The sequence below is a fragment of the Gayadomonas joobiniege G7 genome, from assembly GCF_000300815.1.
GTDB lineage: Bacteria > Pseudomonadota > Gammaproteobacteria > Enterobacterales > Alteromonadaceae > Catenovulum > Catenovulum joobiniege.
Genome location: NZ_AMRX01000008.1, coordinates 576,715 through 634,385 on the forward strand (window position 1 = coordinate 576,715; position 57,671 = coordinate 634,385).

At 41.6% G+C, this 57,671-nt stretch carries 43 protein-coding genes (2 of these 43 only partly in view); 20 read left to right on the top strand and 23 right to left on the bottom strand.

Features of this window, described 5'->3' with window-relative positions; translation table 11 throughout:
• Positions 1–696 carry the 5' portion of a zinc metallochaperone GTPase ZigA gene (gene zigA, locus C727_RS0117000; protein ID WP_017446867.1) on the bottom strand. The gene continues 534 nt to the left of window position 1, outside the view, so only the first 696 of its 1,230 coding nucleotides appear in the window; the start codon lies at positions 694–696; the stop codon falls past the left edge of the window.
• A gap of 552 nt (positions 697–1,248) precedes the next feature.
• On the opposite strand from zigA, the gene C727_RS0117010 reads away from it, so the two are divergent.
• Positions 1,249–4,188, top strand: coding sequence for a right-handed parallel beta-helix repeat-containing protein (locus tag C727_RS0117010; protein WP_017446869.1), 2,940 nt, complete (start codon positions 1,249–1,251; stop codon positions 4,186–4,188).
• Positions 4,189–4,250: 62 nt separating this feature from the next.
• Here the strand turns inward: C727_RS0117010 and C727_RS0117015 are convergent, their stop codons facing one another.
• Positions 4,251–4,970 (bottom strand): pirin family protein, encoded by a 720-nt coding sequence (locus C727_RS0117015; RefSeq protein WP_017446870.1) that lies wholly within the window; start codon positions 4,968–4,970, stop codon positions 4,251–4,253.
• Positions 4,971–5,001: 31 nt separating this feature from the next.
• Positions 5,002–5,451: a DoxX family protein gene (locus C727_RS0117020; protein ID WP_017446871.1), complete on the bottom strand. Its 450-nt coding sequence runs from the start codon at positions 5,449–5,451 to the stop codon at positions 5,002–5,004.
• A 127-nt stretch (positions 5,452–5,578) separates the two neighbouring features.
• On the opposite strand from C727_RS0117020, the gene C727_RS0117025 reads away from it, so the two are divergent.
• Together C727_RS0117025 and C727_RS0117030 are read left to right on the top strand one after the other, a co-directional pair.
• On the top strand, positions 5,579–6,484 hold the full coding sequence (locus C727_RS0117025) for a LysR substrate-binding domain-containing protein (protein ID WP_017446872.1): 906 nt from the start codon (positions 5,579–5,581) through the stop codon (positions 6,482–6,484).
• 154 nt (positions 6,485–6,638) lie between these two features.
• A complete protein-coding gene (locus C727_RS0117030) occupies positions 6,639–8,531 on the top strand; it encodes a CRTAC1 family protein (RefSeq protein WP_017446873.1) in 1,893 nt (630 codons plus the stop codon).
• A 16-nt stretch (positions 8,532–8,547) separates the two neighbouring features.
• On the opposite strand, the gene C727_RS0117035 is transcribed toward C727_RS0117030, so the two are convergent.
• Complete coding sequence (locus C727_RS0117035) at positions 8,548–9,087, bottom strand: hypothetical protein (RefSeq protein ID WP_017446874.1); 540 nt, start codon at positions 9,085–9,087, stop codon at positions 8,548–8,550.
• Positions 9,071–9,766: a FecR family protein gene (locus C727_RS0117040; protein ID WP_162131414.1), complete on the bottom strand. Its 696-nt coding sequence runs from the start codon at positions 9,764–9,766 to the stop codon at positions 9,071–9,073. The genes C727_RS0117035 and C727_RS0117040 overlap by 17 nt, the downstream gene beginning before the upstream one ends.
• A gap of 40 nt (positions 9,767–9,806) precedes the next feature.
• Here C727_RS0117040 and C727_RS0117045 point away from each other — a divergent pair, with 40 nt between their 5' ends.
• The 3 genes from C727_RS0117045 to C727_RS0117055 all read left to right on the top strand — a co-directional run bounded on the left by C727_RS0117045 (position 9,807) and on the right by C727_RS0117055 (position 11,565).
• Complete coding sequence (locus C727_RS0117045) at positions 9,807–10,124, top strand: hypothetical protein (RefSeq protein WP_017446876.1); 318 nt, start codon at positions 9,807–9,809, stop codon at positions 10,122–10,124.
• A complete protein-coding gene (locus C727_RS0117050; RefSeq protein WP_017446877.1) occupies positions 10,106–11,026 on the top strand; it encodes a TonB-dependent receptor domain-containing protein in 921 nt (306 codons plus the stop codon). The genes C727_RS0117045 and C727_RS0117050 overlap by 19 nt, the downstream gene beginning before the upstream one ends.
• A 161-nt stretch (positions 11,027–11,187) precedes the next feature.
• Positions 11,188–11,565 (top strand): nuclear transport factor 2 family protein, encoded by a 378-nt coding sequence (locus C727_RS0117055; RefSeq protein ID WP_017446878.1) that lies wholly within the window; start codon positions 11,188–11,190, stop codon positions 11,563–11,565.
• An 806-nt stretch (positions 11,566–12,371) separates the two neighbouring features.
• On the opposite strand, the gene C727_RS0117060 is transcribed toward C727_RS0117055, so the two are convergent.
• Positions 12,372–12,905: a shikimate kinase gene (locus C727_RS0117060; protein ID WP_017446879.1), complete on the bottom strand. Its 534-nt coding sequence runs from the start codon at positions 12,903–12,905 to the stop codon at positions 12,372–12,374.
• 714 nt (positions 12,906–13,619) lie between these two features.
• Here C727_RS0117060 and C727_RS0117065 point away from each other — a divergent pair.
• Entirely contained in the window at positions 13,620–14,498 is an 879-nt protein-coding gene (locus C727_RS0117065; protein ID WP_017446880.1) for an NAD(P)-dependent oxidoreductase, read from the top strand.
• A gap of 20 nt (positions 14,499–14,518) precedes the next feature.
• Positions 14,519–14,863, top strand: coding sequence for a cupin domain-containing protein (locus C727_RS0117070; protein WP_017446881.1), 345 nt, complete (start codon positions 14,519–14,521; stop codon positions 14,861–14,863).
• Between the two features lie 83 nt (positions 14,864–14,946).
• Here C727_RS0117070 and C727_RS0117075 read toward each other — a convergent pair whose 3' ends face one another.
• Positions 14,947–16,380, bottom strand: coding sequence for a helix-turn-helix domain-containing protein (locus tag C727_RS0117075; protein ID WP_017446882.1), 1,434 nt, complete (start codon positions 16,378–16,380; stop codon positions 14,947–14,949).
• 137 nt (positions 16,381–16,517) lie between these two features.
• On the opposite strand from C727_RS0117075, the gene C727_RS0117080 reads away from it, so the two are divergent.
• From C727_RS0117080 to C727_RS0117095, 4 genes are all read left to right on the top strand, one after another.
• Positions 16,518–17,417, top strand: coding sequence for a c-type cytochrome (locus tag C727_RS0117080; protein WP_017446883.1), 900 nt, complete (start codon positions 16,518–16,520; stop codon positions 17,415–17,417).
• Positions 17,417–18,964 carry a DUF7133 domain-containing protein gene (locus C727_RS0117085; RefSeq protein WP_017446884.1) on the top strand — a complete coding sequence of 516 codons (1,548 nt, stop codon included), beginning with the start codon at positions 17,417–17,419 and terminating at the stop codon, positions 18,962–18,964. The genes C727_RS0117080 and C727_RS0117085 overlap by 1 nt, the downstream gene beginning before the upstream one ends.
• Before the next feature lie 30 nt (positions 18,965–18,994).
• The gene (locus C727_RS0117090) at positions 18,995–19,756 is read left to right on the top strand and encodes a 3-keto-disaccharide hydrolase (protein ID WP_017446885.1); all 762 of its coding nucleotides are present in this window, start codon (positions 18,995–18,997) and stop codon (positions 19,754–19,756) included.
• Between the two features lie 180 nt (positions 19,757–19,936).
• The gene (locus tag C727_RS0117095) at positions 19,937–20,725 is read left to right on the top strand and encodes a 3-keto-disaccharide hydrolase (RefSeq protein ID WP_237742355.1); all 789 of its coding nucleotides are present in this window, start codon (positions 19,937–19,939) and stop codon (positions 20,723–20,725) included.
• Positions 20,726–20,801: 76 nt separating this feature from the next.
• On the opposite strand, the gene C727_RS0117100 is transcribed toward C727_RS0117095, so the two are convergent.
• Positions 20,802–22,025, bottom strand: a complete 1,224-nt coding sequence (locus C727_RS0117100; protein ID WP_017446887.1) for a DEAD/DEAH box helicase — start codon at positions 22,023–22,025, stop codon at positions 20,802–20,804.
• Positions 22,026–22,164: 139 nt separating this feature from the next.
• Here C727_RS0117100 and C727_RS0117105 point away from each other — a divergent pair, with 139 nt between their 5' ends.
• Positions 22,165–24,579: a TonB-dependent receptor gene (locus C727_RS0117105; RefSeq protein WP_017446888.1), complete on the top strand. Its 2,415-nt coding sequence runs from the start codon at positions 22,165–22,167 to the stop codon at positions 24,577–24,579.
• A 43-nt stretch (positions 24,580–24,622) separates the two neighbouring features.
• Complete coding sequence (locus C727_RS0117110; protein WP_017446889.1) at positions 24,623–26,017, top strand: hypothetical protein; 1,395 nt, start codon at positions 24,623–24,625, stop codon at positions 26,015–26,017.
• A 39-nt stretch (positions 26,018–26,056) separates the two neighbouring features.
• Here the strand turns inward: C727_RS0117110 and C727_RS0117115 are convergent, their stop codons facing one another.
• The 8 genes from C727_RS0117115 to C727_RS0117150 all read right to left on the bottom strand — a co-directional run bounded on the left by C727_RS0117115 (position 26,057) and on the right by C727_RS0117150 (position 38,237).
• The gene (locus tag C727_RS0117115; RefSeq protein ID WP_017446890.1) at positions 26,057–26,944 is read right to left on the bottom strand and encodes a LysR family transcriptional regulator; all 888 of its coding nucleotides are present in this window, start codon (positions 26,942–26,944) and stop codon (positions 26,057–26,059) included.
• 127 nt (positions 26,945–27,071) lie between these two features.
• Positions 27,072–29,249, bottom strand: a complete 2,178-nt coding sequence (locus C727_RS0117120) for a xanthine dehydrogenase family protein molybdopterin-binding subunit (protein WP_017446891.1) — start codon at positions 29,247–29,249, stop codon at positions 27,072–27,074.
• Positions 29,242–29,727 carry a (2Fe-2S)-binding protein gene (locus C727_RS0117125; protein WP_017446892.1) on the bottom strand — a complete coding sequence of 162 codons (486 nt, stop codon included), beginning with the start codon at positions 29,725–29,727 and terminating at the stop codon, positions 29,242–29,244. The genes C727_RS0117120 and C727_RS0117125 overlap by 8 nt, the downstream gene beginning before the upstream one ends.
• A complete protein-coding gene (locus tag C727_RS0117130; RefSeq protein WP_017446893.1) occupies positions 29,728–30,330 on the bottom strand; it encodes a nucleotidyltransferase family protein in 603 nt (200 codons plus the stop codon).
• Complete coding sequence (locus tag C727_RS0117135; protein WP_017446894.1) at positions 30,327–31,256, bottom strand: XdhC family protein; 930 nt, start codon at positions 31,254–31,256, stop codon at positions 30,327–30,329. The genes C727_RS0117130 and C727_RS0117135 overlap by 4 nt, the downstream gene beginning before the upstream one ends.
• Before the next feature lie 47 nt (positions 31,257–31,303).
• Positions 31,304–33,067, bottom strand: coding sequence for an Ig-like domain-containing protein (locus tag C727_RS19220; RefSeq protein ID WP_017446895.1), 1,764 nt, complete (start codon positions 33,065–33,067; stop codon positions 31,304–31,306).
• 39 nt (positions 33,068–33,106) lie between these two features.
• A complete protein-coding gene (locus C727_RS0117145; RefSeq protein ID WP_017446896.1) occupies positions 33,107–36,745 on the bottom strand; it encodes a TonB-dependent receptor in 3,639 nt (1,212 codons plus the stop codon).
• A gap of 52 nt (positions 36,746–36,797) precedes the next feature.
• Positions 36,798–38,237, bottom strand: coding sequence for a sulfatase-like hydrolase/transferase (locus C727_RS0117150; RefSeq protein ID WP_017446897.1), 1,440 nt, complete (start codon positions 38,235–38,237; stop codon positions 36,798–36,800).
• A gap of 354 nt (positions 38,238–38,591) precedes the next feature.
• On the opposite strand from C727_RS0117150, the gene C727_RS0117155 reads away from it, so the two are divergent.
• A complete protein-coding gene (locus tag C727_RS0117155) occupies positions 38,592–40,877 on the top strand; it encodes an FAD-dependent oxidoreductase (RefSeq protein WP_017446898.1) in 2,286 nt (761 codons plus the stop codon).
• On the opposite strand, the gene C727_RS0117160 is transcribed toward C727_RS0117155, so the two are convergent.
• Positions 40,874–41,596 (bottom strand): IclR family transcriptional regulator, encoded by a 723-nt coding sequence (locus tag C727_RS0117160; protein WP_017446899.1) that lies wholly within the window; start codon positions 41,594–41,596, stop codon positions 40,874–40,876. The genes C727_RS0117155 and C727_RS0117160 overlap by 4 nt on opposite strands.
• 185 nt (positions 41,597–41,781) lie before the next feature.
• Between C727_RS0117160 and C727_RS0117165 the strand changes: the two genes are divergently transcribed.
• On the top strand, positions 41,782–43,362 hold the full coding sequence (locus C727_RS0117165) for an alpha-L-fucosidase (RefSeq protein ID WP_017446900.1): 1,581 nt from the start codon (positions 41,782–41,784) through the stop codon (positions 43,360–43,362).
• A gap of 60 nt (positions 43,363–43,422) precedes the next feature.
• Here C727_RS0117165 and C727_RS0117170 read toward each other — a convergent pair whose 3' ends face one another.
• Together C727_RS0117170 and C727_RS0117175 are read right to left on the bottom strand one after the other, a co-directional pair.
• Positions 43,423–44,526, bottom strand: a complete 1,104-nt coding sequence (locus C727_RS0117170; protein ID WP_017446901.1) for a glycoside hydrolase family protein — start codon at positions 44,524–44,526, stop codon at positions 43,423–43,425.
• A gap of 140 nt (positions 44,527–44,666) precedes the next feature.
• On the bottom strand, positions 44,667–45,728 hold the full coding sequence (locus C727_RS0117175) for a hypothetical protein (RefSeq protein ID WP_017446902.1): 1,062 nt from the start codon (positions 45,726–45,728) through the stop codon (positions 44,667–44,669).
• A 334-nt stretch (positions 45,729–46,062) separates the two neighbouring features.
• Here C727_RS0117175 and C727_RS0117180 point away from each other — a divergent pair, with 334 nt between their 5' ends.
• Positions 46,063–47,187 (top strand): lactonase family protein, encoded by a 1,125-nt coding sequence (locus C727_RS0117180; protein ID WP_017446903.1) that lies wholly within the window; start codon positions 46,063–46,065, stop codon positions 47,185–47,187.
• 3 nt (positions 47,188–47,190) lie between these two features.
• Here the strand turns inward: C727_RS0117180 and C727_RS0117185 are convergent, their stop codons facing one another.
• The gene (locus C727_RS0117185; RefSeq protein ID WP_017446904.1) at positions 47,191–48,018 is read right to left on the bottom strand and encodes an SDR family NAD(P)-dependent oxidoreductase; all 828 of its coding nucleotides are present in this window, start codon (positions 48,016–48,018) and stop codon (positions 47,191–47,193) included.
• Positions 48,019–48,216: 198 nt separating this feature from the next.
• Between C727_RS0117185 and C727_RS0117190 the strand changes: the two genes are divergently transcribed.
• The 3 genes from C727_RS0117190 (at position 48,217) to C727_RS0117200 (ending at position 51,821) form a co-directional block, all read left to right on the top strand.
• Positions 48,217–48,996: a 3-keto-disaccharide hydrolase gene (locus tag C727_RS0117190; protein WP_017446905.1), complete on the top strand. Its 780-nt coding sequence runs from the start codon at positions 48,217–48,219 to the stop codon at positions 48,994–48,996.
• Between the two features lie 151 nt (positions 48,997–49,147).
• Entirely contained in the window at positions 49,148–49,807 is a 660-nt protein-coding gene (locus C727_RS0117195; RefSeq protein ID WP_017446906.1) for a 2-dehydro-3-deoxy-6-phosphogalactonate aldolase, read from the top strand.
• Between the two features lie 28 nt (positions 49,808–49,835).
• On the top strand, positions 49,836–51,821 hold the full coding sequence (locus C727_RS0117200) for a glycoside hydrolase family 127 protein (RefSeq protein ID WP_017446907.1): 1,986 nt from the start codon (positions 49,836–49,838) through the stop codon (positions 51,819–51,821).
• A 96-nt stretch (positions 51,822–51,917) separates the two neighbouring features.
• On the opposite strand, the gene C727_RS0117205 is transcribed toward C727_RS0117200, so the two are convergent.
• The 3 genes from C727_RS0117205 to C727_RS0117215 all read right to left on the bottom strand — a co-directional run.
• A complete protein-coding gene (locus C727_RS0117205; RefSeq protein WP_017446908.1) occupies positions 51,918–53,615 on the bottom strand; it encodes a protein adenylyltransferase SelO family protein in 1,698 nt (565 codons plus the stop codon).
• Between the two features lie 119 nt (positions 53,616–53,734).
• The gene (locus tag C727_RS0117210) at positions 53,735–55,402 is read right to left on the bottom strand and encodes a sulfatase-like hydrolase/transferase (protein WP_017446909.1); all 1,668 of its coding nucleotides are present in this window, start codon (positions 55,400–55,402) and stop codon (positions 53,735–53,737) included.
• A gap of 129 nt (positions 55,403–55,531) precedes the next feature.
• Positions 55,532–57,671, bottom strand: the 3' portion of a protein-coding gene (locus tag C727_RS0117215) for an efflux RND transporter permease subunit (protein ID WP_017446910.1). Its footprint extends 1,010 nt past the window's final position; only the last 2,140 of its 3,150 coding nucleotides appear in the window; its start codon lies off the right edge, out of view — the gene reads right to left on this strand; it ends in the stop codon at positions 55,532–55,534.

Sequence of the window (57,671 nt, forward strand, 5' to 3'; positions counted from 1 at the left end):
GCGGGCAAAATTAAATAAGCCAGTTGCCAATACTTCATTAATTGGCACTTGCCCTTGCTCAATAGGAATAATACGTGCGTTGGTGTTGAGTGTTTTAAGGATAGCAATTAAGCGCTCTACCTCTGTGTTAGTCACTAAGTCAGTTTTGCTTATCAGTAAAACATCGGCAAACTCGACTTGATCGACTAATAAATCTGTAATACTTCGCTGATCTTCTTCACCAAGCGATTCACCCGAGTCTTGAATGTCCCTAGCTTCGTCATAATCTTTTAAAAAGTTAACGGCATCAACAACCGTCACCATAGTATCTAAAGTGGCAACATCATTTAACGATGTGCCATCTTCATTGGCAAAGGTAAAGGTTTCAGCTACTGGCAGTGGCTCTGATATGCCGGTTGATTCTATCACTAGATGATCGTACTGGCCGGCAGCGGCAAGTTTGTTGATCTCTGTTAATAAATCTTCGCGTAACGTACAGCAGATGCAACCATTGCTCATTTCAACGAGTTTTTCTTCACTGTAATTAAGCGAAATATCATTTTTAACCATGGCGGCGTCTATATTTATCTCGCTCATATCATTGACAATGACAGCCACCTTTTTACCTTGCCTGTTATTTAAAATGTGGCTGAGTACTGTGGTTTTTCCGGCGCCAAGAAAACCAGATAAGACAGTGACGGGTAACTTTTTAGGCATAAAAACCGAGCTCCAAAAAGAGATAAAAACAAGATATGTAATGTTATACTATAACACTATCAGGAGATGCAAAAGGTTTTTTATCTAAGTTAGTAAAAAGGATAACTTAAAATACCTGAAAATTTTGTATACGAATAGGTTATGGTGGCGGCAAGAAAGGTGTGGACTTAGTAAAAAATTGGCGGTTGCAGTAAATTCAATGAGCAACATCTACATACACCGCCTAAAGCCACGGAGAAAGTTAATAAGTGGGTATTTATTAACTCGGCAATGATAATAACACTCAAATTTAATAAGTCAAATAAAAATCATTATCATTTTTGTTTTTGGGTCCCATTAATTTTAAGTTTAATAGTCTATTTACGTGTAAATGGTAAATCATAGAACGTCATGTTTTATATTTAATGTGCGATATTTTCATTTGTTGATAACAAGTATTTGTTTTTTGAAAAATGTAAACAATGTTGTTTATTTGTTGTTTTTTAGGTGTTACTTTAAATGTTGGTGTTTTGTATTTAAAAAGTAAATTTAACTTAAAAAGAGGACCAAGCAATGTTGAAAAGCATAGTTTCAACGTCAGTAGGAATTTTGTCTTTATCTTTTTGCTTAGGTGTAAACGCAAAAGTAGTATATGTGTCACCTGATGGCAACGACAATAATAATGGTAGCGAATCAGCCCCTTGGGCGACATTTGCAAAAGCAAATTCAAATTTAAGCGCCGGTGATACGCTTGTGATAGCAGGCGGTGAGTATCGGCAAGTATTAAAAATTACTCAATCGGGCAATGAAGCTCAGCCTATTTTAGTGCGCGCTAAAGAGGGAGAGCAGGTGGTTATTAAAGGCACTAATCCGCTTTCTGGTTGGACTTGGCATGCTGATGGTATTTATAAAACGCAAGTGAATATGTCTATTGCTGAACACTCTCGGCAGCTTTATTTTAATGGCGAATTGATGCAGATCGCACGTTGGCCTAATGATACCGACAATGATATTTTTACCATAGACGCACACGAAGTGACTGAAGCCGGGACGGAGTCTAGTTTAAATGTCTCCGGTATTCCAGATACAGATTTAACCGGCGGATACCTATGGTATTTGGGGCAGCATTCAGGCACCAGTTGGACTAAAACGATTGTATCTAATACCACCACCGAAATTACTTTTCCTACTATTAATATCAACCAATGGCCCTACAGTAACCATAATCCGGTGCATAAAATAGATGGCGGGTATGGGCGGTTTTTTGTTTACGGGACTTTAGATTTACTCGATTATGAGCGCGAGTGGCATTACGATGCGGACACTCAAACCTTGTACTTTATGCCGCCAGACGGGCAGCAGCCAGCGAACGGTGCGTTAGAATATGCAGCGCGAGAACGGGCTATTGAAATTGACGGCAATTATGTTGATCTCGAAGGCATTAATACGTTTGGCGCAAATGTTAAACTCGATGGTAACCATAACAGATACGCGCATGCGCAAGTATTACATGGTAAACAGCGATTAGGTGATCCGGCGGCCAATGCAGGCGCAGCAATCGGCGACGGCGCAATCAATGTGTTGGGTCGATACAATACAATTGAAGATAATATCATTCATCATGGCTCAATAAATGGCATTACTATTGCCGGTTGGCAAGACCGTGGTGACTTTACCTTAGTTCAAAATAATGAAATCCGTTATTTTGATACCCTTGGTATTCACGCCAGTCCAATTCGTAGCAATGCAGATTCAGTAAAAATATTAAAAAATACAATTTCGCATACCGGCCGTGATGCTGTTTATATGGTGGGGGTGAATGGCGAAGTGGCCTATAACGATGTTTCGTACGCGGCCATGATCAATAACGATGGTGGTCTATTTTATACCGTTGGCAATGATCAAAATCGCAATATCGAAGTTCACCACAACTGGTGGCATGATGCCATGCGCCGAGACTATCACGATCATAGAACGGCAGGCATCTATCTAGATAACGACAGTAAAGGCTTTTTGGTTCATCACAATGTGGTGTGGAACGTGCCTTGGAGCGGTGTGCAACTCAATTGGGATAATTGGGAAAACCATATTTACCACAATACCTTTATCGATGTTGAGCAAGCTATGGGTGAGTGGATTAACAACCGCAACCCGCGCGATAATAGAGTTTGGAACAACTATAGTACGCATCCAGATTGGATTAGAAGTGATGCATACGATCTACAAAACAACATCATTATGCCGGTAAGCAACCAATTGATGGATGTTGGAGCACAAAACTTTATGCCAAGTGCAACCTCAAGTTTAACAGATGCAGGCCGTTTAATTGATGATTTAGTCACACCTTATATGGGGCCCGCGCCTGATGTAGGAGCATACGAAGCAGGTGGTGTCTTGTGGACAGCTGGCGTAAATGCTATTGAAGATGAATGCAGCCAATGCCAATCAAACCCAAATGCAGAGGGGGTTTATCCGGATATCGCACCCTTTTTAAAATGGGATGATCGAAATAAATACCTAAACACTGATTACCTGATTGGCAGTGATATGCAAGTGTCTGCTAGTTATGATGCAGGCTCGGGTCACACGGTTAGCGATACATTCGGCGGTGTTAAGTTCTTCTTGCGACTGATAGATAAAAGCACAGGTGCCTGGATCTCGCAACATGACATTATTGTTGAAGACAATACTGCAATCGGCCAACGGGCTGGCACAGCAACGGCTACTTTCTCGTTAGCGGGGTTAACCCCAACCTCTGAACTGCCTGAAGATCAGTTTTATTTTGTTTTTATTCAATTTGAATCGACGAATGGCAGTAAAAAGTCAGTGGGCGTTCAGCCGCTTAATCTTATTGAGCCAACCCCTGCGTCTATTCAGTGGGATAATATTAACAAATATCGCAACACACCTTACCTTAATACTGACTATTTAGATGTAACCCTGAATGTACAAGCCGGCACAGATCAAACTGTCACCTCAGGTTTACAAGGCGTTACTTTGTTATTGCGTGAGCTCAGATCGGATTGGAGTGTTGTAAAAGATGTAAAAGTAACAGATGCGTCTTTGCTCGGTGAGCAAACAGGGGAAGTGACTATGGCCGTACCTTTGTTTGATTTAACCCCATCGGCCCAATTGCCTGAAGGTCATTTTTACTTTTTGTTTGCGCGCTTTAAATCAAGCGACGGTAAAGTATATGCGGCAACAGCATCACCTGTGATCATCGACGGTGATTTTGATGGTGACCAAATTGGAGATATAGCCGATACCGATGACGACAATGATGGTGTTGCCGACAGTATGGATGCGTTCCCTTTTGATCCTTTTTATGGTGTGTTAGGCGATTTTGACGGCGACCAAGATGTTGACCGTTTTGATCTAGCGTATTTTGTCCGCCGGATAAGAGATCCACTCCAAGTGCGCAGCCAATTCGATTTTGATGGAGATGGCCAAGTGCATCGCAATGATGTTCGTGCCTTACGCAATTTATGCACCCGCGCACGCTGTGCAGATTAAATTTACAAAGGCCTCTAGCTTAAGAGGCCTTATTTTTATGAGCGTTTAACTTCTGACCAACGCTAATTTTTGGGCGCATCTATGACTATCACTTCCGCATCAGATTCATCTAGTGCGGTTATAGATAGCTGATTAACTTCTGTCACTCGGGCACCGTCACCTTCTTTTAATATCAATTGATGTTGACCATCAGACAAAGCGACACTAGCTTTAGACGCCAGCACATAAGCTTGATGTTTAATCTTTACTTGTGTGCTGTGTCCAGCTTGCAGAGTGCCGCCGTAGATGCGGGCATCTTGATATATAAATAGCGCTTTGTCTTTATCAACGGGATCACCTGAGACCAGTAACGGCAAGCCGGCCTCGGTTGCCTTTGCAGTAAATAATTTACTGTCCCAACGAGGTTTTACGTTGATTTCGTTTGGCTCTATCCAAATTTGAAACAAAGTCAACGGCTCTGCACTGCGGTTGAACTCAGAGTGCACTATGCCAGTTCCAGCGCTCATCACTTGTACTTCACCCGCTGAAGTGAGGCCTTTATTGCCTTGGTTGTCTTCATGCGTCACAGCGCCTGAGCGAATAAAGCTGATGATCTCCATATTTTTGTGTGGGTGTGGCGAAAAGCCAGTGCCTGGCGCTACCCAGTCGTCATTAATCACTCTTAAGCTACCAAAGCCCATTCGTTCTGGATTATAGTATCGCGCAAAGCTAAAATGATGGTTGGCACGTAACCAGCCATGGTTGGCTTTACCTAAACTTTCAAAAGGAACATGCTGAATCATATTCTACCTCCATTAGTGTCTAATCTGTTGGCTAGTTAAAGTATTTACGTGCAATGAAACGATCGAGCGAATAGCGGCCACCACCTTGAATGAGCAGTGCAACAGTTATTGAAAAGAGCGCTAACGCAAATTCGTAGCCATTATTGGACATAAATAGACCGTTTTCAAAGTGCACAGAAAAAATGGCAACAATCATAGTCACAGCTAAAGCCAATGCAGCTGGACGCGTTAATAAACCTAAAATTAATAACAAACCACCAAAAAACTCGGCACTCCCAGCCAGCATCGCCATTAAATAGCCTGGTGACAGTCCCAAAGACTCCATGAATTGGCCAGTCCCCTCTAAACCATAACCACCAAACCAGGCAAATAGTTTTTGCGCACCGTGGGCTGCAAAAATAGTCCCGCCTACCAGACGTAGAGGAAGTGTTGATATGTCATCTTTGCTCGATATAGTGTTCAGATATTTTGAATTTTTCATTTTTGATTCCTTAGCTATAGTTAGCTTTTTAATTAAGATGTGTACATTCTATCCTCTAAAAATGAATGGAATAACTGGTTAAATCTGATTAATATATTCAAAATATTTGAATAATGGTTTGCGCTTTATGTATCAGTCACCGATTACTTTAGAAGCCCTGTTAGTGTTAGATGCGATCGATCGCAGAGGAAGTTTTGCCGCCGCCGCAGAGCAGTTAGGTAAAGTGCCTTCTGCATTGTCTTACATAGTGCAAAAGTTGGAAGAGCAACTGGCGGTAACCTTGTTTGTTCGCCAAGGCAGACGCTCGATACTAACGCCGGCGGGACGTCATTTATTGACTGAAGGGCGTAAAGTATTAGGCGCGGTTAGCAAAATAGCTGAGCAAACTCAAACTCTGGCGCATGGTTTTGAGCCTAAAATCCGCATTGCCTACGATTCTATTTTAGATACCGGCCCGTTATATCAGGTGTTAAAACAATTTTTATCTGAACATGCAGATGTTGAAATTGATTTGCGCGAAGAAGTAATGAGTGGCGGCTGGGAGGCTTTAATTGATGATCAAGTTGAGTTATTGCTTGGGGCACCCGGCCCTGTGCCGAGTCAACAAGGTTTGCGTGCGATTCAGTTAACCAGTATAAAAATCGTACTCGTTGCAGCAAAAAATCATGAGCTGACACAGTTTAATAGACCCGTGACACAAGCGGATTTAAAGCGTTTCCGTAGTATTATTGTACATGACTCAGCTAAATTGGCGGTGCCCAGATCTAGCAATATCATCGCGCAATCAAAACACTTTTATGTCACCAGGGTAAGTGAAAAAATTAAAGCGATTAAAGCCGGTTTAGGCATCGGATTTTTAGCTTATGACCGTGTTGAAAACGCCCTAAAAAAAGGCGACTTAGTGCAAATTGATGTTGCCGATGCAATCGATAGTAGCGACCTCTACATTGCATGGAAAACAACCAATAGAGGCAAAGGATTGCAGCGCTTACGCTCGCTTTTTAATGAGCATTATTTGCAAATGCATAGGTAACAACTCAGATCACCTGTAAAAAATTAACTCAATTCCTTAACAAAATTAAAATATCTCTATACAAACATATGATGTATGATAATATCCCACCATTAAGTGAAGGCCAAGTCATCTCACCAGACATTCAAAATTGGCGAAGAAAATGGAGAATCAAATGAAAAAATCTCAACTCAGTTTACTGATAGCAGCTTTAATTGGTGCGACATTGTTTGGGTGCCAGTTAACCGATACGGGGTCAGTTGCCAGCAAAAAAAGCGTCAATAGTGATAGTATGTTCGCAAACACCCAAAGCGTGATCCCGTTTGACGATAAACTGCGCCGGAAATGGGGCGCAGCCGTGGTTTCTGACTTAGATCAAAACGGTTGGGAAGATGTGATCACAACTCAGCATGGAGCAAATGCGCTGATTTATTGGAATGACAAAGGCACTTTTTCAGAGCCTGTCGTTTTAATTAAAGGTGATACGCACGGTTTAGGGGTATCTGACTATAACAGCGATGGTAAAATCGACATTATTGTCGCGCAAGGTGGCGGTGACGGCGGGAATCCGAGAAGACCCGTGTATTTTTCTGTGAACAAAGACCGTACTATCGAGCGTTTAGGGACGTTTGATCATTTTCGCCCGGGCCGAGGTCGGGGGATTAAGTTTATAGATTCAGATCAAGATGCTGATTTAGATGTTTTTGTAACAGGTTATGCACCCAAAAATGTCAAGTCACTTACCACTAACCAGTTATATCAAAATGTTAATGGTGCGCTTGAACATCCGATCACCTTGGCCATTCCACACGATGCTCTGTCGATGAAAGCATTAACGACTGATGTGAATAACGATGGCAAAACCGATGTGATTGTTTATGGCGGAGGGGATTTAACCCTATCTTTAGGCAAGGGTGATGGTACATACACAGACGCGACTGCATCAGTTTTTGGCGCGTTAGCCAATGTTAAACAGGTTAGCAGTATCACAGAAATTGATTACGACAATGATGGTGACTTTGACTTGCTTTTCACCCGTGCGCCACTGCAATTTGAAGAAGAGGCTTATTACGATCCAGAGCAAAAAAACCTCGCGTTTTTCGCTTTCCGCGACAAGTTTATGTTCGATAATTTGAAAACTGAAGGGGACAATTTAATTCTCGAAAATATTCAAGAAACTTGGGCAACGTACGACATCCAATTGGGCAAATCACGGAAAGTTGTAGAAGCAGAGCGCAGTGAGCACTACACAGAAGGTCGTCTGGTTGTAAAACCTGAACAGGCAATGGGTTGGCCTGATGGTGAAAAACTAAAAGGTTTACATATTGGTTATTTAGGGAACAGCACATGGCGAGTGGGGGGGTATGTTAAATCTCGTTTAGCGGCTGTGATCAAAAATGTCGTTTCTCAACCTAAAGAGATTAAGCGTAAACCTATGGCGCCTTATTTGCTGGAGAATCAAAACGGTCAATTTGTTGATGTGACTCAGAAAATGGGCATCATGATGAAAGCACAAACTATGCATGCTGCGGCTGGAGATTTTAACAATGATGGTTTCATGGATTTAGCAGTCACGCCATATGGTAACATGGCCCACCCAGTGAAACACTTAGTGTACATGAACCAAGCAGGTAATGGTTTTAAAAAAGTAGAAAACGCAGGTTTGGACTCTATTGAAGTTGGTGCCACAGGTGTGGGTATTACCACGATTGATTATGATCAAGATGGTCGTTTAGATTTAATTTACGGCAATGAAAGAGGGCGCTGGTATTTGGCCGAAAACCAACTTTCTGGTGAATCGTTAGGCCAATATATAGTTGTAAATGTTGGCCCCTCTGCTAAAAACAATGCCCAGCCCATAGGTGCACGTGTCGATGTTGAAGCTTGTGGTAAAAAATTAAGCCAATTGGTGGGTGCGAGCGGAGAAGGGTATCACCACATGCTAAAAGCCCGTTTACATTTTGGTTTAGGGGCTTGTCACCTAGTTGACCGCATTAAGGTGACTTGGCCAAATGGCGATATGCAAAACTTAACTAATTTGGCGTCAGGTCAAACGGTTAATTTTTGATATTTACGTACATGGCTTACCTGTAAATGCGCATGATATGCGGCCTTTTTCGGTGGCCTAAACATAATAACAGTTTAAAGCGGTGTTGGTTGAGTAAGATGCTGTCTTGCCAAACTGTGCTTTTCCAACTGAGATGTTTGTTCGCATTGAGATAAACTTTTCGGCAGAGCTCATTTTTTGCCTGAGTTTTGTTAAACGGAGAGACATGTTGCTCAAATAGATAGTTTAACCTGTTTTTGATGTCGTCTAAGCTTTGTGCGTGACAATATAACTGCAGCACCTCGGCTTCTTGTTTAGCCATGACAAGATGCTGCCAAAACATTAATGTTTTTTGATTGGCTAATTCTAGATAAGGTCGAGGGGCTTTTAGCTCTATGCGGCCAAGCTCAGACTCTACAATAAAGTTTCGAAAATGCTTCTGGTGCGTTGGAAGCATGTTCGACTCACGCATGTATTCATGTAGTATGCAGCTTTCGATAAAACTGCCCAATAACTTGAGCGTTGGCTCACGACTTTTTTCAACGGGAAAAAACCAAAGATTATTGGAGGTTTGCATCTTTAACCAACATCCAATATGAATCTGTTTTTTGTAGTTTTAAATTGTACAAGCGAACAAGAATATCTAAATTATGGTGAGTTTGGGCGAGATCAAATTGTCCGCTAATCAAGCGCCCAGATACTTCGGGTGAAATCTTAATGGGCAGGGTCGACCAGTTGGACATATATTTGATTAAGACGCCTAATGGCATTTTTTCAGCGACCAAGTGGTTATCAAACCAGTTGGGTGGCGTGCCTTGGTGGATTTTTGATAGCAATGCTTCGCCTGTTTTAGATAGTAGTAATTTTTCTCCAGCGTTGATTATCCAGCTTTGGGGCAATGGATTTTCCAATAGGGTTTTTACTTGACCCTCTAACACGACTAACTCATGCCTGTTTGTCTTTTTGGTGATATTAAAGACTGTGCCTAAGGCTTCAAACTTTAAATTGCCAGAGGTGACTTTAAATGGCCTGTTAACATCTTTCGCTACGGCAAATAAGGCTTCACCTTCATGCAGCGTGATATCTCTTGATTTGGCTGAATAATGCACTGAGAGCTTAGCTAAACTATTTAAGTCAATCTCACTGCCGTCTGTTAATGTTTGTTTGACGATACGCTCACCTGTAGCGCTAATGTGAAGGGATTCATGATGAAAACTTGCCTTGGGTTCAAAAAATACGAGCGCAAATAGTGTCACAGCAAACACGCCGGCGCTGGCCAACCAAAAAGGCGTTTTATTGACCTTATTGAAATTTCCCTTGTTTACTCGTCGTTTAGGCGTTAGAGGTAAAATTTTTGAAGCCGGCGGCGCTACCCAGGATGGGGAATCGTTCCCAGCTGCTTTGACTATAATGACGCCTCATTATCATGAAACTGATTTGCAAGTGCAACTTGCTTACAGTGCTGCGCAAGCCGTTAGCATTCACGGTGGTGAAAGCCGTCAAATGAGCATCTACTCTAGGCATAATGCTCGTGGATTGGAGATAAGCGACGGCTTTCTGGCAATGTCAGCGGGATATTTTATCAGCAAGATACCGTGCCAAGCGTCACTGTAAAAAATAGCGGTAGCCAAGACTATCCTGTTGTTTTAGGTAGCTTTGGAAAATTATATGTGCTTGACTCTAGCTTATCTAACAGCACGGCCATTCAAACAGAAAATAGCTTGGTATCATTGCAACGTGCTGTGTTAAGCGGACAGCAAACCTGCTTACAAACAGATTCGGCAACGGTATCGATTAACGATAGCCTGTTAAATTGCGGCGTGCCAATTCAGAGCTCGCAAGGCGCAGCCGAGGCTATTTTGTCGGCTGCGACCGCAACCACAACAGAAAACCCAGCATTTGATATCCAACTGGCGTTTACCAACGCTAACGCTATTTTACCAGAAGGCACGATAGCCGAAGGGGTTAGTGGTTTAAATAACAATGATAGTGAGTTGTATGCTTATCAATTTGACGCTTGTTATGGGGTCGGGATTTTGTTAGATGAATATACTTATACCAATACAGAGCAAGCTTGGGTGTATGGGTTCGAGGTTGAAGCAAATGCCTCCAAGCAATTTTTGCACGGAGATTGGTTAGATTTAAATATTGATTTCGCTTACAGCCGATCGGATGCCGGTGGTCGAAGGCTACAGGGTCAGCCTGAATATTTGGCAGGCGTACAATTGTTTTACCAGCCGGCTAACAGTCGATTCACATTGAATCTTAATTATCGCTTAAACGGTTCTGAAACAGAGATTGTAAGTCCTAATTTGCTTGTGCCAGATGTTGAACTCGCCCCGAGAGCAGAGCTTAATCTTGGTGTTCGTTACGCTGCGAATTCTAAGTTAATATTAAATGCAAACATCAATAACTTAACCAACGACGCCTTTAAATATCGTCAAGGAAATGAGCTTTTTAGACAGTACAAACTGGGAAGAACGTTTGAATTTGGCGTGCATTATAAATTTAACTAAAAAACTGGGTAACAAAGATGTTATTGGGGCATCTTTCGATGATTAGTTATTTAGCATCAAGAGATCTGCGTATAATGTTGTAAATGGCCGTGTTATCAATGGCTAGCTTGCCGTAAGGTCAGGGGAAGCTGAACACCTTTAGTAAAATTAAGGGGAATATTATGACAAAGATAGTTTCAACGCCCAATTGTGGCAACTCACCTAAAATGGAGCTTATAACACAATTCAATATTGCTTTTGCTAAGGCTGATATCGAATTTTTAACAGAGCATGTAACAGATGATATTGAATGGAATATCATGGGTGACAAACACCTACTAGGAAAAAATCAATTTATTGATCACCTTGAAAATATAAAATGTGAAAAAGTAGCTGAATTAACTATTTACCAAGTGTTGTCGCATGGCAAAGTTGGGGCTGCGAATGGTCTCTTAAAGATGCCTGATGGTCAGCATTACTCATTCGCTGATTTTTATCGTTTTCATGACGAAAAAGGCGTGAAAATAAAGGAAATTACCTCGTACTGTATCAAAGTTTAAATTTTGTTCTGTCAATGGAGAAAGCAAAACCGTTCGACACGGCTCGATATATTAATGGCGAAACAGGTGCAGACAAAGGTATAGTTTTAACTGGCGAGGGTTAAAAATTATGCTTGGATATATTTTTAATCAAATTCACTACAGTGTCAGCAAACGCTTGTTTACAGCAGATTAGGGAGCTTGTAATTTACATGGGCAATATTATTAATAATGAGTCGGATGCGGTAGTCACGCACATATGGATGTATATAGGGGCTCAGTAATTGGGTGTTTCACTATCGCAGCTTTGGGGCTTAATAAGCAAAAACGAATCATCATTGTAAACACACTAAACTGTACAGAATCAATTGAACAAGCTGCGATCTGATTGAACCCATCACACAAGCCAAAGCGCACTAATTAACGCTTTTACCCGAAGTGCCTTGGGTAGCTCAAAAACACAGGGTATTCAACAGGCTTTAAACCTGGATTATCTGAATACCCTCGGCTACCCGATTATACCGTGACTAGACTAATCTAGAAGCTAGTTTTTTATGAATAGCATTTTTATCACGAGGCGCTTTTAATCGAATGACCTTGGCGCAGCTCAATAACACCGGGTATTCAACAGGCGTTATACATAAATTATCTGTAATCAGAAGGATTATCTGCACTTAGAGACGGCTGGATCAAAGTGCATTATCCGAATGGATAACTTGTTAGATGAAACGCCCTGCGCGCCCTAAAGAAGCGACAAAATGCCCTTGGGGTAGACCCGCATGCAGGCTGTTGCGGGGGCTGAGGGTTAGATACCCTCGCCTACCCAATTATGTGCGTAGCTCACTTATAAACGCCTTTGCCTTTTTTGGACTTGTTATCCTTACGAATTTGATATGACTATACTTAGGATCATTCAGCAGTTCTGTGTAGCGCGCTCGGTTTTTGCTGTATGTTTTCAACGTCCAAAGAATGATTGAGTCTTTGCTAAGAAAGGACTTTCTGAACGATTCAACATTGCCTGTTTTACCCCATAACTCCTGTTTGGTCGCTATGCGGATTAAAGCCCTTTTCACGGCTTGAAATAGTGTTCTTACAAATGAGTAATCAACCCAGACAATAGTATCGACTCTACTCCACTTGATTTCAGCGGTTCGGTTGTAGTTGCCATCAAGAACCCACTTTTCGTCACTTAACCTGTCAGCCAAGTTTGCAAAGAATTCTTCATCAGAAGATTCCTGCCAGTTAGGCTTCCAAAACAGGGCATCCATTTCCAAATATGGGTACTTGAGCTCACTCGCGAGCATGCGACTAAAAGTGCTTTTTCCACTACCACTAGTGCCTATTACATTTATTCTTTTCATCGCCTGACCTAATTTTTTAACAAAGCACATAACGCTTTAGTGTTCATACACACTGAGTGTGGATGAAGCTCTTATTGAACGGGCAAACGGCATAACCGGTATAATTGGATACTGCTGGTTTGATTTATGCTACATATGCGGCAGGTATTTGTTTTTTCAAGCTGAGCTGGCACGGCAGGTGATTTCCTTCTTGTTTGCATTTTATCAATCCATTTTTAGCGCGTTTGTTCGCTTAATACGTTTTAATTTAAGCCAAATGAGTCGTTTTTTGCAACTTTATTTTTAATATGCACAGCAGGGCCTAACCCAATGGGCTTTGACTGTTTTACATTGTGCTTTAATGAGTTATTAACACATTAAGATCCACTCACTAAGCTCATTTTTGTTTTTTATATGTTGTTTGGTTTACTAATTTTATCAAGGTTCATCTTAATGTATGACCTTTAATTAGGTGTTATTAGTCGAGTTAAATCAATCATACTTGCTTAAAATAATCTGGTAATACACTTGGTTTTAATTTGGTCTGCATAATTTAATTTAATTGGTTGACAGTGTGGGTGCCTGTTGGCTAGTATATGTGTGTTGACAGAATAAAGTGAAATATGTGTTAAAGAATTAAAATTATTGGGTCACTCAAGCTCATCAAATTAATTTCTCAGTCAACATATAAACATTATTTACATATTATAAAATTACATGACTTAGGAGTCTGATATGGCAAATCCAACTATTGGTTTTATAGGCCTTGGTTTAATGGGTAGCAACATGGTTGAGAACCTTCAGAAAAAGGGCTACAAACCAGTTGTTATGGACTTAAATAAAGACGCTGTGGCAGCGGTTGTTGCGCGTGGTGCAACTGAAGCTAAAACTGGTAAAGAGCTTGCAGAACAAGCGGACATTATCATGCTTTGTCTGACTACTTCTAATGTCGTTGAAAAAGTGATTTACGCTGAAGACGGTATCTTAGCTGGCATCAAAGAAGGTGCGGTTTTAATTGATTTTGGTACTTCTATCCCAGCTTCTACTCGTAAAATCGGTGCTGATTTAGCTAAAAAAGGCGCTGGCATGATTGATGCGCCTTTAGGTCGTACACCAGCTCATGCTAAAGATGGTTTATTAAACATTATGGCTGCCGGTGATAAAGAAACATTTGAAAAAGTAAAACCTGTATTAGAGCAGCAAGGTGAAAACGTTTTCTATTTAGGCGCTTTAGGTGCCGGTCACACTACTAAGTTAATCAATAACTTTATGGGTATGACCACAGTGACCGCAATGTCACAAGCTTTTGCCGTGGCTGACCGTGCCGGTGTTGACCGTAAGCAATTGTTCGAAATCATGTCAACGGGTCCATCAAACTCTCCGTTTATGCATTTTTGTAAAAACTACGCCGTTGACGGTGTAAGCGATTTAGGTTTTTCAATTAATAATGCAAACAAAGATTTGGGTTATTTTTTAGAAATGGTTAAAGATTTAAATACACGTGCTCAAATCGCTGAAGGTACTTCTGCCAACTTACAAGCGGCTGTAGACGCTGGTTTAGGTAATGGCAATGTTCCAGAAATCTTTGATTATTTTCTTAAATTAGAAAAATAATTCCAAACGAGGATATCACAATGAGCCAAAGTGAAATATTTTCTTACGGTAGCGAAACCGAAATCGAAGACATCGGCGGTGGCCTTCATCGTCAGATGTTGGGGTATAACAAAGAGTTAATGGCCGTCAAAATTTGGTTTGACAAAGGTGCCATAGGTTATAACCACGCACATAGACATTCGCAAGTGACCTATATTGTTGAAGGCGAATTTCATTTTAACATCGATGGTGTGACTAAAGTTTTAAAAGCGGGTGATAGCTGCTTAATTCCACCACATGCAGACCACGGTGCAACGTCACCAACTGGCGGTATCTTAATTGATACCTTTAGCCCAGCACGTGAAGATTTTGTCGACGATTTATAAATAATATTTGTTCCTAAACAAATAAGTGGGTAAATATAAGGCGCAACTCGTCAAGTGCGCCTTATAAACTAATTATCCATGTTTTATTTTGGCATTGCCCATATAGCTTTTTCATCAAGCTTATTGCTACTGATAACCTCAGATCCTAAATCCGTTCTGTCGTAACCCGACGTTGAAAACATCAATTCAAAATTACTATTTCCTGATTGTTTTAAACTTGAAAAATGATGAATAAAGTTTTTTGAATACAGCTTTTTGGGGTTAGTTAAAAATCTCGCCATCTGTATAACAGATGCATCGGAAAAGCCCGCAAAGGTCATAATTAAGTTGCCACTTGGGCCGTTAAATCTTGCAAATACACCATAGTCTGTATATTCCTGATGAGGGTTTCCTCGCACGCTATATACTTTTCCAGATTTTTTGTCCGTTAAGCGGCTTGCGTATTGATCCAAGTGTAAATTAGATCCGCGTAAATAAACGTCTAAGGTGCCAAGGGATTTATACAGGCCTAAATAGATTAAATTAAAGTCGCGTAAATCATCTGGTGTTAAATCTGAAATGAGCTTAATGTTTATTTTTCGTGGATCGCTAAACAAAGGCAATAAATGTTTTGCGGCAAAAACACTATTTTTTAATAAAAATGGGCTTTTGCCGGGGCGCAGTTTTCCTCTTTTGTGCGGGTACTCAGAAAAAAAGAGCTCTAGGTCCTGATCGCTATTAATATTATAATCTCTAATACCGATTGCGCGTCCTGTTTCTGGGTCTTCCCCATGCAACATGTATAGATTGCCTATCACCAGCAAGGTCGATTTGTCATTGTTCAACAAAGGTTGCCACAAAGGATGTTTGCGGACTTCTTGATAAGGGGTTAACTGCGTGTTTTTTTCTGCTTGTATTAGCAGCCAATTTGCCGCCAAAGAAAGGATCAATAACAGCGTTAATCCTATTATAGCGACTGATTTTATTTCTGAGCTTTTGTCGGGTTGGCGCGTATTTGCGACTTCACCGACTGGTTCTATTGGTTTGCTTGTCGAGGCAGTTTTTGTCGATCTTATAGGAATGCTTGCCTCTAAATCTTGATTTTGTTTTGCATCAATCTCTAAAACTTTTTCATCGTCTGTTTCGGCTTTATCATTTGTTAGTTTTTCTTGATAGCTAAAGTTAAGCCCATAACCGCCTGGTGGGATATTTATTTTTAGCTTTTGATCTTCCCCCTCGGTTTGATAATAGGTTTTTAATTTTTTACGAAGGTTAGATATGTAAACTCTAACAAAAGCATCTTCTGCTGGATTAAAGTCGCTTTCGCGATCAAATACCTTAACTGCGAGTTCAATTTCTTTTGGCGGTTTATAGTCTGACTCTTGTTCAGTTAAAGATAAATAGTGCTCAACTAAATAACTTAGCAATTTACAGTTAACTTTTGAGCGACCTATAGTTTGGCTATTTTTGATCTCGTTTAAGTGGCTCAAGAGCTCATTTTTATTGGGCTTGTAGCTTTTTTTAACAATCGTTTGCATAGTTATTTAACAGTTAAATTTACGTTCTAATTAAATTTTGTTGGTGATTTGTTACTTATGTTAAATCAGGTTTTTGTTTACTCTTAAAACCTAGTTTATATAACTTCTGTCACGACAGATAGTATTGAAGGTAAATTATGTATTTTATCAATAAATATAAAGAGTGTTTAAAAGTACTGTTGCTAACGAGTTTATTTGCTGATGGTGCTGTACTCGCAAATGAAAATGGTAAAAAAGCGTTTAATGCCAATTGTCAGGCTTGTCATAAAGTGGATCATTTTACCACTGGCCCGTCTATGGTGTATATGCGGGATACATACCCAGCGGATAAAACCGCTGAGTTTTTAAATTGGACTAAAAACCCAGGTAAAAAAAATCCAGATACCATCCAAATGCCACCGATGGCTCACCTGGGGGAAGATACCTTAACGGATATTCATCAATATATTTTATTCGTAACTCAGCATTTAAAAGAGCGCCAGCCTAAACCTAAGTTTAAGCCGTTTAGACCGCCAGCTAAAACCTTTCCTTATTTAACGCGTAAATATCTACCGTTTACCAGCCCAGCTTCTATTGCTATCAGTTTAAGCCCTTCGCTTACTTTGGTATGGGACACAACTATCGCGAGATTGCGTTATGTCTATCCAACTCACGCGCCTTTTAACGGCGAAAACGCGCTCGAAGAAAACCGTGAAAAAGTGCTGTATTGGGAGTCTGCTGAGCCGATTATACTGTCAGGCAACCAAGATATCTCTTTTATCGGTTACGACATGCACAGCGACATACCTGAGTTTATTTATCAAATAGGGGCAGTCCGTGTACGTGAAAAAATAAGCCAAGGTGCTACAGAAAAAAGCTTCAAGCGCACATTTAAAATCAGTGGTGTCGATAAAACCATTAACCTTAATTTTAGCCAGTTAAACCCTAGCCAGCAAAACAGCGCCAAGCTCAAAGTGAACAAAGGTCAATGGGATGGAAAGCAGCTTAAATTAACCGCCGCGCAAGCTCAAAACTTTACGGTAGAGGTAAGTTTATAATGAAAAAATTTGCACAAAATTTATTATCTAAGTGTGTTTTAGGGCTAGTGGCTTTCGCTACGACCAGTGCGAATGCCGAACAAGAAACCCAAAAAAATTCTTGGTTAGACTACTATTCCATTGAACGAGTTGATTACCCCGAAACGGTTGATCCACAAATCGGTGGCTTAACTGTTATGCAAGACGGCCGAATTGGTTTGGCGTTAAACAGTGGTGAGATAGTGATCTATGACCCTAAAAAAGGAAGCTGGAAAACCTTTGCCAAAGGTTTGCACTTACCGCTCGGCATTGTGGAAGAGCGCCCAGGCACTTTTGTTGTAATGCAAAAGCCCGAATTAACGCGAATTAGTGATACCGACGGCGACGGCAAAGCTGATCAATACCGCACTTTATACGATGATTTTGGCATGACAGGCAACTACCATGAATTTGCGTTTGGGCCGGCACGCGATAGCGAGGGTAACTATTATATTTCACTTAATGTTGCGTCTAATTTTGCGGGTGTATTTGAAAACATTCGTGGCAACTATAGTGATAAATGTAACCCTAAAAAAGAAATGGAAAAATACCATGATAAACAAGCGTGGATAAAAGGTTATCGAAAACAAGTCACTCGTATGTTTTCTTGTGCGCCTTACCGAGGTTGGGTGATAAAAGTATCGCCAGACGGCAAAGCTGAACCTTTTGCGGCTGGTTTTCGCTCGCCAGCGGGTGTACACGTAGATAAAAGTGATCAACTTTGGGTCACTGATAATCAAGGGGATTGGATAGCAACCAGCCCTTTAGTCGCGGTAAACAAAGGTGACTTCGCCCATCACCCAGCGGCACTCAACTGGTTAGATGGATGGGATATTGCACATAAGGATATCAAAACGTCGGATATCGAAAAAATGCGTAAACGACCGGCTGCATTATTTCCTCAAGGCGAGTTAGCCAACTCACCAACACAACCGCTTACGACCACTGGCCATGCAAGTTTTGGTTTACCCGAAGGGGAGTTAATCATTGGCGAGATGAATATGTCGCAGTTAATTAGATATTTGCCAGATCAGGTAAAAGGTCATAAACAAGGTACTTTGATCCCATTTATTGGCGGTGAAGAGTTAGGAATCGGTAACTTCCGTTTAGATTTTGCCAAGGATGATAGCCTTTGGATTGGTAAAATCCATCTAGGTTGGGCAGGGGACGAAGGCTTAGTCAAAATCCAGCGCACTGATAAACCTATGTTTATTGTTGAGCAGGTCAAATTAGTTGAATCGGGTTTTAAAATAACCTTTAACCAGCCAGTTAAATCCTTGCCGCAAGACACTAATATCACGCGCCATACTTATCGGTATCACAAACATTATGGTTCGCCAAAAATTAATTTACAAGCGGTTGATTTCACCGTTAAAGCAGTGGCAAATGAGCCTAACAGTATCTTGTTATCGACAAAAGATTTAATTAAAGATCATTTATATACCATTGATCTAGGTGCCTTGACCGATGAAAAAGGCCGCCCGTTAATGGGACACGTACTTAGATATCAGCTAAGCCAATTACCTTAATGGTTTTAGATTTTAAAAAGAGTAAAACGCATGAATAATAATCTAGTCACTAAAAACCAACTTTTGTTTGGCTTAAGCTTGTTAGGGTGCAGCATGATGCTGAATGCAAATGAGCCAAAACCCTCCCCAAAGCTGACCGAAGTTTGGCAACCAGTGCCACAAAAAGTCAGTGCAAAACCGATCCCGTCAGATGCAATTATTCTGTTAAATAAAGGCGTTGATGTAAACGCACAATGGCAGCATACAAATGGCGACTCCGTTAAGTGGCATTTGCAAGAGGGTATTTTAACGGTGACCCCTAAATCAGGCTCTATTATTAGTAAACAAAAATTTTGTGACATGCAAATGCATTTAGAGTGGCGAGCACCGCGTAAAGAAGAAAGGGCAGCCAATGCCCCAGGCCATGCCAACAGTGGCATTAAAATACAGAGGCGTTATGAGGTGCAAATATTAGAGACCTACGGGCGGCCAATTTATGTTAACGGCCAAGCGGCTTCTATCTACAAACAATCGGTGCCTCTGGTGGATGCTATATCACCAGCTGGTGACTGGAATAGTTACGACATTATTTTTAAAGCGCCAAGGTTCGATGAGCAAGGTGAGTTGGTTAAAGCCGCTAACATCAGTGTGTTACACAATGGGATCTTGGTTCAAGATCAGTACGAAATTAAAGGTAAAACTATGTATGTAGGCGAGCCTAAATATTTTGATGCCCATGGCTGCGAACCTATTTTACTGCAAGATCATGGCGGAAAAATTAGTTTTCGTAACATTTGGGTGAGGCCGCTTTAATACCCTTCAGCGTATTTGTTAAAGCGATAAAATCATGTTTTAATCGGATATAAAATAAATAAATTATATTTAAACGGATTATATATTAAATAATAGAGAGCAAGCACTATGTTAGCTAAATTTAAAACCAACCTTAATCGCGTATCTATGCTCACATGCACTTGTTTGGTGATGGGTGTTATGAACCCGTTGAATTTGGTCGAGGCTGCCAACAAACAGAAAGTACCTGGTTATACCAATACCCCAATTATTCCGGGTACTCAATGGCATGTGCATGATCCCAATAGACCTCAGCCGAAAATAGTTACAACTCAATCGGCGGTTTCTGTGCCACCACCGTCAGATGCAACTGTTTTATTTGACGGTAAAAATATGGACGCATTTGCGAGAGCTTGGGGTGATGACAGAAAACCTGAATGGTTAATAGAAGACGGAGTAATGACCATTCAACAGGATCCAGAAACCGGTAAACACCAGTCAATACGAACCCGTCAAGCATTTGGTGATATGCAATTGCATGTCGAGTGGCGATCGCCTGCGCAATTGGATAAGTATGCGCCATCGCGCGGGAATAGCGGCCTATTTTTAATGGGGCGATATGAGTTTCAGATAATGCAATCTCATAACAATGCAAATTATCCAGACGGTCAAGCTGCTGCTATTTATGGTCAAACGCCGCCACTGGTTAATGCGGCAAGGCCAGCAGACGAATGGCAATCTTATGATATTATTTTTGAAGCCCCTGAATTTGATAAACAAGGTAAGTTAGTTAAAAAAGCTCATGTCACTGCGTTTCATAATGGCGTTTTAGTGCATTTACGCACGCCAATAGAAGGTCCCACACGACATAAAAAAGTGACACCTTATAAAGCGCATAAAGCTAAAGAGCCTTTGGTCATTCAAGATCATGGTTCACCCGTGTCCTTTCGCAATATCTGGGTTCGCGAGTTAGACTTAAAGCGGCCTTAGTAGAAGTTGCTGTTGACTAATCTCAGTACAGCAATTGCGGCTGAGATTAGCACAAGCGTTAGACTAGAGCTCAATATTAATTAGTGCGCTGGGCGGGACGCTTTTTTTTCGGTCGCGGCGCTTTAAACGGTTTTAGTTTAAGTAAAGGTAAATCTTTTTTGGCTTGATAGTCATCTAGTTTAACGCGCTCTATTAACTCACCAATCAAAGATTCTATGCCTTGAAGTTGTTTTAACTCGTCAAAACAGACTAAAGACACAGCATGACCTTTAGCACCCGCTCGGCCGGTACGACCAATTCGATGCACATAATCTTGCGCAACATGAGGCAATTCAAAGTTTATTACATGCGGCAGCTGCGCAATATCTAACCCACGAGCGGCAATATCTGTCGCCACTAGGACTTGTAACTCATTGGCTTTAAACTCGGCTAAAGCGCGGGTTCTAGCCCCCTGACTTTTATTGCCATGAATGGCTGCACTTTTAATGCCCGCTTGATCCAACTTTTTACTCAGTCTATTGGCGCCGTGTTTAGTGCGAGTAAATACAAGCACTTGCTGCCAATTATTTTGTTTGATCAAACGTATTAATACACTCGCTTTATCGCCTTGATCAACCACGTGTAAGATTTGTTGAATAGTCTCGGCGCGGCTGTTTTCCGGATCGACTGAAATTTCACTGGCATTATGGGTAAAGGTTTTTGCTAGCTGGCGTATTTCTGGAGTGAAAGTGGCCGAAAATAGTAAACTTTGTTTATGTTTTGGCATTAACGCCGCGATTTTACGAATATCGCGTATAAATCCCATATCCAGCATTCTATCGGCTTCATCTAAGATAAAAAGCTCTAACTGATCAAATTTAACCGCATTCTGTTGATATAAATCGAGCAAACGGCCCGGTGTTGCAATTAAAATATCAACGCCACCGCGCAACTTTTGCATTTGGGGATTAATTTTTACACCACCAAAAACGACCGTGCTTTTAATATTGGTAAATTCAGCGTATTTAGCCACATTGTCGGCAACTTGTGCCGCTAACTCGCGGGTCGGTGTAAGAATTAAGCAGCGTGCTTGATTTGCACGAGCACTCTTACCAGCGCTTAACAGTTGGATCACAGGCAGCGTAAACGCAGCAGTTTTCCCTGTCCCTGTTTGGGCTGCAGCCATTAAATCTTTTTGTTTTAAGATGAGTGGAATAGCTTTTTTTTGGATTGGTGAAGCTTGTTTATACCCTTGTTTATCGATCGCTTGTAATAGAGATTGACTTAAACCGAGTTGCGAAAATTGACTTTGAGACGACATGAATACCATTAACCTAGGAAGTGAGCACGCATAATACAGGCGCTGACCGATAAGGGCAAACAAATCCTTGCCTGATATTTTGTTATATTATAACATTGCAATAATAAAGAGTAATAATATAACATCTAAAGGCATGCAAATGAATTCATATCAAAAAACTAAATTAGCCCTTGGGGTGGCGGCCTTGATGCCGACATTCGCAAACGCTCAGTTTTTACATGGCATTGTGGTTGATCGACAAAACCAACCGATAGCGAATGCAAATATTCGTTTAGAAAGCGGAAATGCACAGGTAAAAACAGATCAATCAGGGCGATTTAAATTACCAGCCAATTCTGGTGAGCAAGAAATCCATATTTTTACTAAAGGCTACGCTCATCTTCATCAAAACATCCAAGTGCCAGCCAGCGGTTTATCAAACCAAAGATTTGAGCTGTCACAGTCGCCAATCGAAGTCATCGACGTGGTTGCTGCACCTGTGCACTTATCTGTCATGGAGTCGGCAACTCCGGTCACTGTGTTGGGTGGCGAGACCTTGCGCCGTCAGCAAGCTGCAACCTTAGGGGATAGCTTAGAAAAGCTGGTGGGGGTACAAACAAACTTTCATGGCAATGTTGCCAGCACCCCGATCATCCGTGGGTTAAGTGGCCCGAGAGTCATGATTGCTAAAAATGGTTTGGATGTAGGTGATGTGTCACGAACAGGCCCAGATCATTCAATCGCAGCGGAAGCCTCTACGTCACAGCAAATTGAAGTATTGCGCGGGCCAGCAACTTTGTTCTACGGCAGCGGGGCTATTGGCGGTGTGGTTAATGTGGTTGATAAACGTGTACCCACTAATAATCAAACCACAGGGGAGTGGTCGCTTGAGCACAGTACCGTAAATGATAAAAATCTAGCCAACTTTAACGTAACAAGCGGTTGGAATAATATTGCTGTATATGCGGATGGTTATTGGCGTGAGTCGGATAGTTACGAAATACCGGTAGAACCTGGCATTGTTGAAAACAGCCAAGAAGAATCTGATGGTTTTACGTTAGGGGCCAGTTACTTGTTTGATCAAGGTTATGTTGGCGTTTCGGTTGAGCAGTTTAACCGTGAGTATGGTATACCCGGTCATTCACACGGTGGTGAACATTCTGATGAAGCCGAATCTGTTTATGCCGATTTAGAGCAAACACAAGTTCAAGTGTTAAGTGAATTAAACTTTAACAACCACCCGTTGATTAAAAAAGTATCAACTCGGGCTGCGTTCACCGATTATCAACACATGGAAATCGAAAATGGCCAGGTCGGAACCCTGTTTGACAATCAAAATAATGAAATCAAATTAGAAATAGAACATCAAGCGTTTGCTCATTGGCATGGTGGAATGAGTTTGCAAGTTAAAACAAGCGAATTTTCAGCAGTTGGTGACGAAGCGTTCACGCCGGCGTCAGATACGGATGCATTTGCGCTTGCGTTCATGGAAGAAAAACATTTTGATGAGTTTTTACTGCAATTAGGCGCCAGAGTTGAGAGGGTCGAAATATCTACCGACAACCTGCTATTACCGTCGCTTGATATGCACGAACATGATGATGGCGAGCATGACGATAGCGATGAGCACAGTCATGATCACGGCCACGAGCATGACGAAACAGTCACTCGCGTGTTTGATGTAGAGCAAACTTTTACCCCTGTTAGCTTATCTACCGGTGTGGTTTGGAAATTTATGCCAGGCTACAATTTTGCCGTTTCATTATCACACGCCGAGCGCGCGCCATCAGCGGCTGAGTTGATGTCATTTGGACCTCATATAGGAACAGGATCATACGAAGTAGGCGCACTCTTCGAATTGGTAGAAACAAAGGGTGAGCATAGTTTTGTCTTGAACGAAACACCAATTGAACTAGAAACATCGCAAAATATAGACCTGACTTTCCGAAAAAGTGAAGGCGCTTTAGGGTTTGTATTTAACGCATTTTATAACCAAGTTGATAATTATTATTACCAGAAAACAACGGGATTATATGCTGAATTCAGTCATGACCATGATCATGGCGATGAGCATGACCATGGGGATGAGCACGACCATGGTGACGAAGAAGCGCATGTAGATGAATTGCCAGTGTATTGGATGGCAACCGACGATGTGATTTTAAAAGGCTTCGAAGCACAGGTTGCTTGGCAAGCTTCACCTGCGTTAAAGCTTACCTTGTTGTCTGACTATGTGTCGGCTGAATTAAAAAACGGCCAGCCGTTGCCACGCACGCCACCGCTTAGATTTGTCGGTCAAGTCAGTTATAGCGCCTTTGGTTTAAATACTGATCTAGATATTACCCGTTACCAATCACAAGATGATGTTGCACCAAACGAAACTGAAACCGACGGTTATACCTTGGTCAATTTGCACTTTTCATACGATCTAAGAGTATTTGAACAAGAAACCTCGCTGTATTTTAGTGTTAAAAATCTTACAGATACCCAAGCCCGTGTCCACAGCTCATATCTAAAAGAGTTAGCACCTCGACCAGGGCGTGATTTTACAATCGGTCTACGCGGTTATTTTTAATTATTACAAAATCCTAAAACATACGGAACAGGAAGCAAATATTATGCAAAGTTATTTAAAGTTGAAGCCACTGGCAGTATTGATCAGCGCTCTGACATTGGTTGCCTGTGGTGATGCAGAAACCAATATTGTTGAAAAAGACCCAATTGAAGTGCCAGATGATGATCATGACCATAATGATGATCACGATCATGGTGATGGTTATCTTATTGATAGTGCGGGTCGTTTGGTTGTGCTTTCGGCTGCCAGTAATCACGCTGATGTATATGATTTAGACGAAATAAGCTTATTAAAAACCTTTAGTTTAGACAGTGAATTACCGGCATTGTCGGCCTCAGCGGGCTACCGATACGCAATGTTGAATTATCGCTCGGCCGACAAAGTTAATTTTATCGATGGTGGTTTGTTTCGTGAAGATCATGGTGACCATTTGCACGACTTTGAACAAGATCCGGCTTTAACAGATTATGAAGTAACAGGTAGTCGTCCAACTCATATTGTTAATCATGATGGTCAAACAGCGATCTTTTTTGATGGTAATAGTGAAACTGGCGAAAATGCCGCGGTAATTGTATTAACTGATGCGGATATCAGCGGCGAAAGCAGTGATCTCGCTACCTTGGAATATTCAATAAACATGCATGGTGTCGCCAAGCCGGCAGGAGATATGTTAGTTTCTACTGTGCGACGCAGTGATGATGAAAATACGTCAAATGCTAAAGTATTGCCTGATCAAGTAGCGGTATATCATCGTCATGATGATCATTTCCATCAAGAGCATGTTTTTACCGAACTTTGTCCTGATTTGCACGGCGCCGGTCAACAAGAACACCATTACATCTTTGGTTGCAGCGATGGTGTATTAGTGGCTGTGGCTGAAGACGAAAGCTTTAGTGCGGTTAAAATTGATAACATTGATGCGGTTGGCGATTTACGTATTGGTACTGTATATGCGCACCATGATGCTAGTACCGCCATTGGTGTTGCTTCAGCACATGGCGGTGGCCCGGCAGTTTTGGTCACCTTAGATGCCGAAAATGCTCAAATGAGCGAAATCGATTGGCAACCATTAACAGATGCAACGCCGGTTGCTTACGCCTTTTCCCACGATGGTGAGCACTTTTTAATTTTAGACAATCAAGCTCAATTAACCTTTTTATCTGAGCAGAGCGAAGGCGAACAAAACAAATGGGTCTTTGATGAAAGAATTAGCATCAGTGATGAAGATGTGAGTCAAATGCCAGAAGGCTATGGCTTTAAGATGACGGTCGCGCAAAATTCAGATATGGTTTATGTTGCTGATCCTATTGCTCAACATATTATTGCCGTTGATTTGCATGATAAAACAACAGAAGAAGTTGTTGAGTTAAATTATGCACCTGCTGCCATCACTTGGTTAGGGATTGCCGAAGAAGAAGAGCACGACCACGATCACTAAGTGTTCAATGTTGGACAGCTTTCAACTGACCCACGCTTATTATAGTGATAAGCGTGGGCTTAAGTAATCTAAAAACGCTTTAATGCGAGCGGAAACCGCCGTATTTTTGTAATACACAGCTTGCACCGCTTCACGTGGGTTAGGCGACACTATATCCTCACTAAATACGCTGATTAAGCGGCCATCTAAAATATCTCGATTAACCATAAAGTTTGATAATAAAGCAATGCCCTGATCGGCCAGACAAAGTTGGCGTATTGTTTCACCGCTTGAGGCTCTGATCGTAAAATGTAGTTTAACTGCTTGTTTTAGAGGCCATTCATTCAAACGTGAACCTAAACTGAAACCAATTAACTGGTGTTGTGCTAAGGTGCTTGCATTACCCTTAATTGGCCTGTTTTTTAAATAGCCCGGGCTAGCCACTAAATGTAAACGGCTGCGACCCAATGTACGCGCATTTAAATTTGAGTCTGAAAGTTGGCCGATACGAATGGCAATATCGGTTTTATGTTCAAGCAGATCTATAATGCTGTCATTGCTGGTAATATCTAAGCTGATATTTTCGTAGGCTTGCATAAACCCCTTAATATTTGGTGTGATTTGATGTAATACAAATGGGCTCGCTGCATCTATTCTTAATTGACCTCTCGGAGTGCCTTTAAGTAAACGTAAATTTTCTTCTCCTTTTTCTAATAAATTTAAACCATCGCGCACATAGGTTAAAAATTCTTGTCCTTCAACAGTTAATTCAATACGCCGCGTTGTTCTGTTAAATAAAGTGACTTTCAATGTATCTTCAAGTCGACTGATTGCTCGACTGACCTTTGCAACCGGCTGATCGAGTAGCCGAGCCGCAGCAGAAAAACTGCCACTATCGTTCACAGTTAAAAAGGCTTGCAAGTCTTGGGTTTTGCTTTGTACCGACATTGAACTGACCTATTTTTGCAGATTATATAAAAATATTTTGCCATTGTTGCTACTTTTTGCAATGTGAAAGAGCAGCAATATTTAAACAGCAAGTATTTAAATAACAGCCGCTCGATAGTGTATGAGGTTAAACTTGATAAAATTGGTTAAGGGGTAATTGGCGGTGTCTTTGCCCCGTTGCGGCAAAAATAGCGTTAACAATACTCGGGGCAACGGGTGGTAAACCCGGCTCACCAACACCACCTGGTTGGGCTTCACTCGGTACTAAATCAACATGAATCTCAGGCGCTTGGTTGATTCTAACAACTTGGTAATCATTAAAGTTTGATTGTTCAACGGCACCGTCTTTAAAACTGATTTTATTGAATAGCGCAATTGATAGGCCAAATATTACACTACCTTCCATTTGGGCTGTGACTCTGTCTTCATTTACCCAAGTACCCACATGGGCGCTGATATAGACTTTTTTTACGAGGAGTTTATTATCCTTGACCGAAACATGGGAGACAACCGCAATGTCGCTGGCAAAACTATGGTGCAATGCAATTCCTAGCGCTTCGCCTGCTGGTAAGTGTGATTTTTGCGACCAACCAGAGGATTGATAAACCTGTTTAAGCGCAGCGTTCAAACCTTTATTTTGGTCATTTTTTGCCAATAAGTGTTGCCAATGTTCGACCGGATCTATTTGCATTTGATGAGCCATTTCGTCCATAAAGCAGCCGATAGAAAAGCCATGTTGGATGTTTGCAACAGAGCGTAACCATGCAATCCGGGTTTGTGCAGGGTAGGGAAAACTTAAAGTTTTTTGACTATCTATCGCATAGTTATGGCGGATCAAATCCTGCATTTCACCACCACTTGGATGAGTTTTATTAATATTAAATAAAGACGGAATTGGGGTAAAACAGGTTTCTGCTTGCCACTCATGAATTCGCTGATGTTGGTAGCGCGCTGTATGTTTAGTTATGCTTGCAGCATGGTAATAATCATGCTGGATATCATCTTCCCGTTGCCAAATTACTTTTACTGGTTGACCGGTTTGACGGGCTAATATTACCGCTTCCATAACAAAATCAGGTTGCGCTTTGCGGCCAAAAGCACCGCCTAAAAAGGTCACATTGACTCGAATATTTTTTTCATCTAGGCCAGTAATTTGTGCAGCTTTTTGTTGCACCGCTTGGGGAGACTGCACACAAGCCCAGATTTCTAGGTTAGACTCAGAGTGAAACACGGCGCTTGCAGCGGGCGGTTCCATCGGGGCGTGTGCTAAGTAAGGCAACACATAAGTGGCTGAAAATTGATTTAAATCATTCGGCAATGGAGTGTCAGGTTTTTTCTGAGCACGTTGTTTCGCGTTTAGCGCCGTCAGATTTTTTGTTTTGTAGTGTAAGTCGGTGTCACTGTGATAACCATGATAGTCTGTTTGTTTCCAGTCAACTTTAAGGGCTCTAACGCCTTTGATAGCGGCCCATGTATGTTCGGCCAATACTGCAACCGCTGGTAAGGGGTTAAAGTGCGCTGGAAACGCTCCACTGCCTAAAGTCAGCACTTGTTTTACGCCGTTAATTTTTTTACATTCGCTGTCATCGTAAGCCTCAATTTCTGACGATAATACTGGCGAGCGTTTCAGACAGGCATATAACATATTTGGTAGCATGACGTCTTGGCCGAACTCGGCCCGACCGTTCACCATTGGGTTAAAGTCAATTGAGGTGATGCCTTTTCCAATATATTCAAATTGCTCTTTAGATTTTAGTGTCAGTGACTTTTCATCTGGGATTGATTGTTTGGCAGCCAGTTCAGCTAACTCACCAAAAGCCGCTTTGCGGCCGGTTCGGGTATCAATAATATAATGTTTTTGTGCCGTTAGTTGAGTGACTGGAACTTGCCATAATTGAGCGGCGGCTGCTTTAAGCATATAAAGCGCGCTCGCACCTAGCAGACGAAGTTTGTTGTAATATAACCTAATTGAGCGGGAACCATCGGTATTTTGATTGCCGGTACGTTTGTCACCAATTGATTGCTGCACACTCACATATTGCCAGTCGGCATACATTTCATCGGCGATTATCTGGGCAAAACTCACACGGATCCCTTGGCCCATTTCAGAGCGATTACACAAGATCTCTAATTGATTATCTGAATACAGGTTAACAAATAAATTGAGCTCGGATTTTTGCGCGGTTTCGGTGGCAGCATGAGCTAACCTACATTTAAGTGAAAATAATAAACCAGCGCCGGCACTGGCTTTTAATAATTGACGCCGACTTAAATTAACAATATTGACAGAGGTTGATTTACTCATCGTCACTGGCTCCTTTGGCGACCGATAAAATCGCTTTTTCAATTCTTTGATAGGTGCCACAGCGGCAAATATTGCCAGACATTTGCTGAATAATTTGTTTGCGATCTAGCTTGTCATTGTTTTTTAATAAGGCCACCGCTGACATAATTTGGCCTGGTTGGCAGTAGCCACATTGTGGCACCTTATGCTCAATCCAGGCTTGTTTTATCGGGATGGCTTGGGTTTGATATTGGCTAATTTTATCAACTTCTTCGATGGTTATTAACTCGCCGTTTTGCACGGCCGCAACTGGCAAACTGCAACTGCGTACCGCATGACCATTAAACAATACAGTGCAAGCCCCACATAAGCCTTTGCCGCAGCCAAATTTAGTACCAGTGAGGCCTAATACATCCCTTAATACCCAAAGCACAGGCATATCAGGGTCAACATCAACGCTATGGGTGCGCTGGTTAACGCTTAATTCATAAATCGCCATCTACTTCACCTTTGTTAAATATAAGTTATGGTAAGCCACCAGATCCGCTCGGGTGTCTACGTCTATCGTGGCTGAGCTGAGTTCAATTGAGTTTATTTTTTCGGCTTTTTGTATCAGATTCGCGGCACCTCGATCGCCGGTAAGTTGTTTTAGATGTTCAAAGTAGCGCATCGGAAACACAGTAGGGCAGCCAAAGATATTTTGGTAATAGGCCGATGTGATATAGTTAGGTTTGGTGCGATGCAAAGCTATAAGTGTCTTATAGCTGGCTAAACTAATTGCTATTTGGTCAAGCGGCTGTATTAAAACGCCGTCAAATCTGTTCGAACTTTGCGCTAAAGCTTGCACACCTTTGGCAATTGAGCCGCCAATCCCGGTTTGCCAGTCGTCGTTATACACTGGCTCTAGCCTGTCATAATGAGTTAAATACGGTGTAATTTTGCCAGCGTTGGCACCCAAAACGATAAAAATAGGCAGTTGTAATTGTATAAGTTTGTTAATTTGATATTGAATAAGTGGGGTTTGATGAACCCGTGCGATTTGTTTAATTCCGTTAAAGCGACGACTCTGACCCGCAGCTAAAATTAAAACAGCCAAATTCATTGCATTTTTCCGTGTATAACGGCTTGAATTTGGCTGAGACAAGATAATGCTACTTCTTCTGGTAGATTTCCGCCAATATCCAAACCAACAGGGCCAAAACATTTATGATTTAGTGGTTCAGCAATGCGTGCCAACAAGGTTTCTTTGCGGTGCTGCGGGCCTAACAAACCTAGATATTTGAGATGTTTTTGTTGGTTAAGTTGGCGCAAAGCCTGTTCGTCAAATTTTAGGTTATGGCCCATAACAACGGCAGCATCTACATCGGGTATTTGTCGTATTTCAGGGCGTTGATAATTCAATTGGCAATTTTCCGGAAACAAACTCAGTGGTAAACGGTTAGGCCGGTGGTCAAACAAATATACTTGCCAGCCCAGTATCATCGCCATGTGTGCCAAAGGGACGGTATCTAAGCCGATACCAAATAATGCTAATCGGGTGGTGGGCTGATAGGTGAAAACATTCACAAAATCGGGGGAAGGTCTATCAAGGCAACGATTAACCGATTGTGAACAAAACTGATAATAAGCCACTTGGCCGTTTTTCAAAAACTCATAGAGTTTAACTAAATCTTGGTAGTCGTTCTCTGCTGATACTACTTGTAATAATACACTGATCTCACCGCCACAGCCGGTACTGGCTAAGTGGGCATTGTCCGCATCTGACTGAGCTTGGTAGATCAGTGTTTTTGTTTTATTTAAGCTGATGACTTTTTGTGCATTGCGTTTAACGTCGGCTTCTAAACATCCTCCGCTGAGCATTCCTAGGCTATGCCCTTGATCGCTGATTAACATGATAGTGCCAGCTTTTAAATAAGCTGAACCCTGAGTACGACTAATGCTGGCCAATACCCAACGGCACTGCTCTTTTAACGAATACCAAGCCGTTAACAAAGACTGAATATGACAACTTTTCAGCGAGTTAAACAAAACGAATAATCCTATTAAAAAGCCCGGCGTGGCCGGGCTAATTTGAGTTATTTAACTTCAACCACAGTGTAGTCATCGAAGAAGATTCGATCGCCTGGGGTCATTCCTTCAAGCAAAAACTCAGGTAACACAGCAATGTCGCCGCCTGAATTCATATCGGCCCAGGTTTCAGGAATGGTGAACGAATCGGCTGTGGTGTCAGGGTTATCGTCCCACAGCTGATCTTTAAACTCTACGTACTGCCATTCACCTGGTGATACTTTGGCAACAAATTCAGGACCATTTGCACGGCGGGCTGCACGCGCTTCGCTGCCTTTAACATCAGACGTTTCCCAGGCTAATAAATGATGACGTAAGGTCACTTCATCTGTGTTGCTCGGATCGGCTCTGACCACTTTTACCCACATACCTGCTTTAAATTCGAGTCCCCAAGAACCACCTTCTGCTTGCGGTTTAGCAATGCCAAACTGAGCTGCAAAGTAGCTATTGCCAGTTGGACCTTTTTGGTAAGTTGAGTAGTACATACCCACTTCTCCTGTATAACCATCTGGCAGAGTGTAAGCAATTGCATTGCCAGCGATACCGTCTGCTTTTAAGTTTGTTGCAGCATAACCAGGTAAAAACCACCAGCGTACATTGTTATTAAACTGAGTATTATCATCAAACGACATATCAACGTAACGGGGATCTAAGTTTTTTGTGTTACAGGCAAGGTTATCAACGACCTCAAATGAGGCTTGTGCATCCTCAACCGTAGCTAAACTTACATTTACCTGTTTGTCTGTTACGCCTGAGTCTAATGTTTCAGTTCTAAAATAACCAATTTCAGAAAAATTGCTAAGCTGAAGGGTATTGACTAATTCGACACTTGCATCGTTGGCTGACCAATCATAAACAAAAGTTCCTCCAATTTGAGTATCAGTTTGGGCTTGAGGTATTACCTTAAACGGCGTTGCACTGCAGGTGGGCATTTGGCGAACCTGAGCATTGTTTTGTATGTTAATTGATGCAACGTTAACAGGTGCTTCAACCACTTTTAATGAAACCGTATGGCTAAAGCGGCGTGTGCTTTCTTCATCTGATCGTGCGGTAACCGTTATATTGGTCGTTCCGGGTTTGATGCCGGTAATAAGACCATTTTCGTCCACGGTTGCAAGTGATTCGTCTTCAATGCGCCATTCAAAAATATAATCACAGGCATAAAAGGGCACTGGCGTCGCCGTAGCTTGCATAGTACCACCAGCAGCAACGTCGATTCTTGGCACATCGTTGGTGTTGATCATGACTCCCTCAAGTGGGTCGTCTACTGCATTGAGCGTCAAGTTTAATGTTTGTAAAGGCGCATCGCCATCATAATCAAACCCATTGTCTATGTTGTAGCTTATTTGATAGGTAAAGCTGGCTGGATTAAGTTCACTGGTTTCACAGCGACGAAGAATATCGGCGAACGCATCGGTGTCCACTTCAAGCCGATTGTTTTTTATAACAAAAGGAGAGATATCTTGGTTATCTGACAGTCCTTCTTTTTGCGGTGGTAAGAGATCTTCCGCCCCACCAAATTCAAAGTTGCGTAATAATACGGTGCCACTGTACTGGCTCAGCGGTTTTCCGTTTACGTTCGCATTGGCAAGCAGGTCGACGTATTGCAAGCCACTTGATTCATTCATTTCGGCACTGATGCCGCCGTCTTTCAATTCGATTGCATTTGCTGCATTGAATTTAGCATCGTAACCTTCTTCGCTACCACAGGCCGTTAACATGGCCGCCGCGATAAGGATAGAAAGTGGTTTTTTTAGTAAGTTGTTATGCATCTTACTTCTCCAAAATTATTCGTTTAAAAACTTAACAGATTAAAATGACGCGCGTAGACCTAAGCGGAACTGACGACCGTTTCTAAATACCGACAAAGTACGCTCTTGAGTAATGCCGCTGTTTTCCATTACGTTGCCTTCGTCCATAACAATTTGACTTAAATCGTCAATGTTGGCGGTTTCCGAACTGGTGTAAAAAACACGTCTTTTATCATCCGTCAGGTTGGTCGCATGAAAGGTCAACGTCAGCGTTTTGTTAAGTTTATAGGTAGAACTAAAGTCTAATCTGTTGGTTGGTTCCATCCAGGATGCGCCACCAATTAAACCACGATCTACTAATTGCAAGCTGTTGTATCTATGAGCTAAACGGAGTTCCAAACCATCCTTTTCCCAGAATAAAGCGGTATTAGAGCTATGTTCAGGGGTAAAAGGCTGTGGTAAAGGTTTGAGTGTGCGTCCGCTATTCCCAACTTGTTCAGCATCGGATTCAGATTCTTGGTATGTGTAATTCACACTTAGACCTAAACCAGATAATAAACCAGGTAAAAAGTCATAGTTTTGGGTATAACTTAATTCGATACCACCGATAGTAGCCCCTTCACCATTTGTGATGACATCTAAGTTAGCTTGATGACACTCAACTGCCCACGCATTATTTTGCGACGCTGCATATCTATGTGGCATACAGTTGTCTTCATCCCCGGGGAGGCGACTTTCATTAATCGGTAATAAGATATTTAAGTTTTCTGGGTTGTAGTCGGTTCTTATATCTCGGTAGTGAAACGGTGTGTTGACTGTTTCTTCAAAGTTAGTCATGTCTTTATAAAAAAACGCTGCAGACAATAAGCCAGTGTCGTTAAAGTACCATTCCCATGATATATCAAGGTTTTTAGATTCCAGTGGTTGCAGTGCAATGTTACCCACTTGACCTGTTGCTGCCGGTTGCCAAATGTTTTCATTGATCGCTAATCGTGGGTTTAATGAATCAAATCTTGGTCTAGCCATGGTTTTAGACACAGCAAAACGTCCGATCATTTCTGCGTTAATTGCATAGTTCAGGTTTAAACTAGGTAACCACAAACTATTGCTGGCAGATCCTGAATTAGAGGACTCGCGCAAATAAGAGTTTGCTTGGTTGCCGTTAGGCCCAGTGACTGATGTGGTTAAATCTAAGTATTGCCAAACTTGACCTGCTTGGCTGAAGTGTCTGTGATTGTTTCGAACCGTATCAACCAGTTCTCCATTAATATCATAAATCTGGTTCGGCAATGGATTATTGGTCACCACCACTGGCGTCGCACCAGAATAATCAACCCAGACTAAACGGTTAACATCCGGCCCTGTATTACCGTTGGCATCTTGTAAACGCCAGCCTTCATTCGCTGTCCATGGAGTGGTGTTCTGGTTTCTAAAATCGTAGCCGTGCGTGATCGCCCAATCCCAACACCCACTTGGCTGCTCATCGGCCGCTAAACCGAAGCGCGTATCTGGGTTTCCATCGGGTCCAGGCAGTGGCACGCCCGGCTCTGGACAAGGTTCTGAACCTTCGATGTCGGCTAAGCGGCGGACAATGAGTAAATCATGTGGGTCCATTACATGCGGATTTTTATAGAAGTCAACACTACCCACACCACTGGCTTCGTTTTTATCTTCAACATAACGAATGCCTAAATTACCGGTCAAACGTCCGTCAATAAATTCAAAGTTGATTTTACCGTAAGCTGCGAGTGTTTCAGTTTGAATGTTACGGGTACCCGCTCGGTTAGGGGTTACCCCGATTGAACCTGCGTCAGCTTGGGTAATTTCGGCAATCGCTTTTGCAGGGTCTAACATAGGCCAGCCTTTAAACCAGTCATTGCTGCGATCTGCAATTAAACCTTCTGCAAAATCAGCATACGGGAATGCATTCCCGCTTAACATATCCGCTGCGGTGACCGATTGCATGCCCTCGGTTGAATAACTAAGATTGGCATCGTTTTCGTCAACAACCGTTTGCCCGTTGTTAATGGTTTCATTTTGTGTAAAAACATCCTTTTCACGGGATGAGTATTTAACTCCAAATTCTGCTTTAGTGAAGTGATCAAAGTTTAACAACCAGTCAAAGTCTAAAAAAAGCGTTTTGTTAGTATCTGTTTGCGTATTGTTACGGAAATTCAATGCACCTAGATGGTTAGCTTGTAAATCGAATGGGTTGAAGCGGCTCGTTGCATAGCTAATACTTCCATCTAACGGATCGATAACTGATTGTTGAGTCCCCGAAAAATAACTACATTCAGAGCCATCACAGTCGTAACCAATAGGTTCTAAAATCTCACTTGGCATGTTTTCAATAATACCGCCGGTGGTTGTACCCCAAGTGGCAGACGTTAAACCGATAAAGTTGTCGGTTTTATCTGTCGTTTTAGAATAACCGCCGGTTAGTTCAGCTTTTAGATTTTCTGTTAACCAGTGTTCGGCTTTGAGAGAAACAACATTGGTTTCAATTTCAGTTTCACCGGTTGAGATATTAAACATACCAGATTGGGTACGACCGAGAGATTTTTCTAACGTTTGTGTTGCTATGTTAACTCGATTAAAGTCAGCAATTGGATCTGCGCTACTAAAACCAGCCGCCGGTGCATGGTTAAGTCGCATCGTGTGGTTTTCAACATCAGTTGTTCTTTGTGTGTGAGTGATGTCTAATTGAATATCAGTAGAATCGCTTGGTTTCCACTGTAAGCCAGTGTTTAGAGTTAGACGATCGTTAACATTTGTATTTAACATCATGTTTGTGGTGTTGCGTGCTAATACAAAGAGATCACCTTGATGCGCGACTTGAGTGTCCGGATCCCAATTCGTTAGATCATCTGTCGTTTGGCCTTCTTGCAAAATACGTATGTATTTTCCGGTTGCAGTATCATGTGCTTTTAAACCTGTGCTCGATTCTAAATCTTCAATTTGAATTGCACCATCGATCCAACTGGTATTGATTCTGTCTTGGCGGCTTTTAATCTGCTCTTTTGTCACTGTGATGATAAAACCAAGTGAGTCATCGAGCAATTTTTCTGAAAAACTACCACTCAGTAAATAATCATGTTCATCAGAAAAATCATTGTAACGAACTTCAGCTTGCAGGTTTCTTCTTGGTTTGTTTAGACCTAATGGTTTTACCGTACGTAAAACGACGTTAGCACCTAACGAACCTTCGTTGTGATCCGCTGCAGAGGTTTTGATGACATCGATTGATGAGAGTATATTTGATGAAAATGCACTTAAGTCGACACTTTGGTCTGCTGATGGGTTACCTGTACCACCGTTAAAACCACCGGTTAACGCTACTCCGTTAATCGAGATTTGATTCAATGAGGGGCCTGCGCCACGCACGCTAATACGAGTTCCTTCACCCCCTTCGTCTTGCACTGTCACACCGGTCACACGGGATAAGGCATCGGCAATGTTCTGGTCTGTTGATTTACCAACGTCTTCGGCGTGAATCGAGTCACTGACACTTTGCGAGAAGCGCTTAGCGTTGACTGCTTTTTGTAAACTCCCTCTAAATCCAGTGATCTCTATGGTTTCTATGTTTTCATCTGCGTTTAGATCTTCATTTTGAGCCGATTCAGCTGCGACTGAAGAGAAGCTGGCGAATGTGCCTGCTACCGCTAGCGTCACTGCACTTAGTCTAAAAATGTTCTGCATGGTGTTCTCCACTTGCGTTTGTTGTGGCCAAGTATAAGCTTGGCCCAAGGTGTTAAGGGTTAATGCTGAGTTGATCCGCTTTAATGTCTTGTTTTTTCCAGCGGTATTTATCCATTCGGTCGATGTCGTAGTTTTCAAACTTGCGTTTTAATAACCATAGCGGGCGATCTAAACTGGATTCCCAGTCAAACAATTGTTTAAACATGTTTTTGACTTTATCCGGGTAGACAGCAGCCAAATTGCGGACTTCTTTTTCATCACTGGAAACCCGGTAAAGTTCGGCGGGTCGGTCTGGGTATCTAACCAGTTTCCAATCGCCATCGCGTACTGTGGCTCGTACGTCTTTTTTCCAAAATAAGGTTTGATGTGGTCGGTTTTGTTTTTCGCCCTGCAGATAAGGAATCAGGTTAACGCCATCAATATCGGTTAACTGATCCATTGAACCGCCTGCCGCGGCATAAAACGTGGGCAGCAGGTCGAACGTCATAACAGGGTAGTGGTATTTTTGTTTTCCGCTAAGTTTGGCTGGCCATCGCATGATCATAGGCACACGTAAACCGCCTTCGAGGTGATTTGACTTAGTGCCACTAAAAGGCGCATTATCAGATGCATTTTTGTCGGTGGGACCACCATTGTCGTTCGTGAATATCACTATGGTATTATCAGCAACGCCCAACGTTTCTAAGGTATCTAATAAATGGCCACTGGCTCTATCTAATGCTAACGTCATCGCTGCCACTATTTTTCGATTTCCTGATAGGTGCGGGAATTGAGCTAAATCTTCTTCTGTGGCTTCCATCGGTGTATGAACTGCATTAAAAGAGACAAAAGCAAAAAATGGTTTGTTCTTTTTAACTTGCTGTTTAATAAACTGGCTCGCATCCTCAGCTAAAACGTCAGTTAAATAGCCTTGGTGCTCTTGATAAAATCCAAAACCACGCTCCAAATAAGCCAAGTGTGAGTGAGCTCGGCGTTTTGCTGTATAAGGAAAAAAGCTACGTTGACCATCACGAAAACCATAAAACTCGTCAAAACCACGTTTAGTTGGGTGGTATCGGTCGGCCCCCCCTAAGTGCCATTTGCCGTAATAGGCGGTGGCATAACCGAGTGCTTTTAAATAATCGCCCATGGTTTTTTGATCTAACGGAAGGCCCATTTCGTCGCCTAAAAGCGCTGAATTTTTATCCATGTAGCCAGGCACATTGTTTTCTTCAAAGCCAAATTTCTGCTGATATTTTCCCGTAATTAAACCCGCACGCGATGGGCCACAGGTTGGGTCAGTGACATAAGCTTGATCGAATATGATCCCTTCTTCAGCCAGCTTATCTAGGTTAGGCGTGCGCATCACTTTGCTACCGTGAAAGCCGAAGTCTGCATAACCCGCATCGTCAGCAAATAACACCAAAATATTCGGCTGTGTAGGCTTTGCCTGTACTTGGCAAATACTTAGAGCCGCCGCGGCAATTAAAAGCAATTTAGTTTTAACTCTCATTGTCTTTCCTGTGAAAAGTGTAAACGTCATATGTTTATTAAGATGAAATTAAAGCATAGGATTAATTTATATGCAATATGTATCAAATGTTTTTTTTATGTTAACTCTAAGGGCGGAATTTATTTCAGCTTCTCAGCTGCTGATATTGAGATTTGCCGCCTCGTTCTAGGTAGCAAAGGTAAGTGATTAGTGGCAATACCGCATTGTGATTCGTCATCCAGTGAAGCAACGATAATTTGTTAGTCAATACTGCGTGCAATTTCAAAAAATGACTACACAACTAGGTAAATTGTTTACATTTAATTAAATGTTGCTATAGTAGATTCAAAATCATTCAAGCTGTGGATATAAGGTATGATAAAAAGCGAATTTACAGAGCAACAAAGGTCACACCGTGAAATAACGATCGAAACAGATCTTGTGGTTGCCGGTGGAGGATTAGCGGGTGTTTGCTGTGCAATAACGGCAGCGCGCGCGGGCAAAAAGGTTGTATTGGTACAAGACCGTCCTGTGTTAGGGGGGAATGCCTCTAGCGAAGTTAGATTATGGGCGCTTGGTGCGACCTCTCACATGGGCAATAATAACCGTTGGTCACGAGAAGGCGGGGTCATTAACGAAATAATGTTAGATAACCTCAATCGCAATAGTGCGGGTAATCCGCTGATTTTTGACAGCATTTTAATTGATAAAGTCCATCAAGAAAAAAATATTCAGTTGTTGCTAAATACCGCAGCTTTGTATGTAGAAAAAAAAGAAGCGCGTCTGATTAAATCCTTGCAGGCATTTTGCAGTCAAAATTCGACTCGCTACAACTTACAAGCGCCATTGTTTGCCGATTGCACTGGCGATGGACTATTGGCTTTTAGTGCCGGCGCAGCCTTTAGAATTGGTAGTGAATCTCGTCATGAATTTGATGAAAAGCTGGCCCCAGAACAAGAAAACAACGAATTGCTTGGTCATTCGTTATTCTTTTATAGTAAAAAAGTGGCCGAAAAAGTCACTTATACGCCTCCATCTTTTGCTTATTCTGCCGACGAAATTGATGCCATGCCAAGATCAAAAAACATTGGCGCACGCGATAGTGGTTGTAAATTTTGGTGGCTCGAATATGGTGGTATCAAGGACACTATTCACGAAAGCGAAGAGATTAAATGGGAACTTTGGCGCGTCGTATATGGCATTTGGGATTATATTAAAAATAGTGGAAAATTCGAAGACGTTGATAACCTGACGCTAGAATGGGTTGGCACTATTCCTGGTAAACGTGAAAGCCGTCGATTTGAAGGTTTATATATGCTTAAACAAAGCGATATTGTTGAGCAAAAAACCTTTGATGATGCGGTTTCATACGGTGGTTGGGCAATTGACCTACATCCGGCAGAAGGTTTGTTTACTAACAAACCCGCTTGTACTCAGTTTCATGCCAAAGGTGTGTATCAAATTCCCTATCGCTGTTTTGTCAGCAAAGACATAGATAATTTGTTTTTAGGTGGCCGTATTATCAGTGCAACTCATATGGCTTTTGGCTCTACGCGGGTGATGATCACTTGTGCGCACGGCGGACAAGCGATAGGTGAAGCAGCCGCGCTGTGTGTCGAGCATAATGTCCAGCCAAACGCACTGCTTGAGCCTGAAAAAATGCAACAACTGCAACACAGACTCAATTTAAATGGTCATGGTCTTGCAGGTATTCCGCTGCAAAAAAGTGAAACGTTTAAACAAGCACAAGTGACTGCTTCAAGTAGTTTAACGCTATCTAAACTACCTGCCAATGGGCCTTGGCTATCTCTAAAACAAGCCGTCGCTCAGTTATTACCGCTACCGGGAGGTGAGGTCGGTGAAATAAGCGTGGACGTAAATGCACTAGCTGAAAGCGAGATGCAGGTGGAATTTAGAGTGAGTGAAAAAGCCCAAAATTACACCCCAGATGTCATATTAAAGTGCTTAAAGCTTGACCTTAAAAAAGGTAAGCAACAAATAAAATTAGATTTTTCGGATGTTGTGACCGAGCAACAATATGTATTTGTGTGCTTTTTGCAAAATCCACAAATCGAGATCAAAACCAGTGAACAAAGGATCACAGGTTTGATGAGTGTGTTTAATAAAGTACATAAAGCTGTGTCAAATCAAGGAAAACAAATTCCGCCAGCCAATTCAGGGATAGAAAGTTTTGAATTTTGGACGCCAGAACGGCGCCCGCTGGGGCATAACATTGCTTTTACAATGACGCCTGAAAAACCGATATTCTCAGTGGACAATTTGGCAAATGGGCATATGCGGCCATGGCTTGGCAGTAATGCCTGGGTTGCCGATTTAGCCGACGAAGCACCTAGTTTGAGTTTTGTTTGGAAAACAGCGCAAACACTTAAAGGTGTGCAATTGTACTTTGATGCTGACGCCGATCATGCATTAGAGACGGTGCTAATGGAACACCCAGAAACTAAAATGCCGTTTACCGTGACTGATTATCGAATATTGACTGGCGCGGGGGAGTTATTAGCGCAAGTGACTGGAAATTATCAGTCATTAAACCGTATTTACTTCGAGCAGCCAGTGACAACTGATAAACTTGTGATACAAGTTAATCATCCAGACTCACAAGTACCTGCAAGCCTGTTTGATGTTGAGTTTATCGTTTAGTGAGGAATTTGGTTGATGACTTCGGCAATTTCACGTAGTGGATTGACCAACTCATCAACCATAGAGGGGGCAATCCAGCCTGAAAACGCAATTGCGCAAAAGGCGGGTTGACCGACTGCAACCGCAAGAGTGTAGTGTTCTTCCGCTGTTTGCACATAAGCGTATCCTTGTTCGCGAATCTCTTCTAGTTGTTTTAATAACTCGGATGAGCTTGCGTAGCCTTCAATTTCTTTATCTTGGTATAAACGACTCACTGCTTGATCGGATTGCTCCGCCAATAGCGCCATACCTACGCCGCCCTTTGTGGCGGGGTAGATGCCTACACGGCCAAGGGCTTCAGTGGCATCCATACCTGGGTCGGCATGATATAAATAACTGACATGATCTCGCCATAACATGCCCATAGCGACTGTTAAACCGTATTTTCTTAGTGATTCCAATGGTTTAATGACAGATTTTAATAGACCAGAGGCGAACATCGCTTGCGTTGATAAAACATGCATGCCAGGTCCTGGAGTATATTTGCGTTTTGCCGTTTTCCGGGCAATACCAATATGATCCAGGGTTTGCAATAAACGGTTAACCCTGGTCGGCTCCATACCCAAACGCCGTGCTAACTCACGACAGCCAACGGGATCTTCAGACAAGGCTAACTCCTGCAAGGTTGCTATGCCGTCGATTAAACTTTGATTTAGTTGTACTTTGCTCTTATCTGTCATAGTGATGAATAATCAAGGGATTAAAGCTGTAATTTATAGATTTATCAGGGCTGGCGCAAGTTTAGCTGGCAATCATAAAATATTGTGTGTAAATTTACTATATAAATTATGTAATTTATATTTGATGTTTTTGTTGTGTTGAAATAAAATTGTTAAAAGTATTTTCGTGGAATGGGATCTATAAGATGAAATTAACCTTTACTGCATTGGCGGTCACTTTGGGCCTGCTGGGTTCTGGTGTTACAACAGCGAATGCAAATGACAAGCAAAGCAGAACAAAAAAGTATGCTGAAGATTGGCAAGATCTTGCACAAGTGAATGAAGTACCAGATTGGTTTCAAGACGCTAAATTAGGCATTTATGCTCATTGGGGGCCTGTTTCTACTGCAAATATAGGTCATGAACGTGGGGCAGGTTGGTATGGCTTAAATCTTTACATGGACGAAGTATATAACTGGAAAACCGGCGAAAAGCGATTTAAAAACGGTAAAACTTTCCCATCTGAAATTTTCAAACGCCATACCGAATTACATGGACATCCATCTGAATTTGGTTATAAAGATGTGATTGAACTATTTGACCCAAGCAAATTTGACGCTGAAGCTTGGGCCGAGTTATTTAAAAAATCAGGCGCTAAGTTCGCAGGTCCGGTTGCAATGCACCATGATAATTTTGCAATGTGGGACAGTGAGGTGACTCGTTGGAATGTAAAAGATTTTACCGGTATAGATGTCACTGGTGAATTAAAAAAGGCCATCGAAAAGCGTGATATGAAGTTTTTAACTTCGTTTCACCATGCGTTTACTTGGGTATATTATGCGAATGCTTACAAGTTTGATGCGACCGAAGCCACCTCTGATTTGTATACTGATCAACATGCGTTAGATGACTTTAAACCCACCAAACGCTTTCATGATGAGTGGTATGCTAAGTTAAAAGAAGTGGTTGATAAATACGAACCCGAAGTGGTTTGGTTTGACTGGTGGGTGGAAGAGTTAGATGAAGACTATCGTAAAAAGTTTATCGCTTATTATTACAACAAAGGGCTTGAGTGGGGCAAGGATGTTGTAGTGAGCTATAAAAACACATCTTTCCCTGAGTCGGTTGGGGTTCACGATTATGAACGTGGACGACCAAACAAGATTAAAGACAAATTCTGGATGACAGATACCTCGCCGGGTGCTTGGTTTTACCGAGCAAACGCCAAATTTGTTGAGCCAAATGAGATTGTTGATATTTTAATTGATATTGTCGCTAAAAATGGTCTTATGTTGTTAAACGTACCACCTGATCCAGATGGTAGCATTCCACAAGAAATGCAAGACATGCTGATTAAAATGGGCGATTGGTTAAAGATTAACGGTGAAGGTATATACGGCACTCGTCCTTGGAAGAGTTTTGGTGAAGGACCCACGCGAATCAAAGGTGGTGGCCATAAAGTAGAAAAGCAGAAAATTGCTTATACCGAAAAGGACATTCGTTTTACCCGCAAGGGGGATGACACTTTATATATGTTTGTAATGGATAAGCCAAGCGATGATATTTTAGTTAAAACACTGGGTTCTGATTTAACTTTGTTAGATGGTGCGATCGAAAATATTAGCATGTTAGGAAGCTCGCAAACTGTCGAATGGCAGCAAACGCCTGATGGTTTAAAAATTAAAAAGCCTAAACAAATACCGAATGAATTTGCTGTTGGTTATAAAATTAGCCTTAAGCTTGCCAAAGAGTATGGCATTGGCGGTGAGGACGATCCTGGTAACTAATAAAAGGGGGCGGGTTACGCCCCTTTTATAATTTTTATAGCAAACTATCTATCAGCACTATTATTCATTTAAAGCTTGCGGTTTTAGTTTAAATAAATGGGACGCACTGCCATGATCTTTGCTGTCGTTAATACCCGTGGCTAGGTAAATATAGGCAGGTTTTCCATCAACAAATAAAATTTGTGGTCGTTCTAAGCGGCCACTTATTTTCCCACGGTATACTTGTGAGTTTTTTAACGCGTCTTTACCAACATAATGTTCAAGTGCTTCAAAACTTCGCATGATATTAGATTCGTCAAAAAATAGCCCATCGTTGGAGCGCCATAAAAGCCCACCACCATGATCGCCTTTTAGATTACCAAAATCACGGCTCATTAAATAAACATTATTCTCAAATTCAAAAGCATAAGCATCTTCAATGCCTGCACGTGTAATGGCTTTAGAATGATATTGATAGGGTCCTTCAAGATTATTTGAAATAGCTAGTCCATATGTATAAGCGCCTGATTTTTTGTTCGGATCTTTTTTAATGACCGACTTAACGTACAAAAAGTATCGGTCATCTTTTTTAATCAAGGTGGGATTTGATACCCCTAGTTTTGCATGGTAATTCCAGTCCGTTATTTGATTGGATTTTCGTAAAATAGTGCCATCTTTTTCAGCGCCTTTGGCCGGACGCCATGGGCCCTCTAGCGTATCACTGACGTACATAATAATTCTTTGGGTCGATAGTTTATTATCGCTGTTCACTATAAATGTTAATACATATTTGCCATCCAACTGTTTAATCGTTGGGTTGTGAGGGGCGTTAAACTGGGTATCTAAATCGGCCACTGCTTTCCCTAAATACGTAAAAGGTCCTTCAGGTTTTTCGGCAACATAGTGTCCGATTTCGCTATCTTTATACCAGCCTGAAAAGTTATTCTGCGTTTTAGTTGACCATTGAGCCACAAATAAATGAACTTTGCCATCCGGCCCTACAATAGGTGAAGCGCCCCATATATGCGTATTTTTGCGCTCTAACACTTTACCTAGGTATTCAAAATCAAATTTGTATGCTTGTGCATGGCAAATGGAGGTGGAGGGTATTAGGATAAATAACAAAGCCCCCCAAAATTTAATGAGGGATTTAATAAAATATAATAAGGTTTTGCTTTGGTCCATATTGACGATCTCTATTAAAAATAGTTAGATGTTTAATACACTAATAACCGCTGAACCAATAAAATCCGTAACAATAAATAGTATGTTTGGGGAAAAACGGCAATTTTGTGGTGAACAAAACAGCCGTTGACCTTTGTTAGTTAATTTATGCTCAGGGTGACCGTTAAACTAAGATTGGTATTATTATCTTCGTTATAAACGTTAACGTTATTGAGCGTGAGTGTTTTATTTTCAACATCAAAAGCAAAACCACTACCACACTGTGGAATAGCGTCGCTTGCAATCGTCGTGCAAACATAGTCATAGCTTTGCCCGTTTTTATTAACACTCATAGAAATACCATACTCAAAGGCATTAATAACAAAATAATCGTTGGGGTCTAAATCGCTATTTGGTGCTGGGACCTGCCCCTTGATTGATAAACCTTTACTAACAATCATCATAAGGGCAGGTTGCATGCTGCCAAGTTCGTTCGGGGCAAAATATGCAATGTCATTAATGACTAATTCTTGTCCGAGTATGACTGCATCCGATCCAGATAATTTAATATTGGCATAAGTGCCATCGGACGGCCCCTGATTATCTGGGTCATCTTCGTTAGTCGGTTCAAGATAGTTGAGCAGGCTAGTTTGCAAGTGTTGTTGTGCCGCCAAAGCCGAAACTAAGACTCTTTGACCCGCGTTGGTCAGTTTTGTAAGCTTAGTTATCAATTGCTGAATATTGGTATTATTTGCAAAATCTTCAGTGGATACATTAAAATCAATTCCGATTTCAGTCGCTTGCTCACTGACTTGGGGTAAAACCCGAATACCATTGTTTGGGTTACCATCATCATCTAAGGTTTGTAAAAATCGCGCTATATTAATGACGGTTGGGTGGCTACTATTGTCGGCTTCGGCAACTAAATCAACAGGCGTAACAATTGAATCACCATTTGCCTGGCCAAGCAAAATATCACCAACATAGAAAGAAACCGTGTGTCCGCTGTTATATTCAAACTTGCCTTCACTATCAGTCACACCCGAGATATCACCTGAAATATAGTGGATACCTTCAACCGGGCTATCGACAAATTGGCCGGTTTTAGTGTTTTTGTCACTGCCACAGCCGGCTAAAGCGAGGGCAAAAAATATCAGGCTGCTGCATACTTTGTAGCTGGGGGTAACCGCCTTAATACGGCTTGATCTTGATAATGTGTCCATGTGTGTCTCCTTGATGTACGACCATTTTTTGGTTTGGGTTTAAAGAACTCGTCTGCAACCAAACTACCATCCATGTTTTGAATAAACACTTGACCACAAGTACACCCTAAAGTGCATCTACCGGATGTTTGTTTATGTTTTTAAACCATCTTATCGACAAAATATTGAGCTGTATACTATTTAATCAAATCTTGGTGTAAATCATCAAAAATTCATACTAAAACAAAAAATCAACGGTTAGAGTGGCCTATCAGATAGCATGTATATTACATATCCGATACTATTAAATAATTGCTTTGTAACATCTACTCTGGTTAAAAGGACCTTAAATATCATGCAATCTTCAAACATCAAAAAAAGTTTGGCAGCTTTGTTATTGAGTTGCACGCCGTTTTTAAACGCACAAACCCATACTCTTTATATGGCTGCCGGTGGTGGTGAAAAAGCAGGCGTTTATCAAGCCAGCTTTGACAGTGAAAAAGGGCAATTATCTAAACCTGAACAAGTCGCCACATTAGATGCTGCGGGTTTTATCGCACAACATCCCAAAAATTCAGTGTTATACGTTGTAGGTAGCGAGAAAAAACAACCGATTCTAGCGGCTTATAAAATTACGGAAAAAGGGCAGTTGACTCCTCTTGACCAAGAGTTGTTAAATGACGGTGGCGCGGCCCACTTGGCCGTACATCCGTCTGGTCGTTTTTTAGCAACCGCTCAATATGGTGGTAATAGCGTAAGCATTTATAGTTTAGATGAAAGCGGTATTATTAAATCACGTATCCAGCACATCGAATATACAGGTGCTTCAATGGCCAACCCAAAACGGCAGCGACAACCGCATCCGCATTGGGTGGGATATTCACCGGACGGACAGCATGCGCTCGTTGTTGATTTAGGCAAAGACGTAGTAACCGTTTATAAAATTGGGGCGAATGATAAATGGCAGCAGGCGAATGAAATTGCTATAAAAGCGGGTAGTGGTCCTCGCCATTTGAAATTTACCCCAGATGGAAAAAATGTTTATTTGTTAAATGAACTATCATTGACCGTTTCTGCTTTTGCTTATGATGCAGACACAGGTAATTTGAGACCAATAGATCAAGACGTGGAAACCTTGACCGAGTTAGAAAAAGTAGGCGACTTACAGCACAAAGCATCAGAAATACGAATACACCCGAGCGGACATTATGTTTACACCGCTAACCGAGGTCATGACTCCATTACGGTTTTTCGTCGAAATTTAGAGGGTAAATTAGTGCGAGTAGAAGTGGAGCCTATCCGTGGTGCTTGGCCAAGAAACTTTAATTTAACCCCAGATGGTAATTGGTTAATTGCCGCCGGTGCCGACTCTAATACCTTATCCGTATTCAAAGTTGACGATAAAACCGGCGAGCTACAGTTTAAAACGCATGCTGTGCAAAACATGCCAAACCCCATTTGCGTGTTTTTTAGTCACTAATGTTCAAACTGCCTGACGCGTTTGCTCAGGCAATAAACGCTGAGCTAAATGTTCTAATATTTCGATTAACATTTGGTTGTTAGCCTCATGCAACGCAAAATCATGGGGGTAAGAAAATTGTCCAATATCGTTATCAAAATAACGACCATTTTGCGCGGCAAGTGTTGCATCTGTGGCCAATTTAACAATAATATTTGCGCCAATGGAGAGGTCTTTGCCGTTTACGCCATAGGCTTCTTTGACCATCTTTGAGCCTAATAACGACGCTGGGTTTAACGAAATCCAATCAATATCCTGGTATAGCGGTTGATGGGCAAGATGGTAGGTCCAAGCGGCAATAGCGAGTTTACTTTGAGCATAAGCTTGGTTATCGGTCAACCTTGTATGGCCAAGCATTGCGCCTTTATCCCAAGGTGCTTGGGCTGCAGACGAGAGGTTAATAATGCGGCCTTTTTTAGCCATTTTTTTGCAGAGCTTTTTGCTCAGCCAGTACGGTGCTAGGGTATTTACAACAAAGCGCACATCTAAGCCTTCGTTGGTTAACGGTTTATCAGTTCTAAAAATACCGGCATTATTCACCAATACGTCTAATTTAATTCCTTTCTGTTCAATTTTTTCAGCCAAATTTTCTACTTGCGTCAAGTCAGACAAGTCTGCACTGAATGCTGTGACCTTAACTGCTAAGTTGTTGTCCATTTGCTGTTTAACTTGAGTAAGTTTATCTGGGTTGCGACCGTGAATAATAACTTGATGCCCTTGTTTAGCGAGCTGCTTTGCAGCGAGCAAGCCAATACCGTCGGTTGAACCTGTGATCAGTATGTTCTTTTTCATTAGAAAATGCCCCTTAAAATTAATTCCTGTGATAAGAATAGCAGTATTTAATGAATCCATAATCAGTAGTAATCAAGAATCAGTTTTAATATGTTATTGAAAATAACAGTTAATTTGTTAAATAAATGAAATAAAAATATACTGCTGTAGACAAAATGAAACTGTGAACATTCGAAGATTAAAAACAAGGAATTTAAAATGCACAATTATAAAAAATTATTACTGGCGGTAGCAGGGATGATTGCAAGTCTAGGGTTAAGTGCCAACGAAAAACAATTTAAACCCCTCTACAACGGTAAAGATCTTTCTGGTTGGACAGTAAAAATATACGGACATCAATCGGAAGACAATTTTGCAAATACCTTTGTGGCTGATGGTGAAAGCATAAAAGTAAATTATGCACAATACCCTTTATTCAACAACCGCTTCGGACATTTATATACTAATGAGTCGTATCAAAACTTTCATCTAAAGTTTGACTACCGTTTTTATGGTGAATTTTTAACGGATGCACCAAGTTACGCCAAACTAAATAGTGGGGTGATGTTTGTCAGTCAGAGCCCTGAGAGTATGAAAATACAACAAAACTGGCCCGTATCAGTTGAGATGCAACTATTAGCCGACGACCCTAAAAATCCGGGGCGAACCACAGGTAATATGTGCTCACCAGGTACAGATATTGAGTATCAAGGTAAGCTTTTTAAACCGCATTGTTTAAAATCTGAGTATCCAGCGTTGCCATCTGGTCAATGGGTGAGTGCAGAGCTCATTGTTAATAACGGCCAAGTAATTCAAAAGATTAATGGACAAACGGTACTCAGATATGCCAATCCAAGTGTCAATATTAATAAGACGATTAAAGGATATGATGTAAGTTTGTTTAAAAAAGGTCAAAAATTGCATAATGGCCGAATTGCCTTACAAAGCGAAGGGCACCCTATTGAGTTTAAAAATATACGTATAAAAACGCTCGATTAACTATCGTCCGTGTCCATTTTGTTTCTTTTATGTAAAATCTAATAAAAATATTGATAAACGAAACATACTATGTTTAAATTTAAACATCATATGTTTTGCTAATTAGTATGAGTGCTTTTTAGCTGGCATCTTATTTAATTGAGGATAGAAAGTGGCCAGTCATTTATTTAAGCCAGACAAACATTTGCCGTTAATAGCGATTATTCGCGGGGTAACGCCCGAGACTGTGTTGGAGGTTGCCGGGATCTTAGTTGAAAAAGGGTTTAGTTTAATAGAAGTTCCATTAAATAGCCCTGACGCTTTGATTAGCATTAAAAAATTGGTGGATCACTATCGAACTGATCTAGGAAAAAAACTATACATAGGGGCTGGCACTGTCACCAGCCTGTCACAGGCAGAAGCTGTGTTGGCGACCGGTGCTAATTTAGTCGTGACCCCCAATTTAAATTTAGATGTGCTTGCGCTAACTCGTCAACGTGACTGTATTTGTTTTCCCGGTGTAGTCACGCCCAGCGAAGCGTTTTCGGCAGTTTCAGCGGGTGCAACTGGCATTAAATTGTTTCCCATTTCTATGATTGGCTTAGACGGGTTTAAAGCACTTAAATCAGTTTTACCTGAAAATGTATTAACGTATCCGGTAGGTGGTATAGACCCTTCAGTAGAGAGTATGCTGCCTTACCTTGAATTAGGTGCTAGCGGGTTTGGTTTGGGCTCTGCACTATTTAAACCAAGTATGACAATGGCAGACATTTCAAATGCGGCCGAATCCTTTGTGCACAGTTTTTCGCAATGTGTTGAACAGCTTAAATAATATCGAGCCGACTTTCGGAGTTTAAAAAATGAACAACTTGTATAATAGAGCGATCTTGGGCAATGAAAACAGCCCTAATGTTAAACTTAAGGCTATTAATTTTGGGGATTGCCGTTGGACCCAAGGTTTCTGGGCTGATAAAACTAAAAAAGCCATCGACGTGATGATCCCGTACATGGGGGATGTATTGTGCGGGGATATCGGTCATGCGTTAAATAACTTTAAAATTGCAGCTGGCCTAAAAGACGGTGAACATCAGGGTATGTACTGGCACGATGGCGACTTTTATAAGTTTATGGAAGCAAAAGTATATGCTTATGGTTTAACTAAAAATGAAAACCTGCTAAAAGAGCTAGATGAATACATTGATATTTTGGCAAAAGCACAAGAGCCTGATGGTTATTTGCAAACGCAAATTCAATTGCGGGATGATGCCGATCGATATGAAAACCGTAAATATCATGAAATGTATAATACAGGCCACTTGTTGATTACTGCTTGTGCTCATTACCGCATCACTGGTCAGCACAACTTTTTAGATTTAGCGATTAAACATGCCGACCTTTTATATACAATTTTTTACCCTGATACTCGTCATTTTCAACGATTTGGTTTTAACCAGACCCAAATTATGGGGTTAGTTGAGCTATACCGTACTGTTGGCGACGATAAATACTTAAAACTCGCGCAAAAATTTATCGATCGCCGCGGAACTTATAAGATTGAGCATGACAGCACCACAATTGGTTACCCAATTGGTGACATGGTTCAAGAGCGAACGCCATTACGCGAAGCGACAGATCCAGTTGGTCATGCCGTGTTAGCGCTATATTATTATGCAGGTGCAGCAGACGTATATGCCGAGACCGGTGAACAAGCACTATTAGATGCTTTAGATCGTTTATGGGAAAGTGTCACCCAGAAAAAAATGTATGTGACGGGGGCCGTTGGGCAAACGCACTATGGCGCGTCAGTAAACCGAGACATGATCGAAGAAGGTTTCATTGATGACTATATGATGCCAAATTTAACCGCTTACAATGAAACCTGTGCAAATTTATGTAACGCCATGTTCAGCTTTCGTATGTTAGGAATTCACGCCGATGCCAAATATGCAGATATTATTGAGTTAGTGATGCACAATAGTGGACTATCGGGTATTGGCATTGAAGGAAAAGATTATTTTTATGCCAACCCGCTACGAATGTTGCATGGTACACGTGACTATGATGCGCATGCCGATGTGACCGAAACACCTGATCGGGAAGGGTATTTATCTTGTTTTTGTTGTCCACCTAATCTGGTACGAACCATCTCAAATTTATCCGGCTGGGCATACAGCATGGGAAGTAATGGCGTGTACGTTAACCTATATGGCGGTAACGAATTAAATTCGAAACAGCTTGACGGTTCAGACATTAAATTAACGCAAGAAACCGAGTATCCTTGGAATGGATTAATTAAGTTAACCGTAGAGGCGTGCAAAGACGAAGCGTTTGATATTGCTGTTCGTATTCCAGGTTGGTCTGATGGCGCAGAAATTTCGGTGAATGGCGAAAAACTGGCAATTGAGACCACCCCAAGCAGCTACACTATTATCAATCGAATTTGGAAAGCCGGTGATGTGATCATTATTGACATTCCAATGGAGCCGACTTTTATAGAAGGTCATACTCGTATCGAAGAAATTCGTAATCAGGTCGCAATTAAACGTGGGCCAGTGGTTTATTGTGTTGAAACACCAGATTTACCAACAGATGCCAATGTTTTAGACGTTTATCTGTCAGCCAACAGCGAACTGCAAGTTGAACGGAAAGCCGACTTTTTAGGGGGTGTTGATGTGATTAAAACCGAAGCGTTAATTCGTAAAGACAACGCTGACAAATCGTCAATGTATCGTAAAATTGGTCAAGCCAGCTTTGAAAAACATCCGTTACAGTTTGTGCCTTATTATGCATGGAGTAACCGTGGAACGGCAGAAATGACGGTATTTATGCCGGTTGTTTGGGCATAAAATGCCCACTTAAATAATAATCTGACCGCGTTGAGCTTGTCACTAACTATAAAAGGCCTTCATTTTGAAGGCCTTTTTGTGTGTTTGAGCGATTAGTTAAGATGAACAACTATAATGATTTACGCCACCCAAACCAAAAAACTCGGCCGGACGCAATTGATAAAAAGTACGCTCGACTTCTCCGTCTTGCTCATCGTAGGGGTGGTTTAGTACCTGCTGTAACTGTTGCAGCAACGAATAATCGCCTTGCATGGCTTGTTCATAAGTCGGCACTATCAGCCATTCACGCCAACTATACTTAGGGTTGACCTTTTTTAACTTTTGTTTGAGTTCGGCCGTTTTCTGATCGGCGTTAATATGTCTGCGCCATTGACTCAACCATGCGCGCCATTGTTTTTCCTGCGACTCGTTGGGGGCCTGATAAAAACACTTTTCCAACGATTCAAACTCACTGGGTAGATTACTTAACTCACGAAACATTAAAGTATAATCAGCTTGTGATTTCATCATTAACTGCAAAAGTTGCACGACAATCTCAGTTTTATACTCAGGCAAAGCAAGTTTATCAGCCCACATGCGTTCAAGCTTTTGCCGCATGATTGGCGCAAAACCCGCTTCTATTTGGGCAAGTTTGGCTTGCGCTTCACCATTAACCAAGGGTTTAAGACTTGCACAAAACATCTTAAAATTGGCTTCAGCGGCCAATGGTTGATTTAAAAACGAGAAGTGTCTGCCGCCGCCGGTCCAAGGTTGAAACATGGCATCAAAAGGTTCCATAAAACCAAAAGGACCATAATCTAGTGTATAACCGCCTGCCGCACAGTTATCACTGTTAAAGTTACCTTGGCAATAACCCACCCGTAACCAATTGGCCACTAGGCTAGTTAAACGATCGCAAAAATGATTGGCTAATAAGGGTATTTTTGACGTTAATGGCAGGCTCGGGTCAATATCTGTTTGATATTCACGTTCGATTAAATGCTCAACTAACATAGTGAGCTCATTTAGGGCTTTTGCATGTTCGTTATTGCGCACGCGGCGCGCAAACAACTCTAGTTGACCAACTCGGATAAACGATGGTGCGACTCTGGTTGAAATGGCTACCGGATTTGCAACCATAATTTCTGGATCTTCTGATCGAGAACCTTCTCGGTACCAAGGGCGATGCACTTGTTCTGATTTTGATACAAATAAACTCAACGAACGTGATGTTGCAATACCTAGTGCATGCATATGTTCTTGTGCTAAAAACTCACGGACGCTAGATCTTAATACAGCGCGGCCATCACCACCTCGGCAATAAGGCGTGCGGCCGGCACCTTTAAGCTGCATTTCCCAACGCTGACCAGATGGGCTTAGCATTTCTAACACTGAAATTGCGCGGCCATCGCCATAACCATTACCGGTGCGAAACGGACATTGTTGAGTATATTCGGTGCCATAAATGGATAGCGCATAACCGGTTGCCCAACCATAAGGTTTAAAAGGCTCATTGAGATGGGACAGATCGCCAGAGAACAGCTTTTGAAAACCTTCATCGTTCGCAAACTGGTCGTCAAACCCAAGTTCGTTAAATAAGTTTTGGCTATGGGCGATGTATTCTGGATCCGGCAAAGGGGTTGGTTTAACCGGCACATAATGGCCTGAAAACACCTGTCTTGGTTGAAAATCTTCACCGGATTCAGTGGCATCGGGGTCAGCGTTTAAAGCATTCAGCAATGAATAATCGACACCTGGTGACAACTCGTTGAGGTGTTTGATTTTGCCCTGATTTTTTTCTGCTTTTTGAGACATGAAGCGACCCTTAATGAAAACCATAAATGATCGACTACGCTAGCAGAATCTAATTTTTATTGCCAGTACCTGTTGACCTTTGACGCCATTCTTTGATATCAAAAGTTAATGGCGGTTTTTTATTTAGAAGTATATCCTTTTTCAATATCAACTGTGTAGCGGTTTACCTTAGGAAAACCAGAACCACGAGCATATTCCAGTGATTTTTTCCACTCTGCTTTGAGCCGATTTAGAACCGCTTCATGTTTAGGATCATCAATCAGGTTATGTGCCTCTAACGGATCTTCGGCAATATAATAAAGCTCTTCATACACAGCTTTTTCGCCTTGCAGTGGGCCTTCTGCATAACTTCGATAGGTCGCAATTTGTGGATCATGCACACCATATAACATCTTATTGACATTCATGCCGAGGTGTTTGGCTATTTTTATTTTTTCAACCGCTGACGCGTTATTATTTTGATAATAACGTATGTACTTCCAGTTTTTATCTTGTACCGCTTCGCATCTAGGGTTACCAAAATGAGTTGACCATAAATTTTCGGTAAAAGTTAAAGCTCGCTGGGTTGCTTTATTTTGGTAAATCACCGGGTGAAGATCTTCGCCTTGAAAAGTATCAGGTGCTGAGACTCCGGCCATAGATAATAGAGTTGGGGCAATGTCTATGGTAGACACAAGTGCATCGCTGCGGTTATTGGCAGGGCGTTTTCTTGGATCATAAATGATCATAGGAACATGAGTATTTTTTTCGTAACATAAACCTTTTCCACCTAAACCATGTTCACCCATAAATAGGCCGTGATCTGAAGTAAAGACTATCACAGTATTATCGTCGATTTGTTTTTCAGCCAACATTTGACGGATTTTGCCAACCATGCGATCAATGCCTGTCATCGCCTGATATTGGCGGATCAGACGCTCACGTGTGCCAGCAGGCGTATCAACCGAGTTATAAATCGTTTGACGGTCTTTTACATGGTGTAACCATGCGGGAAGTTTAGGTTGTTTAATATCTGCTTTTGCTAAATAGTGTTTTGGAAGAGGGATCTCAATATCTCGGAACAAGCTTTTATAAATTTTATCGTCACTTTCGCGCTGCTCCATGGTGCTGGTACCTGCACCATGCGGTAGGTTGAGGTTAATGGACAGCATAAAAGGTTTATCTGTTGGTCTTTTTTCTAAAAATTTGATTGCGCGTTTAAATCTATGTTCGTTGTTGTCTAAAAAGTCAGTTACGCCTTCGCCCACAACCTCTATCTGAGTATCATTCTCCGCTTCTTTAAAGATCTTATGGGCTTCTTTAGGGTAGAAGCGAATATGGCCATGACCCGCGTACCAATAATCGAACGACTTTTCCATAATGCCTGAAAGGTAACCTTGCTCTCCAATCGGCGCATGATTTTTACCGACCCAACCAGTGTAATAACCAGCTTTTTTTAATAAAACTGGATAACTGTTGTGCCACGCTTCTTCAGCTACACTTGTACCTGAATTAAAGTTAACGCCATGTTTGCGTTCATACTGGCTTAATAAAATAGATATGCGGCTTGGCGTACAAATGGCGCTGGTAACATGAGCGTTAGTAAAAAGAACCCCTTGGTTAGCAAGCTCATCAATATTTGGTGTTTTAACTACAGGATTTCCCGTTACGCTCAAATATCCGTAGGGTTGGTCATCCGTAAGAATAAAAATGATATTTGGTTGGTCGCTTCTTGCGTGTATCAAAAAAGACGGAGCCAACAATAAAAATAAAAATGCAAACCAAGATGCTCGTTTGATAGAAAACATTAAACTCCCTATATAAAATCAATAAATTAAATATAAAGTTTAGTATAAGGGAAAATAATATTTACGCAATTGTTAAATATGCTAAAAATCTGGATAGGCGTCGGTGCTCAGCGCCTATCCATAAAGCCTTTAGTTGGTAGAGTTTTGTGGGGGGCTATGCGGTTTTGCTTTGTCCAAGTTTTGCCACCATTTAAATACGGTTAGACTTTTATTTTTAACATCACAGCCGCACAGATATAAACAGGGCACAAAAAATAGCGTGACTAGTGTCGCTAATACAATGCCATATGCAAGAGATACAACCATAGGCACTAAAAATTTAGATTGCTCATTGTCTCCTGAAAGCATAGGTACCAAGCCGATAAATGTTGTGATTGAGGTTAATAATATGGGCCTGAATCGCAGTCGGCCAGCTTCTAAAGCTGATGCAAACGGCGTATATCCTTTAGCCCTAAGTTTGTTCAAACAATCAATTAAGACCAGGTTATCATTCACAACAACCCCGCTGGCTGCCAAAATCCCTAACATAGAAAAAGCACCATAATAAACATCATGGCCCCAGTGACCTAATACTGAACCCATATAGGCAAAAGGAATGGCTGACATAATTAAAAAGGGCTGGGTATAAGACTTAAATGCGATGGCCATTAAAATATAACACATAATAAATGCCATCCCTTCCAAATAAATCACTTGGTTAACAAATTCGTCTTTGTCTCTTTGGCTGTCACCTCTATCAGTGGTGATTTCTGGGTGACGTTTGCGCCACTCTGGGATAAATTCTTCACGAATTTTTTTCATGACTTCTGCACGCTCTGAGCCACCGTATTCAGCCCAAACCCAAACAATCTTTTTTCCGTCTCGGCGCTGGATCCGACTCACCCCAGGTTTCATCTCTAGATTAATTACTGACATTAGTGGCACTTCTCGGCCGTCACGCATGCGAATGTTTAAATTAAAGATTGAGTCTAATGCTTCGCGTTCTGAGCGAGAGTATCTCACTTTAACTCTGGCATCACCACCGGCTCTTGGCAGCCTTTGTACCTCTTGGCCAAAAAACGCTTGGCGAACCTGTTTGCTCACTTCGCGAATATTTATGCCTAATGATTCGGCACCTGGTTTTAATGTCATGACGATTTCTTTGCTACCACGGTCTAGCGAGTCACGGATCATAAAAACGTTTTTATACGTTGACATATGTTCTTTCAATTCATTCGAGGCTAACGCCATCGCATCTAAATTTTCACCTAAAATAGGAAAAACGATCCTTGGATCTCGGGTATTCAGTGTGGTTTTAAAGTCTATTTCTTCGGCATCCGGGATATCACCAATATATTCAGTCAATAAAGCTGTCGCCTCATCAATGTCCATGGCTCTGTTTTCCATCGGCACTAATTTAATAAAGCTCATGATACGAGTTCCCCATAAACGGGTAAAAATGTGCTCGGCAAAAGCGATATTGCCATCTTCACCACTTTGTTCGGCAATTTCATGTGCTAATTTTTGCTGTGCTGCCGTCATTTTTTCGTATACTTGCTGTACTCGCTCGAAGGATGCATTTTCGGGCATAGAAACCGTCATTCGGATAGTATCGGCTTCGATTTTGGGTTCAAATGACTGTTTTACATAGTTATCTTCAAGTAATTTAAACGAAAAGAATAAACACAAGACAAATAGACCAACCACCATATAACGCCACCTTAATAAAACATTCATCAGTGGCACATATAAGTTGTCACCCATATAGCGCATAAAACCAGCAAAAACGCCTTGGATTCGAGTTAAAAGATTTTCTTTTTTAACTTTATCTTCAGCAAGGTGCTTTAAATGGCAAGGTAAAATACAAAGTGATTCGAACAGCGAAAATAACAGGGCTAAGATAACAACCATCGCGATAGAACGAGTGAATTCGGCTGTGCTACCAGGCAACATAGACATAGGTATAAATACGATAATGGTGGTTAATACACCAAAAATTACGGGTTTAGCCACCTCACGAACGCCCATGTAAGCCGCTTGTTCACCATGAAAACCGTTTTCGTGAGCACTGTGTATGCTTTCACCGATAACAATCGCATCATCAACCACTATGCCGATTACCATCATAAAAGCAAACAAGCTGATCATATTCAAAGACACGTCAACACTCGGCAATAACCAGAATGCGGCCGAAAAAGCAGTGGCTATGCCCATGCTCACCCAAAATGCAATTTTGGGTTGTAAAAACAATAATAAGGTGACAAAAACTAACAATAAACCGCTGATGGCG

Coding starts and splice junctions, on each gene's coding strand:
- C727_RS0117010 (WP_017446869.1), top strand. CDS start 1,249: ATGTTGAAAAGCATAGTTTCAACGTCAGTAGGAATTTTGTCTTTATCT.
- C727_RS0117015 (WP_017446870.1), bottom strand. CDS start 4,970: ATGATTCAGCATGTTCCTTTTGAAAGTTTAGGTAAAGCCAACCATGGC.
- C727_RS0117020 (WP_017446871.1), bottom strand. CDS start 5,451: ATGAAAAATTCAAAATATCTGAACACTATATCGAGCAAAGATGACATA.
- C727_RS0117025 (WP_017446872.1), top strand. CDS start 5,579: ATGTATCAGTCACCGATTACTTTAGAAGCCCTGTTAGTGTTAGATGCG.
- C727_RS0117030 (WP_017446873.1), top strand. CDS start 6,639: ATGAAAAAATCTCAACTCAGTTTACTGATAGCAGCTTTAATTGGTGCG.
- C727_RS0117035 (WP_017446874.1), bottom strand. CDS start 9,087: ATGCAAACCTCCAATAATCTTTGGTTTTTTCCCGTTGAAAAAAGTCGT.
- C727_RS0117055 (WP_017446878.1), top strand. CDS start 11,188: ATGACAAAGATAGTTTCAACGCCCAATTGTGGCAACTCACCTAAAATG.
- C727_RS0117060 (WP_017446879.1), bottom strand. CDS start 12,905: ATGAAAAGAATAAATGTAATAGGCACTAGTGGTAGTGGAAAAAGCACT.
- C727_RS0117065 (WP_017446880.1), top strand. CDS start 13,620: ATGGCAAATCCAACTATTGGTTTTATAGGCCTTGGTTTAATGGGTAGC.
- C727_RS0117070 (WP_017446881.1), top strand. CDS start 14,519: ATGAGCCAAAGTGAAATATTTTCTTACGGTAGCGAAACCGAAATCGAA.
- C727_RS0117075 (WP_017446882.1), bottom strand. CDS start 16,380: ATGCAAACGATTGTTAAAAAAAGCTACAAGCCCAATAAAAATGAGCTC.
- C727_RS0117080 (WP_017446883.1), top strand. CDS start 16,518: ATGTATTTTATCAATAAATATAAAGAGTGTTTAAAAGTACTGTTGCTA.
- C727_RS0117085 (WP_017446884.1), top strand. CDS start 17,417: ATGAAAAAATTTGCACAAAATTTATTATCTAAGTGTGTTTTAGGGCTA.
- C727_RS0117090 (WP_017446885.1), top strand. CDS start 18,995: ATGAATAATAATCTAGTCACTAAAAACCAACTTTTGTTTGGCTTAAGC.
- C727_RS0117095 (WP_237742355.1), top strand. CDS start 19,937: ATGAACCCGTTGAATTTGGTCGAGGCTGCCAACAAACAGAAAGTACCT.
- C727_RS0117100 (WP_017446887.1), bottom strand. CDS start 22,025: ATGTCGTCTCAAAGTCAATTTTCGCAACTCGGTTTAAGTCAATCTCTA.
- C727_RS0117105 (WP_017446888.1), top strand. CDS start 22,165: ATGAATTCATATCAAAAAACTAAATTAGCCCTTGGGGTGGCGGCCTTG.
- C727_RS0117110 (WP_017446889.1), top strand. CDS start 24,623: ATGCAAAGTTATTTAAAGTTGAAGCCACTGGCAGTATTGATCAGCGCT.
- C727_RS0117115 (WP_017446890.1), bottom strand. CDS start 26,944: ATGTCGGTACAAAGCAAAACCCAAGACTTGCAAGCCTTTTTAACTGTG.
- C727_RS0117120 (WP_017446891.1), bottom strand. CDS start 29,249: ATGAGTAAATCAACCTCTGTCAATATTGTTAATTTAAGTCGGCGTCAA.
- C727_RS0117125 (WP_017446892.1), bottom strand. CDS start 29,727: ATGGCGATTTATGAATTAAGCGTTAACCAGCGCACCCATAGCGTTGAT.
- C727_RS0117130 (WP_017446893.1), bottom strand. CDS start 30,330: ATGAATTTGGCTGTTTTAATTTTAGCTGCGGGTCAGAGTCGTCGCTTT.
- C727_RS19220 (WP_017446895.1), bottom strand. CDS start 33,067: ATGCATAACAACTTACTAAAAAAACCACTTTCTATCCTTATCGCGGCG.
- C727_RS0117145 (WP_017446896.1), bottom strand. CDS start 36,745: ATGCAGAACATTTTTAGACTAAGTGCAGTGACGCTAGCGGTAGCAGGC.
- C727_RS0117150 (WP_017446897.1), bottom strand. CDS start 38,237: ATGAGAGTTAAAACTAAATTGCTTTTAATTGCCGCGGCGGCTCTAAGT.
- C727_RS0117155 (WP_017446898.1), top strand. CDS start 38,592: ATGATAAAAAGCGAATTTACAGAGCAACAAAGGTCACACCGTGAAATA.
- C727_RS0117160 (WP_017446899.1), bottom strand. CDS start 41,596: ATGACAGATAAGAGCAAAGTACAACTAAATCAAAGTTTAATCGACGGC.
- C727_RS0117165 (WP_017446900.1), top strand. CDS start 41,782: ATGAAATTAACCTTTACTGCATTGGCGGTCACTTTGGGCCTGCTGGGT.
- C727_RS0117170 (WP_017446901.1), bottom strand. CDS start 44,526: ATGGACCAAAGCAAAACCTTATTATATTTTATTAAATCCCTCATTAAA.
- C727_RS0117175 (WP_017446902.1), bottom strand. CDS start 45,728: ATGGACACATTATCAAGATCAAGCCGTATTAAGGCGGTTACCCCCAGC.
- C727_RS0117180 (WP_017446903.1), top strand. CDS start 46,063: ATGCAATCTTCAAACATCAAAAAAAGTTTGGCAGCTTTGTTATTGAGT.
- C727_RS0117185 (WP_017446904.1), bottom strand. CDS start 48,018: ATGAAAAAGAACATACTGATCACAGGTTCAACCGACGGTATTGGCTTG.
- C727_RS0117190 (WP_017446905.1), top strand. CDS start 48,217: ATGCACAATTATAAAAAATTATTACTGGCGGTAGCAGGGATGATTGCA.
- C727_RS0117200 (WP_017446907.1), top strand. CDS start 49,836: ATGAACAACTTGTATAATAGAGCGATCTTGGGCAATGAAAACAGCCCT.
- C727_RS0117205 (WP_017446908.1), bottom strand. CDS start 53,615: ATGTCTCAAAAAGCAGAAAAAAATCAGGGCAAAATCAAACACCTCAAC.
- C727_RS0117210 (WP_017446909.1), bottom strand. CDS start 55,402: ATGTTTTCTATCAAACGAGCATCTTGGTTTGCATTTTTATTTTTATTG.